A 57,671-nucleotide genomic window follows, 5' to 3' on the forward strand; every position below is an offset into this window, starting at 1 on the left:
AGGGTATGGCTGTTCGCCATTTAAAGTGGTACGCGAGCTGGGTTTAGAACGTCGTGAGACAGTTCGGTCCCTATCTGCCGTGGACGTTTGAGATTTGAGAGGGGCTGCTCCTAGTACGAGAGGACCGGAGTGGACGAACCTCTGGTGTTCCGGTTGTCACGCCAGTGGCATTGCCGGGTAGCTATGTTCGGAAGAGATAACCGCTGAAAGCATCTAAGCGGGAAACTTGCCTCAAGATGAGATCTCACTGGGATCTTGAATCCCCTAAAGGGCCGTCGAAGACTACGACGTTGATAGGTTGGGTGTGTAAGCGCTGTGAGGCGTTGAGCTAACCAATACTAATTGCCCGTGAGGCTTGACCATATAACACCCAAGCAATCTGCTACGCAGATTGTGGTGGTGAAGACGAAAGACCCGAAAATTCGTAAGACCACAAATATCGCATATCCGGATTCGCTGGGCTGTCCATCTGGACATTCTGGCTACAGAATTTCTTGACGACCATAGAGCATTGGAACCACCTGATCCCATCCCGAACTCAGTAGTGAAACGATGCATCGCCGATGGTAGTGTGGGGTTTCCCCATGTGAGAGTAGGTCATCGTCAAGATTCATTTCGCAAAACCCCTATCTGCACATGCAGGTAGGGGTTTTGTCTTTAAGTAGAAGCTCATGCTTCGTCCTGGTTGGCCGCAAGGTTAGCCAGCTGTAGTTAAAAGGTGGTTGACAGTGTTTTTGAATGCTGTATTATTCACCTCCCGCGACGAGAGATCGAAGCGAGTTAAGTGTTTGAAGCTAAACGAGTTTCTCGCAAAAACTTCAAAATAAACGCTTGACAGGCTCTGAGGAAAGCGTAGAATGCGCGCCTCGGTTGAGACGAAAAGCTCTTAACCAAACGCTCTTTAACAAATCGAATCAAGCAATTCGTGTGGGTGCTTGTGAGTACGGACTGATAGTCAAAAAGATTATCAGCATCACAAGTGGCCATGCGAGAAATCACATAGTCATTTGAGATTGCTGAGCCAAGTTTAGGGTTTCTTAAAAACCCAAGCAGTATTGAACTGAAGAGTTTGATCATGGCTCAGATTGAACGCTGGCGGCAGGCCTAACACATGCAAGTCGAGCGGATGACGGGAGCTTGCTCCTTGATTCAGCGGCGGACGGGTGAGTAATGCCTAGGAATCTGCCTGGTAGTGGGGGACAACGTTTCGAAAGGAACGCTAATACCGCATACGTCCTACGGGAGAAAGCAGGGGACCTTCGGGCCTTGCGCTATCAGATGAGCCTAGGTCGGATTAGCTAGTTGGTGGGGTAATGGCTCACCAAGGCGACGATCCGTAACTGGTCTGAGAGGATGATCAGTCACACTGGAACTGAGACACGGTCCAGACTCCTACGGGAGGCAGCAGTGGGGAATATTGGACAATGGGCGAAAGCCTGATCCAGCCATGCCGCGTGTGTGAAGAAGGTCTTCGGATTGTAAAGCACTTTAAGTTGGGAGGAAGGGCAGTAAGTTAATACCTTGCTGTTTTGACGTTACCGACAGAATAAGCACCGGCTAACTCTGTGCCAGCAGCCGCGGTAATACAGAGGGTGCAAGCGTTAATCGGAATTACTGGGCGTAAAGCGCGCGTAGGTGGTTTGTTAAGTTGGATGTGAAAGCCCCGGGCTCAACCTGGGAACTGCATCCAAAACTGGCAAGCTAGAGTACGGTAGAGGGTGGTGGAATTTCCTGTGTAGCGGTGAAATGCGTAGATATAGGAAGGAACACCAGTGGCGAAGGCGACCACCTGGACTGATACTGACACTGAGGTGCGAAAGCGTGGGGAGCAAACAGGATTAGATACCCTGGTAGTCCACGCCGTAAACGATGTCAACTAGCCGTTGGAATCCTTGAGATTTTAGTGGCGCAGCTAACGCATTAAGTTGACCGCCTGGGGAGTACGGCCGCAAGGTTAAAACTCAAATGAATTGACGGGGGCCCGCACAAGCGGTGGAGCATGTGGTTTAATTCGAAGCAACGCGAAGAACCTTACCAGGCCTTGACATGCAGAGAACTTTCCAGAGATGGATTGGTGCCTTCGGGAACTCTGACACAGGTGCTGCATGGCTGTCGTCAGCTCGTGTCGTGAGATGTTGGGTTAAGTCCCGTAACGAGCGCAACCCTTGTCCTTAGTTACCAGCACGTAATGGTGGGCACTCTAAGGAGACTGCCGGTGACAAACCGGAGGAAGGTGGGGATGACGTCAAGTCATCATGGCCCTTACGGCCTGGGCTACACACGTGCTACAATGGTCGGTACAGAGGGTTGCCAAGCCGCGAGGTGGAGCTAATCTCACAAAACCGATCGTAGTCCGGATCGCAGTCTGCAACTCGACTGCGTGAAGTCGGAATCGCTAGTAATCGCGAATCAGAATGTCGCGGTGAATACGTTCCCGGGCCTTGTACACACCGCCCGTCACACCATGGGAGTGGGTTGCACCAGAAGTAGCTAGTCTAACCTTCGGGAGGACGGTTACCACGGTGTGATTCATGACTGGGGTGAAGTCGTAACAAGGTAGCCGTAGGGGAACCTGCGGCTGGATCACCTCCTTAATCGACGACATCAGCCTGCTGATGAGCTCCCACACGAATTGCTTGATTCATTGTCGAAGACGATCAAGACCCTATATAGGTCTGTAGCTCAGTTGGTTAGAGCGCACCCCTGATAAGGGTGAGGTCGGCAGTTCAAATCTGCCCAGACCTACCAATATGCGGGGCCATAGCTCAGCTGGGAGAGCGCCTGCCTTGCACGCAGGAGGTCAGCGGTTCGATCCCGCTTGGCTCCACCACTTGCTGTACCTTGATCAAACTCAGAAATGAGCATTTGTATCGAATGTTGATTTCTGACTTTTGTCAGATCGTTCTTTAAAAATTCGGATATGTGATAGATATAGACTGAACACCAGTTTCACTGCTGGTGGATCAGGCTAAGGTAAAATTTGTGAGTTCTGCTCGAAAGAGCAACGTACGAATTTTCGGCGAATGTCGTCTTCACAGTATAACCAGATTGCTTGGGGTTATATGGTCAAGTGAAGAAGCGCATACGGTGGATGCCTTGGCAGTCAGAGGCGATGAAAGACGTGGTAGCCTGCGATAAGCTTTGGGGAGTCGGCAAACAGACTGTGATCCAGAGATCTCTGAATGGGGGAACCCACTCAGCATAAGCTGAGTATCTTGTACTGAATACATAGGTGCAAGAGGCGAACCAGGGGAACTGAAACATCTAAGTACCCTGAGGAAAAGAAATCAACCGAGATTCCCTTAGTAGTGGCGAGCGAACGGGGACCAGCCCTTAAGTTGATTTGAGATTAGTGGAACGCTCTGGAAAGTGCGGCCATAGTGGGTGATAGCCCCGTACACGAAAATCTCTTATCAATGAAATCGAGTAGGACGGAGCACGAGAAACTTTGTCTGAATATGGGGGGACCATCCTCCAAGGCTAAATACTACTGACTGACCGATAGTGAACCAGTACCGTGAGGGAAAGGCGAAAAGAACCCCGGAGAGGGGAGTGAAATAGAACCTGAAACCGTATGCGTACAAGCAGTGGGAGCCTACTTTGTTAGGTGACTGCGTACCTTTTGTATAATGGGTCAGCGACTTATATTCAGTGGCGAGCTTAACCGAATAGGGGAGGCGTAGCGAAAGCGAGTCTTAATAGGGCGTTTAGTCGCTGGGTATAGACCCGAAACCGGGCGATCTATCCATGGGCAGGTTGAAGGTTAGGTAACACTGACTGGAGGACCGAACCGACTACCGTTGAAAAGTTAGCGGATGACCTGTGGATCGGAGTGAAAGGCTAATCAAGCTCGGAGATAGCTGGTTCTCCTCGAAAGCTATTTAGGTAGCGCCTCATGTATCACTGTAGGGGGTAGAGCACTGTTTCGGCTAGGGGGTCATCCCGACTTACCAAACCGATGCAAACTCCGAATACCTACAAGTGCCGAGCATGGGAGACACACGGCGGGTGCTAACGTCCGTCGTGAAAAGGGAAACAACCCAGACCGTCAGCTAAGGTCCCAAAGTCATGGTTAAGTGGGAAACGATGTGGGAAGGCTTAGACAGCTAGGAGGTTGGCTTAGAAGCAGCCACCCTTTAAAGAAAGCGTAATAGCTCACTAGTCGAGTCGGCCTGCGCGGAAGATGTAACGGGGCTCAAACCATGCACCGAAGCTACGGGTATCATCTTATGATGATGCGGTAGAGGAGCGTTCTGTAAGCCTGTGAAGGTGAGTTGAGAAGCTTGCTGGAGGTATCAGAAGTGCGAATGCTGACATGAGTAACGACAATGCGAGTGAAAAACTCGCACGCCGAAAGACCAAGGTTTCCTGCGCAACGTTAATCGACGCAGGGTTAGTCGGTCCCTAAGGCGAGGCTGAAAAGCGTAGTCGATGGAAAACAGGTTAATATTCCTGTACTTCCAGTTATTGCGATGGAGGGACGGAGAAGGTTAGGCCAGCCTGGCGTTGGTTGTCCAGGTTTAAGGTGGTAGGCTGAAATCTTAGGCAAATCCGGGATTTCAAGGCCGAGAGCTGATGACGAGTTGCCTTTAGGCGACGAAGTGGTTGATACCATGCTTCCAAGAAAAGCTCCTAAGCTTCAGATAACTGGGAACCGTACCCCAAACCGACACAGGTGGTTAGGTAGAGAATACCAAGGCGCTTGAGAGAACTCGGGTGAAGGAACTAGGCAAAATGGCACCGTAACTTCGGGAGAAGGTGCGCCGGCGAGGGTGAAGGACTTGCTCCGTAAGCTCATGCCGGTCGAAGATACCAGGCCGCTGCGACTGTTTATTAAAAACACAGCACTCTGCAAACACGAAAGTGGACGTATAGGGTGTGACGCCTGCCCGGTGCCGGAAGGTTAATTGATGGGGTTAGCGCAAGCGAAGCTCTTGATCGAAGCCCCGGTAAACGGCGGCCGTAACTATAACGGTCCTAAGGTAGCGAAATTCCTTGTCGGGTAAGTTCCGACCTGCACGAATGGCGTAACGATGGCGGCGCTGTCTCCACCCGAGACTCAGTGAAATTGAAATCGCTGTGAAGATGCAGTGTATCCGCGGCTAGACGGAAAGACCCCGTGAACCTTTACTATAGCTTTGCACTGGACTTTGAATTTGCTTGTGTAGGATAGGTGGGAGGCTTTGAAGTGGGGACGCCAGTTCTCATGGAGCCATCCTTGAAATACCACCCTGGCAACTTTGAGGTTCTAACTCAGGTCCGTTATCCGGATCGAGGACAGTGTATGGTGGGTAGTTTGACTGGGGCGGTCTCCTCCCAAAGAGTAACGGAGGAGTACGAAGGTGCGCTCAGACCGGTCGGAAATCGGTCGTAGAGTATAAAGGCAAAAGCGCGCTTGACTGCGAGACAAACACGTCGAGCAGGTACGAAAGTAGGTCTTAGTGATCCGGTGGTTCTGTATGGAAGGGCCATCGCTCAACGGATAAAAGGTACTCCGGGGATAACAGGCTGATACCGCCCAAGAGTTCATATCGACGGCGGTGTTTGGCACCTCGATGTCGGCTCATCACATCCTGGGGCTGAAGCCGGTCCCAAGGGTATGGCTGTTCGCCATTTAAAGTGGTACGCGAGCTGGGTTTAGAACGTCGTGAGACAGTTCGGTCCCTATCTGCCGTGGACGTTTGAGATTTGAGAGGGGCTGCTCCTAGTACGAGAGGACCGGAGTGGACGAACCTCTGGTGTTCCGGTTGTCACGCCAGTGGCATTGCCGGGTAGCTATGTTCGGAAGAGATAACCGCTGAAAGCATCTAAGCGGGAAACTTGCCTCAAGATGAGATCTCACTGGGATCTTGAATCCCCTAAAGGGCCGTCGAAGACTACGACGTTGATAGGTTGGGTGTGTAAGCGCTGTGAGGCGTTGAGCTAACCAATACTAATTGCCCGTGAGGCTTGACCATATAACACCCAAGCAATCTGCTACGCAGATTGTGGTGGTGAAGACGAAAGACCCGAAAATTCGTAAGACCACAAATATCGCATATCCGGATTCGCTGGGCTGTCCATCTGGACATTCTGGCTACAGAATTTCTTGACGACCATAGAGCATTGGAACCACCTGATCCCATCCCGAACTCAGTAGTGAAACGATGCATCGCCGATGGTAGTGTGGGGTTTCCCCATGTGAGAGTAGGTCATCGTCAAGATTCATTTCGCAAAACCCCTATCTGCACATGCAGGTAGGGGTTTTGTCTTTAAGTAGGAACTACAGATATTCGCAGGCGCGCCCGAAGGACGAGCCAGCACACAGAATTTCTTGACGACCATAGAGCATTGGAACCACCTGATCCCATCCCGAACTCAGCAGTGAAACGATGCATCGCCGATGGTAGTGTGGGGTTTCCCCATGTGAGAGTAGGTCATCGTCAAGATTCAAACCCAAAGCCCCTGTCTGCGATGCAGACAGGGGCTTTGTCTTTTATGGGTTTCAATATCGGTTAGAACTGATAACTGGCCGTGGCGCTCACATTGCACTCTTTACCCATGTAGCAGTAGTTCAGGCTGACACATGAGGTAATGTAGCGTTCATTGGTAAGGTTGTTGGCGTTCAAGCGCACATCCACACCTAGCAGGACGACCAGGCCCAGGTCATAGCCGATCGAGGCGTCCAATAGGGCGTAGGAAGGCACCTTCATGCTGTCCCCCACTTCTCGCCCCCCCGCCCAGCCGCAGACCATCCAGGGCCCCTAGCGGCAGTCGGTTCAGAGCGTGAGCATCTGTTTCGGCGCCTGAGTAGGCGAATTACCCTTGTCGCCCAGCACCAGGCTCGGCAATAACTTGGAATACCTGCTGCCGTCGGCCAGCTGAGGCTCACGCGACAGGGTATAGCCAGTCCTCGCGCTACAGCGCGTAAAAAGGCAGTGGGTGCATTCAGCTGCAATTGTTCAAGCGTTTTAGCAAGCTCACGGAGGTGTACTGGGCCAAATCTGCCGTTTCGGCTGTGTTGCAGAGCCAAGTATGCAACCAGCCATGGTGGTCACTTCAGAGCGTTTGCACGGACTCGTTGCTGGGCATGGGGAGGGTGCAGGCATCCGTGCGCATGAATGATATGTAGTCTCATTTTTTGCAGGCAGTACTAATTTGCAATCCATCAATTCGCGCGTAAGGCCGGTATCAGGCTAACGCCCCACGTGCGTATCCAGGTAATTGCGGATCACCCGTGCCCCGCCATTGAGGTGCTGTTCCAGCACCGCCACAGCGTCGTCCACCAGCTTGTCGCTGGCCGCATCTACCAGTGCGTTGTGATCGTCCTGAGTCAGTTTGCCCAGGCCCATGGACGAAAGATGGAAACGCAGGAAGCGTTCTTCCTCGTTCAGTTCGTTCTCGATAAGGCGCAGTAGTTTCTTGTTCGGCGCCTTGCTGTACAGCGCCATGTGGAACAGGCGGTTGAGGCGGCCAATTTCGGCGTGGCTGGTCTCGTTCTCCAGTTGCTGGATAAACCCGCGGGCGCTGGCGATGTCGCTGGCATCAAGCAGCGGGATAGACTGGCGTAGCGCCTCGCTCTCGAGCAATACGCGAAGGGCATAGGTGTCAACCGCGTCCTCGCCGATCAGCGGCGCAACTACGGCGCCCTTGTGCATCTCTACATTCAACAGGGATTGCGCTTCGAGCTGGCGCAGGGCTTCGCGCACAGGCATGCGGCTGACGCCGTACAACGTGGCGAGCTCTTGTTGGCGAATCGCGGTACCAGGGGGCAAGCGACCATCGAGAATGGCGCTGCGCAGGCGTTCTTCAATCGCGCCACGGGCCTGATGCGGCAACAACTGCTCGCTGGCCAGCACATCACTCAATTTGATTTTCTTGGCCACGCTACGCCTGCCTCAACGATGACTATATTGGATCCAATAACGCTAGTAACAGCTTGTGAGGGTGTCAAACCTGCACCCACACTGGTACGGGCGCCCCAAAAGCGCGGCTATGGTGGAGGAAGTCGCACGTCAAAGAAAGCTGCCTATAGAAAGATGTAAGTAGAAAGTATAGGTGGGCTGACAGCCGGGTGCGTGATTGCAGGTTGCCATTGTCTTTTGCTGTGGCAGGCCCCACCATCGCTGCTTTCGACTGGTCTGAACAGGGCTTCGCAGTGGCGATATCCTGCTTGCTCAAAACCGTTGTGCGACATGTCGGCTTTGCCGCGCTGCTGGGCAGTCTTCTGCTGGGCGGCTTGCACGCGGATTGGGATTTCTCCCAGATCAGCCGCAAGTCGCAGGCCCTGTACGGCCCACTGGGTGCCGGACAAGGCCGCATCGATGCCTGGCAGAACCTGATGGCCACGCAGAAGCAGGGTACTGAGCTTGAACGGTTGCAAGTGATCAACCGCTTCTTCAACCAGCAATTGCGTTATGTCGAGGATATCGATCTGTGGCATGAGGTCGACTACTGGGCCACACCTGTGCAGGCACTGATCAAAGGTGCAGGGGACTGCGAGGATTACGCTATTGCGAAATATTTCAGCCTTCGGCGCATGGGAATCCCCAGCGAAAAACTGCGCATCACCTACGTCAAGGCGCTGCGGCAGAACCGGGCACACATGGTCCTGACCTATTATTCAAGCCCACAGGCCCAGCCTTTGGTGCTTGACAGCCTGATGGATGCCATCAAGCCGGCAAGCCAGCGTACTGACCTGCTACCGGTGTACGCCTTCAATGGTGAGGGGTTATGGCTGACGGGCGCAGCAGGGAACAAGAAGGTTGGTGATACCAAGCGGCTGTCACGCTGGCAGGATTTGTTGAAGAAAATGCAGGCCGAAGGGTTCCCGGCCGAGCCGGTTTACTGAAGGAGCACAGATGTCACTGTTCAAACAATTGCTGTTGGCCATTTGCCTGTTCCTGGTAGTCGCCTTCAGTGGCAGTTTCATGGTCAGCCTGGAAAGCTCGCGCAGCCAGTACGTCAACCAGTTGCGCTCGCACGCTCAGGATGCGGCCACTGCGCTGGCGCTTTCGCTGACGCCGAATATCGACGACCCAGCGATGGTCGAGTTGATGGTCAGCTCGATCTTCGACAGTGGTTACTATGCAAGCATCAAGGTTGTCGACCTGGCCTCCAATGCCGTGCTGGTGGAGCGTCACGCCGAGCCAGACCCTGGCGGTGTCCCGCTTTGGTTCGTGCACCTGATCGGCCTAGAGGCCGCCGGCGGCGATGCAATCGTCAGCCGTGGCTGGCAACAGGCCGCGCGCGTTGAAGTGATCAGCCACCCGATGTTCGCCATTGCCAAGCTTTGGCAAAGTGCCTTGGGCAGCCTCGGTTGGTTGCTGTTGTGCGGTGCGGCCAGTGCCGTGCTCGGTGCCTTGTTATTGCGCCGTCAGTTGAAGCCACTGGACTACATGGTCGAGCAATCCCACGCCATTGCCCGCCGCGAATTCCTCAGCCTCCCAGAGTTGCCACGCACGCCGGAGCTACGCCGCGTGGTGCAAGCGATGAACCAGATGGTCGAGAAGCTCAAAGCCCTGTTCACCGAGCAGGCCGAGCGCAGTGAACGGCTGCGGGCGGAGTCCTATCAGGACAGCCTGACCGGGTTGTCGAACCGCCGCTATTTCGAAATGCAGCTGAACACTCGGGTAAGCAACCTGGAAGACGCGCGCGCCGGCTACCTGCTTTTGTTGCGGGTTCAGGGCCTGGCCGGCCTTAACGCCCGCCTTGGCGGCCAGCGTACTGACCAGTTGTTGCAAGCGGTAGGTGAACAGCTGCGCCGTACTTGTGCCAGCTACCCAGAAACCAAAGACCTCATTTCCCGCAGCCGCGGCGGCGAGTTTGCAGTGCTGGCACCGGGCATGGTGCATGAGGAGGCAGTACAGCTTGCCCAGGCTCTGGAGGCAACGTTGCAGAGCCTGCACGAAACAGGTGCCAGTGATATCGACCCGGTGGCATGTATAGGCCTGGCGCCATTCAGCCCTGGTGATTCACCGCAGGCGTTGCTGAAGCTCGCCGACGAGGCTCTGGCCCGCGCTGAGAACCAGCCAACGCCAGGTTGGGTATGCCTTGAGCAAGGTGTTGCCGCGGTTGCTGCGGACAGCCAGCATGCCTGGCACGAGCGGCTCGATCAGGCGTTTATCAATGGGCATTTCGAACTGTTCTTCCAGCCCGTGATGGATTGCGCTTCCTCGCAACAGATACTGCATCACAAAGTCATTTCGCGTTTGCAGGATGGCCAGGGTGAAGCCTTGCCGGCGGGCCGCTTCCTGCCTTGGCTGGAGCGCTTCGGCTGGATGCCGCGGCTGGATGTGCTGGTGCTGGAGAAAGTGTTGGCGCACCTGCGAGGGCATGATCAGGTGGTGGCGTTGAACCTGTCCGCCGCCACCCTGGCCGACCCCAAGGCTCTTCAGCGCGTTTTCGAGCTGCTGGGCCAGAACGCGGCGCTTGGCCCGCGGCTGGTATTTGAAATTGGCGAGGAGCAGTTGCCTGAGCAGGCAGCATTGGAGCAACTCACCCGGCGCCTGCATGGGCTTGGCTTCGGCCTGGCGTTGCAACGCTTTGGCGGGCGCTTCAGCATGATAGGTAATCTGGCGCACCTAGGCTTGGCGTACCTGAAGATTGACGGCAGTTACATCCGCAACATCGATCATGAGCAGCACAAGCGGCTGTTCATCGAAGCGATACAGCGAGCGGCGCACAGCATCGACCTTCCGCTGATTGCCGAGCGAGTCGAGACGGAAGGGGAGCGGTTGGTGTTGCAGGAGATGGGAGTGGGCGGGATTCAGGGGCAACTGGTGGGTGAGCCTGCGCCCTGGCGCTGAACGTCTTTTCGTGCCCCGCCGTAGAAGCGACTTAGAGCCGGAAAAGGGCCGCGGAACGGCCCCAGGATTCACGTAGCGATACACGGGGCCGCTTGTGCAGCCCCGTCGCGATACAAGGCCGCTCCTGCAGCAATGGCGAAACCAGCAGGCCGGCTATCACCGCTCGCGCAGCGCTTCCGAGCGCGCTTTCATGATCGGCTTGAGCAGGTAGCTCATGATGGTCTTCTTGCCTGTCATGATATCCACCGTCGCCACCATCCCCGGGATGATCAGCAGTGGCTTCTCGTCAGTCCCCAGGTGGCTGCGATCAGTGCGCAGCTTGATCAGGTAATACGTAGTCTTCTTGTCTTCATCGGTAATGGTGTCGGCGCCAATCTGCTCCAGCTTGGCCTTGAGCCCACCGTAGATGGTGTAGTCATACGCGGTGAACTTGACCGTCGCTTCCTGGCCAGGGTGCAGGAAGGCGATGTCTTTGGGCAGGATCTTAGCCTCGATGACCAGCGTGTCGTCCAGTGGCACGACTTCGATGATATCGCTGCCTGGCTGGATTACCCCGCCAATGGTGTTCACAAGCAGTTGCTTGACGATACCTCGCACGGGCGAAGTGACCAGTGTGCGGTGCACCCGGTCGTCCAGCGCTTTGCTGGTGGCAGTAGCCTTGTTCAGTTCGGTGCGTGCCTCGTTCAGTTGGGTCAGCGCTTCACTTCGAAACTTGCCACGAGTCTCTTCGATCTTGCTTTGCACCTCGCGGATGGCCGCCTCTGCGCGTGGGATCGCCAGCGCAGTGGAATCCAGCTGACCGCGGTTTTCCACTTCAGCACGGCGCAGGCGCAGCACTTCAACCTGGGAAATCGCGCCGGTTGCCACTAGCGGTTCGGACATACTGATTTCCTTGCGCAGCAGCGCAAGGCTGTTGGCGTACTGGGTGCGCTTGGAACTGTATTCGCGCAGTTCCTGCTGGCGTTGGACCAACTGCTCTTGCAGGCCGCCAATTTCGTCCTGCAGTTGCTGGCGCCGGCTCTGGTACAGCGACTCTTCATTGGCCGCCTGGTTTGGCGCGGCTTTACGCAGCTTCTCGTCGATTACCAGCGGGATGTCCTGGACCTCGGCACTCAAGCGTTCGACCCGCAGGGCCATGGCCAGGCGGTCAGCCTCGGTTTCACCTACGTTGGAGGCGAAGCGGGTTTCATCCAGGCGCAGTAATGGCTGGCCCACTTCGACGATCTGCCCCTCCTTGGCGAAGATTTCGGCAACGATTCCGCCCTCCAGGTTCTGGATCTTCTGCACCTTGGAAGACGGAATGGCCTTGCCTTCACCCCGGGTAACTTCGTCGATGGGCGCAACGCTCGCCCATACGATCAAGAACACGAAGAACAGGATCACGCCCCAGATGGTCAGTCGAACCACCCGCGGCGCATCTTCGATCAGGGCTTTGTTTACCTCGGGCAGCGGCTGGCCGCCAAGCGAGTCGCTGCCTTTGAAATAGCGCCGCAGGCCGTCCTTGAACTGCCCAATATCCAGCTTATGCAACACTGATCTGCCCCTTCTTCAGTGCATCCATGACCGCGGCTTTCGGGCCGTCGGCGACAATCTGCCCGCGATCGATCACGATCAGCCGGTCTACCAGCGACAGTAACGAGGCACGGTGCGTGACCAGCAGTACCGTCTTGCCCTCTACCACCGCTTGCAGGCGCTGCTTGAGGCGTTCTTCACCGGTGTTGTCCATGGCGCTGGTCGGCTCGTCCAGCAGCAGGATCTGCGGGTTGAGCAGCAGCGCACGGCCCAAGGCGACGTTCTGCCGCTGTCCGCCGGACAGGTTCTGACCGCGTTCACCCACTTGCAGCTCGTAGCCGTCGGGGTGCAGCCGGGCGAATTCATGTACACCCGCCAGTTCAGCGGCCTGCAGGATCAGTTCGTCCTCGATGTAACGGGCGCCGCTGACCAGGTTGTCACGCAAGGTGCCGGCGAGCAGCTGAATGTCCTGTGGGACGTAGCCGATATTGTGGCGCAGTTCGCTGACATCGATCTGGCGAATGTCGACGCCATCGACCAGCAGCGAGCCACCGTCGGCCTCGTACAGGCCGACGATGAGCTTGGCCAGCGAGCTCTTGCCCGAGCCGCTGCGACCGATGATGCCGACTTTCTCGCCAGGGCGGATGGTCAGGTTGATATTCTTCAGGGCCAGGTTCTGCTGGTTCGGATAAGTGAAGTCGACCCCGCGGAACTCCACGCTGCCCTGCAGCACCTTGCGGCTCAGCGGGCGTTCTTCGAAGTTGCGCTCTTGCGGCAGATCCATCATGTGGTCGGTGGAGACCATGGTTACCTTGGCTTGCTGGTAGCGGGCGAGCAGGCCGTTGAGCTGGCCCAAAGGGCCGAGGGCGCGGCCGCTGAGCATGTAGCAAGCCACCAGGCCGCCCATGCTCAGGTTGCCATCTATGATCAGGTACACGCCGACGCAGATCATTGCCACGCCTGCCAGTTGCTGGATCAGCAGGGTGATGTTCATCGCCAGGCTCGACAGCACTTTCACGCGCAGTTCCAGGCGGCTCAGGGTGCCGAGGGTTTGCTCCCACATGTACTGGCGTTCGCTTTCGGCGTTGTTGACCTTTACCGCATCCAGACCTGCCAGGGTTTCGATCAGGCTGGACTGGCGCTCTGATGCCAACGCCATGGTCCGCTCCATGGTCGCCATCAGTGGCCGCTGCAGGGCGTAGCCGATACCCAGAGCCAGCGGGAAGGCGATGATCGGAATCCACACCAGGTGCCCGCCAATGATGGCGATGACGATCAAAATCAGGATGGTGAAGGGCAGGTCGATCAGGCTGGTCAGGGTCAGCGAGGCGAGGAAGTCGCGCAGGCCCTGGAACTCGTGAATGTTCTGGGCAAAGCTGCCGACCCGCGCCGGCCGGTACTTCATCGACATGCCGACGATACGTTCAAACAGCGTTGCCGAGATGATCAGATCGGTCTTCTTGCCGGCCAGGTCCAGGCACAGGCCACGCAGGCCTTTCAGGATCAGGTCGAAGATGTACGCGCCGGCGATACCGATGGCCAGTACCCAAAGCGTCGAGGTGGCCTGGTTTGGCACCACCCGGTCATACACGTTCATCACGAACAGTGGCGCGGCCAGGGCGATCAGGTTGATCACCAAGCTCGCGGCGATGGCGTCGATATACAACCACTTGCTGCGCAGCAGGGTGTCGCGGAACCACGACTTCGCGCGTGGGATGAGGTTGCCGTGGTTGACATCGAACTTGTGCTGAGGCTGCGCGAAGAATACTCGGCCGCTGTAGTCGCTTAGCAGTGCTTCGCGGCTGACGTGCACCTCGCCACCGTCGCTTTCGCTGAGTAGCAGGCGCGCGGTGTCTTCGTTCTCCCAGCCGAGCAGGACGGCGCTGCGGCCCTCCTTCAGCAAAAGCATGGCCGGCATGGCGATACTCGGGATCTGCTCCAGCTTTCGCTGAAGAACGCGCCCCTGCAGGCCGGCCCGGGCCGCGGCGCGAGGCAGCAGTTCAGGGCTCAGGCGCTGGGCGGGTAACGGTAGGCCTGTTGTCAGCATGACCCGGCTGGCGGGCTTCTGATGCAGGACACACAGGCTCAACAGACTATCCAGCAGGGGATCGTCATGCTGACTGCGTGGATCGTGGCTGAGTTGGACTCGACTGACTTCGGATTCCACGCGGCGCTCTCTTCATCCTTGTGGTGGGTAGGGGGTGTGCCGTCGTTAAGGTCAGGCCGGCTCACCCTGGCTCTCTTTGGTGCTGTAAAGCTGTGCTGATAAGGGGACTCACGCCCCGATGCTTAAGCAACTTGCCAATGGTCGCCTTGAATCGGTGTTGAGTAAACAATTCTACGTGCTTCATATGCACCATACGCAGTGGCGCAATGATTGTTTCATTTTTGAGCCAGCCATCATCCGGCTTGACGTCAACTGCAGCATAGCCTGCGACCCAGCGACGGGATGCAAGGGCTTAGGGTTTCAGCTTAGTTATTGTCAGTAAACAGGCGCTGGTTTGTTGGCGCAAATCTGTGGCTTGTTAGTCAAAATTCATCTATAGAAAACAGATCCTCTGCCTTCTTGCATTCAATAATCGTAAGCGATTCCCGGTGGTTGGGAGGCCAGTATTCGCGCACTCGTCTGTCATCTCTTTGATTTGTGACAAATCGCTGCTCGTGGCTGGCGCAGATTTGAAAACCTGGTGTGCCTCAAGCGAGCACGCACCCCCGGCTTTGCTGGTTATCGACTTCTGCCTGGCCGCATTCCGGCAAGGTTTGTGCTTATTCGACAATCAGAGTCCGGCAATTGGCCGTGACCTGAATTTTGACGCCGGTAACGCTGACATTGCCCACCGAGGACGGCATGATTTACGGCTGCCAACGTGTATGAAAAAAGTGCCGTGGCTGACGGATTAACACGCTTTAGATGATGTAAGGCATTTGTCCTTCGGAAACGCTTGGCTAAGGTAAAAATATCAATGTGACATTACATTGCCGATTGTTTAGGATGGCCTGTATAAGGTCAATAGTTTGGCAGTCAGTCAATTCCAGAAAGTTATAGACGGAATATTGACGTCAAAACGTCAAGAGATCATCGACATAGTTCCGCCTGAAGTGGCTATCAAGCGCCGCTCTGGCAGGGAAGTACCCATCGGGTCACACGGAGAGTCCAATGAGCAGCGTTGTAGCCATCGTCAAAAGCATTGTCGGCCAGGTTATTGCGGTATCCCCAGAGGGCATCCGGCGTGTACTTATCGAAGGTGACCGCCTATTGACCGGTGAGGAAGTGCTCACCGGTCCTGGTGGCGCAGTTACTCTGGAGCTGGCTGATGGCCGTATGCTCGATCTGGGCCGTGACAGCCAATGGAGCGCCGACGCGCCTGACAGCAGTACCGACCTGAGCCAGGCTGCAGCGCAGGCCGCGCCTTCGGTGGAAGAGCTGCAGCAGGCTATTGCTGCTGGTGTTGACCCGACTACTGAGCTTGAAGCTACCGCCGCTGGCCCGTCATCAGCGGGTGGTGGTGCGCTGGGCGGTGGCCACAGCTTCGTGATGCTCGAAGAAACGGCTGGCCGAGTTGACCCGACGGTCGGCTTCCCGACTGATGGGCTGGGCTTTGCGGGTGTACTCGATAGCGAAGAAGTGGGCCTGCTGGACACCAACGGCAACAACCTGGTGACCACACCCACGACGGATACCAACGTTGCTACTGATCTGATTCTTGGCGCAACCCCCTCTATCAGTGAAGCGGGTGGCGTAATCGTTTATACCGCCACCGTTGGTCAGGCTCCGACCACCAACTTGGTAATTACTCTGTCCAACGGTGCCGTGATCGTCATTCCGGCCGGGCAGACCAGTGGAAGCGTCAACGTCGTAGTTCCGGCAAATGACACTCCCTACATCGACGGGAGCCAGATTTCGGCGAGCGTGACAGGCAGTACCGGTGGTGGCGGTCTGACGGTGACATTGCCGCAAACGCCAGCGGTTACCCAAGTGACCGATACAATCGACACCACAACTGCGACCCTGACCGCTTCGCCAAGCGTGACCGAAGGCGGCGTGATCACCTACACCGTGACCCTGAGCAATCCTGCCCAGACTCCGGTCACCGTGACTCTGTCGAACGGCCAGGTCATCACCGTTGAAGCCGGCAAAACCCAGGGCAGTGTCGACTTCCAGACCCCGGCGAATGACGTCTACAACAACGGTTCGACCGTCAGCGTCACCATCGAGAACGCCACGGGCGGCAACTTCGAGCAACTGACCCCGAACCCGACCCCGGCTCAGACCACGATCAACGACTCGGTCGACACCACCACTGCGACCCTGACCGCCTCGCCAAGCGTGACCGAAGGCGGCGTGATCACCTACACCGTGACCCTGAGCAATCCTGCCCAGACTCCAGTCACCGTGACTCTGTCGAACGGCCAAGTCATCACCGTTGAAGCCGGCAAAACCCAGGGCAGTGTCGACTTCCAGACCCCGGCGAATGACGTCTACAACAACGGTTCGACCGTCAGCGTCACCATCGAGAACGCCACGGGCGGCAACTTCGAGCAACTGACCCCGAACCCGACCCCGGCTCAGACCACGATCAACGACTCGGTCGACACCACCACTGCGACCTTGACGGCGAGCCCATCGGTCACCGAAGGCGGCGTGATCACCTACACCGTGACCCTGAGCAATCCTGCCCAGACTCCGGTCACCGTGACCCTGTCGAACGGCCAGACCATCACCGTTGAAGCCGGCAAAACCCAGGGCAGCGTTGACTTCCAGACCCCGGCGAATGACGTCTACAACAACGGTTCGACCGTCAGCGTCACCATCGAGAACGCCACGGGCGGCAACTTCGAGCAACTGACCCCGAACCCGACCCCGGCTCAGACCACGATCAACGACTCGGTCGACACCACCACTGCGACCTTGACGGCGAGCCCATCGGTCACCGAAGGCGGCGTGATCACCTACACCGTGACCCTGAGCAATCCTGCCCAGACTCCGGTCACCGTGACTCTGTCGAACGGCCAGACCATCACCGTTGAAGCCGGCAAAACCCAGGGCAGTGTCGACTTCCAGACCCCGGCGAATGACGTCTACAACAACGGTTCGACCGTCAGCGTCACCATCGAGAACGCCACGGGCGGCAACTTCGAGCAACTGACCCCGAACCCGACCCCGGCTCAGACCACGATCAACGACTCGGTCGACACCACCACTGCGACCTTGACGGCGAGCCCATCGGTCACCGAAGGCGGCGTGATCACCTACACCGTGACCCTGAGCAATCCTGCCCAGACTCCGGTCACCGTGACTCTGTCGAACGGCCAGACCATCACCGTTGAAGCCGGCAAAACCCAGGGCAGCGTTGACTTCCAGACCCCGGCGAATGACGTCTACAACAACGGTTCGACCGTCAGCGTCACCATCGAGAACGCCACGGGCGGCAACTTCGAGCAACTGACCCCGAACCCGACCCCGGCTCAGACCACGATCAACGACTCGGTCGACACCACCACTGCGACCTTGACGGCGAGCCCGTCGGTCACCGAAGGCGGCGTGATCACCTACACCGTGACCCTGAGCAATCCTGCCCAGACTCCAGTCACCGTGACTCTGTCGAACGGCCAAGTCATCACCGTTGAAGCCGGCAAGACCCAGGGCAGTGTCGACTTCCAGACCCCGGCGAATGACGTCTACAACAACGGTTCGACCGTCAGCGTCACCATCGAGAACGCCACGGGCGGCAACTTCGAGCAACTGACCCCGAACCCGACCCCGGCTCAGACCACGATCAACGACTCGGTCGACACCACCACTGCGACCTTGACGGCGAGCCCATCGGTCACCGAAGGCGGCGTGATCACCTACACCGTGACCCTGAGCAATCCTGCCCAGACTCCGGTCACCGTGACTCTGTCGAACGGCCAGACCATCACCGTTGAAGCCGGCAAAACCCAGGGCAGTGTCGACTTCCAGACCCCGGCGAATGACGTCTACAACAACGGTTCGACCGTCAGCGTCACCATCGAGAACGCCACGGGCGGCAACTTCGAGCAACTGACCCCGAACCCGACCCCGGCTCAGACCACGATCAACGACTCGGTCGACACCACCACTGCGACCTTGACGGCGAGCCCATCGGTCACCGAAGGCGGCGTGATCACCTACACCGTGACCCTGAGCAATCCTGCCCAGACTCCGGTCACCGTGACTCTGTCGAACGGCCAGACCATCACCGTTGAAGCCGGCAAAACCCAGGGCAGTGTCGACTTCCAGACCCCGGCGAATGACGTCTACAACAACGGTTCGACCGTCAGCGTCACCATCGAGAACGCCACGGGCGGTAACTTTGAGCAGTTGACCCCGAATCCGACTCCAGCCTCGACGGTCATCAATGACAGCATCGATACCGTCACTGTAAGCATTGTTAGCAATGGCAATGTGACCGAAGACCAGCAGCCTTCCTTTACTGTGAAAGTAAGCCAGGCGCTGGACCGTCCGATGACCGTAACCCTGTCAAACGGCGACGTCGTAACGATCGAAGCCGGTAAGACCGAAGTCGAGTACAAGACCTCGGCTCAGGGCGATGACGTCTATCTCGATGCAGGCTCCATCACGCTCAGTGTTACCGACGCTACAGTTCCGGGTGCCACCTTCGAGCAGCTGGCCTTGGGGGGACCGGCCACCGTTGAAATCTCGGACACTATCAGCGAAGTTGTCGCAAAACTGACCGCAACCCCTTCGGTCACCGAAGGCGGCGAGATCACCTACACCATTACGCTGACCAACAAAGACGGCTTGCCGATCAACAACCACTCGGAGCTGTACTTCAAGCTGACCGACGGCACTACTGTTGTCGTGGCGGCGAACAGCACCACGGGCTCGGCCACTGCAACCGCCCCGGACAACGTCTATGTCGGCGCTAACCAGCCGGTGGTCAATGCCATCGACGCCGTCAGCGGCGCAGATGCGTGGAAGTTCGAAAACCTGAACCTGGACAAGACGCCGGTCAGCACCGAGGTGACCGACGAGCCAGGCACCCCAGGCAACCCGGGCGGCAACAACGAAGGCGACATCGTCAAGGTCACTATCACGGCCGACCAAACCTCGGTGGCCGAGAACGTCAAACCGACGTTCACCGTGCACGTCAACCAACCGCTGGACCACGACCTGGTCGTGACCCTGAGCAACAACGCCCAGGTCACCATCAAGGCTGGAGATACCAGCGCTCCGTACGAGCACGATGCGCAAGGTGACGACGTCTATCAGGATGCTGGCGAAATCAGCCTGGGTATCAATTCGGCGGCGGACGCCACTGGTGCGACCTTCGAAAACCTCGAGTTGGGCGGTGCGGCTTCGGTTCAAGTGACTGACACCCTCGACGAAGTGGTGGCCAAACTGACCGCGACCCCTTCGGTGACCGAAGGCGGCGAGATCACCTACACCATTACGCTGACCAACAAAGACGGCTTGCCGATCAACAACCACTCGGAGCTGTACTTCAAGCTGACCGACGGCACTACTGTTGTCGTGGCGGCGAACAGCACCACGGGCTCGGCTACTGCAACCGCCCCGGACAACGTCTATGTCGGCGCTAACCAGCCGGTGGTCAATGCCATCGACGCCGTCAGCGGCGCAGATGCGTGGAAGTTCGAAAACCTGAACCTGGACAAGACGCCGGTCAGCACCGAGGTGACCGACGAGCCAGGCACCCCAGGCAACCCGGGCGGCAACAACGAAGGCGACATCGTCAAGGTCACTATCACGGCCGACCAAACCTCGGTGGCCGAGAACGTCAAACCGACGTTCACCGTGCACGTCAACCAACCGCTGGACCACGACCTGGTCGTGACCCTGAGCAACAATGCCCAGGTCACCATCAAGGCCGGTGATACCAGCGCGCCGTACACTCACGACGCACAAGGCGATGACGTCTACAACGACGCAGGTCAGATCAGCCTGGGTATCAACTCGGCGGAGGACGCCACTGGTGCGACCTTCGAGAACCTGGAACTCGGCGGTGCGGCTTCGGTTCAAGTGACCGACACCACCGACGAAGTGGTGGCCAAGCTGACCGCGACCCCTTCGGTGACCGAAGGCGGCGAGATCACCTACACCATCACGCTGACCAACAAAGACGGTCTGCCGATCAACAATCACAGTGCCTTGACCTTCACGCTGAGCGACGGCACCACCGTCATCACCGTGCCGGCCAACGGTACCGTGGGCACAGCCACCGTGACTGCTCCGGACAACGTCTACGTCGGCACCAACGACGCTGTCGTGAAGTCGATCGCAACCGTTGAAGGCGCGGATGTCGGCAAGTTCGAGCAACTGACACTCGACAAGACCCCGGTCAGCACTGCGGTCACTGACGAGCCAGGTACCCCAGGTAACCCGGGCGGCAACAACGAAGGCGATCTGGTGAAGGTCACCATCACGGCCGACCAGACTTCGGTAGCCGAGAACGTCAAACCGACGTTCACCGTGCACGTCAACCAGCCGCTGGACCACGACCTGGTCGTGACCCTGAGCAACAACGCCCAGGTCACCATCAAGGCTGGCGATACCAGCGCTCCGTACGAGCACGATGCGCAAGGTGACGACGTCTATCAGGATGCTGGCGAAATCAGCCTGGGTATCAATTCGGCGGAGGACGCCACTGGTGCGACCTTCGAGAACCTGGAACTCGGCGGTGCAGCTTCGGTTCAAGTGACTGACACCCTCGACGAGGTGGTGGCCAAGCTGACCGCGACCCCTTCGGTGACCGAAGGCGGCGAGATTACCTACACCATTACGCTGACCAACAAAGACGGCTTGCCGATCAACAACCACTCGGAGCTGTACTTCAAGCTGACCGACGGCACTACTGTTGTCGTGGCAGCGAACAGCACCACAGGCTCGGCCACTGCAACCGCCCCGGACAACGTCTATGTCGGTGCTAACCAGCCGGTGGTCAATGCCATCGACGCCGTCAGCGGCGCAGATGCGTGGAAGTTCGAAAACCTGAACCTGGACAAGACGCCGGTCAGCACCGAGGTGACCGACGAGCCAGGTACGCCGGGCAACGAAGGCGACATCGTCAAGGTCACTATTACTGCAGACCAGATGTCGGTAGCCGAGAACGTCAAACCGACGTTCACCGTGCACGTCAACCAACCGCTGGACCACGACCTGGTCGTGACCCTGAGCAACAACGCCCAGGTCACCATCAAGGCTGGCGATACCAGCGCTCCGTACGAGCACGATGCGCAAGGTGACGACGTCTATCAGGATGCTGGCGAAATCAGCCTGGGTATCAATTCGGCGGAGGACGCCACTGGTGCGACCTTCGAGAACCTGGAACTCGGCGGTGCAGCTTCGGTTCAAGTGACTGACACCCTCGACGAAGTGGTGGCCAAACTGACCGCGACCCCTTCGGTGACCGAAGGCGGCGAGATCACCTACACCATTACGCTGACCAACAAAGACGGCTTGCCGATCAACAACCACTCGGAGCTGTACTTCAAACTGACCGACGGCACTACTGTTGTCGTGGCGGCGAACAGCACTACGGGCTCGGCCACTGCAACCGCCCCGGACAACGTCTATGTCGGCGCCAACCAGCCGGTGGTCAATGCTATCGACGCCGTCAGCGGCGCAGATGCGTGGAAGTTCGAAAACCTGAACCTGGACAAGACGCCGGTCAGCACCGAGGTGACCGACGAGCCAGGCACCCCAGGCAACCCGGGCGGCAACAACGAAGGCGACATCGTCAAGGTCACTATCACGGCCGACCAAACCTCGGTGGCCGAGAACGTCAAACCGACGTTCACCGTGCACGTCAACCAACCGCTGGACCACGACCTGGTCGTGACCCTGAGCAACAACGCCCAGGTCACCATCAAGGCCGGTGAGACCAGCGCTCCGTACGAGCACGATGCGCAAGGTGACGACGTCTATCAGGATGCTGGCGAAATCAGCCTGGGTATCAATTCGGCGGAGGACGCCACTGGTGCGACCTTCGAGAACCTGGAACTGGGCGGTGCCGCTTCGGTTCAAGTGACTGACACCCTCGACGAAGTGGTGGCCAAGCTGACCGCGACTCCTTCGGTGACCGAAGGTGGTGAGATCACCTACACCATTACGCTGACCAACAAAGATGGTCTGCCGATCAACAACCACTCGGAGCTGTACTTCAAGCTGACCGACGGCACTACTGTTGTCGTGGCAGCGAACAGCACTACGGGCTCGGCCACTGCAACCGCCCCGGACAACGTCTATGTCGGCGCTAACCAGCCGGTGGTCAATGCCATCGACGCCGTCAGCGGCGCAGATGCGTGGAAGTTCGAAAACCTGAACCTGGACAAGACGCCGGTCAGCACCGAGGTGACCGACGAGCCAGGTACCCCAGGCAACCCGGGCGGCAACAACGAAGGCGACCTGGTCAAGGTCACCATCACGGCCGACCAGACTTCGGTAGCCGAGAACGTCAAACCGACCTTCACCGTGCACGTCAACCAGCCGCTGGACCACGACCTGGTCGTGACCCTGAGCAACAATGCCCAGGTCACCATCAAGGCTGGCGACACCAGCGCGCCATACGAGCACACGGCACAAGGCGATGACGTCTACAACGACGCAGGCCAGATCAGCCTGGGTATCAACTCGGCGGAGGACGCCACTGGTGCGACCTTCGAGAACCTGGAACTCGGCGGTGCGGCTTCGGTTCAAGTGACCGACACCACCGACGAAGTGGTGGCCAAGCTGACCGCGACCCCTTCGGTCACCGAAGGCGGCGAGATCACCTACACCATCACGCTGACCAACCAAGACGGCCTGCCGATCAACAATCACAGCGCCTTGACCTTCACGCTGAGCGACGGCACCACAGTCATCACCGTACCGGCCAACGGTACCGTGGGCACTGCCACCGTGACTGCCCCGGACAACGTCTACGTCGGTACCAACGACCCTGTGATCAAGTCGATCGCAACCGTTGAAGGCGCAGATGTTGGCAAGTTCGAGCAACTGACTCTCGACAAGACCCCGGTCAGCACAGCGGTCACTGACGAGCCAGGTACCCCAGGTAACCCGGGCGGCAACAACGAAGGCGACCTGGTCAAGGTCACCATCACGGCCGACCAGACTTCGGTAGCCGAGAACGTCAAACCGACCTTCACCGTGCACGTCAACCAGCCGCTGGACCACGACCTGGTCGTGACCCTGAGCAACAACGCCCAGGTCACCATCAAGGCTGGCGACACCAGCGCGCCATACGAGCACACGGCACAAGGCGATGACGTCTACAACGATGCTGGCCAGATCAGCCTGGGTATCAACTCGGCGGAGGACGCCACTGGTGCGACCTTCGAGAACCTGGAACTCGGCGGTGCGGCTTCGGTTCAAGTGACCGACACCACCGACGAAGTGGTGGCCAAGCTGACCGCGACCCCTTCGGTCACCGAAGGCGGCGAGATCACCTACACCATCACGCTGACCAACAAAGACGGTCTGCCGATCAACAATCACAGTGCCTTGACCTTCACGCTGAGCGACGGCACCACCGTCATCACCGTGCCGGCCAACGGTACCGTGGGCACAGCCACCGTGACTGCTCCGGACAACGTCTACGTCGGCACCAACGACGCTGTCGTGAAGTCGATCGCAACCGTTGAAGGCGCGGATGTCGGCAAGTTCGAGCAACTGACACTCGACAAGACCCCGGTCAGCACTGCGGTCACTGACGAGCCAGGTACCCCAGGTAACCCGGGCGGCAACAACGAAGGCGATCTGGTGAAGGTCACCATCACGGCCGACCAGACTTCGGTAGCCGAGAACGTCAAACCGACCTTCACCGTGCACGTCAACCAGCCGCTGGACCACGACCTGGTCGTGACCCTGAGCAACAACGCCCAGGTCACCATCAAGGCTGGCGACACCAGCGCGCCATACGAGCACACGGCACAAGGCGATGACGTCTACAACGACGCAGGTCAGATCAGCCTGGGTATCAACTCGGCGGAGGACGCCACTGGTGCGACCTTCGAGAACCTGGAACTCGGCGGTGCGGCTTCGGTTCAAGTGACCGACACCACCGACGAAGTGGTGGCCAAGCTGACTGCGACCCCTTCGGTGACCGAAGGCGGCGAGATCACTTACACCATCACGCTGACCAACCAAGACGGCCTGCCGATCAACAATCACAGCGCCTTGACCTTCACGCTGAGCGACGGCACCACCGTCATCACCGTACCGGCCAACGGTACCGTGGGCACTGCCACCGTGGCTGCCCCGGACAACGTCTACGTCGGTACCAACGACGCTGTCGTGAAGTCGATCGCTACCGTTGAAGGCGCGGATGTCGGCAAGTTCGAGCAACTGACGCTGGACAAGACCCCGGTCAGCACTGCGGTCACTGACGAGCCAGGTACCCCAGGTAACCCGGGCGGCAACAACGAAGGCGACCTGGTCAAGGTCACCATCACGGCCGACCAGACTTCGGTGGCCGAGAACGTCAAACCGACCTTCACCGTGCACGTCAACCAGCCGCTGGACCACGACCTGGTCGTGACCCTGAGCAACAACGCCCAGGTCACCATCAAGGCTGGCGACACCAGCGCGCCATACGAGCACACGGCACAAGGCGATGACGTCTACAACGACGCAGGTCAGATCAGCCTGGGTATCAACTCGGCGGAGGACGCCACTGGTGCGACCTTCGAGAACCTGGAACTCGGCGGTGCGGCTTCGGTTCAAGTGACCGACACCACCGACGAAGTGGTGGCCAAGCTGACTGCGACCCCTTCGGTGACCGAAGGCGGCGAGATCACCTACACCATCACGCTGACCAACCAAGACGGTTTGCCGATCAACAACCACAGTGCCTTGACCTTCACGCTGAGCGACGGCACCACCGTCATCACCGTACCGGCCAACGGTACCGTGGGCACTGCCACCGTGACTGCCCCGGACAACGTCTACGTCGGTACCAACGACGCTGTCGTGAAGTCGATCGCTACCGTTGAAGGCGCGGATGTCGGCAAGTTCGAGCAACTGACGCTGGACAAGACCCCGGTCAGCACTGCGGTCACTGACGAGCCAGGTACCCCAGGTAACCCGGGCGGCAACAACGAAGGCGACCTGGTCAAGGTCACCATCACGGCCGACCAGACTTCGGTGGCCGAGAACGTCAAACCGACCTTCACCGTGCACGTCAACCAGCCGCTGGACCACGACCTGGTCGTGACCCTGAGCAACAACGCCCAGGTCACCATCAAGGCTGGCGACACCAGCGCGCCATACGAGCACACGGCACAAGGCGATGACGTCTACAACGACGCAGGTCAGATCAGCCTGGGTATCAACTCGGCGGAGGACGCCACTGGTGCGACCTTCGAGAACCTGGAACTCGGCGGTGCGGCTTCGGTTCAAGTGACCGACACCACCGACGAAGTGGTGGCCAAGCTGACTGCGACCCCTTCGGTGACCGAAGGCGGCGAGATCACCTACACCATCACGCTGACCAACCAAGACGGTTTGCCGATCAACAATCACAGTGCCTTGACCTTCACGCTGAGCGACGGCACCACCGTCATCACCGTGCCGGCCAACGGTACCGTGGGCACTGCGACCGTGACTGCCCCGGACAACGTCTACGTCGGCACCAACGACGCTGTCGTGAAGTCGATCGCAACCGTTGAAGGCGCAGATGTTGGCAAGTTCGAGCAACTGACTCTCGACAAGACCCCGGTCAGCACAGCGGTCACTGACGAGCCAGGTACCCCAGGTAACCCGGGCGGCAACAACGAAGGCGACCTGGTCAAGGTCACCATCACGGCCGACCAGACTTCGGTAGCCGAGAACGTCAAACCGACCTTCACCGTGCACGTCAACCAGCCGCTGGACCACGACCTGGTCGTGACCCTGAGCAACAATGCCCAGGTCACCATCAAGGCTGGCGACACCAGCGCGCCATACGAGCACACGGCACAAGGCGATGACGTCTACAACGACGCAGGCCAGATCAGCCTGGGTATCAACTCGGCGGAGGACGCCACTGGTGCGACCTTCGAGAACCTGGAACTCGGCGGTGCGGCTTCGGTTCAAGTGACCGACACCACCGACGAAGTGGTGGCCAAGCTGACCGCGACCCCTTCGGTCACCGAAGGCGGCGAGATCACCTACACCATCACGCTGACCAACCAAGACGGCCTGCCGATCAACAATCACAGCGCCTTGACCTTCACGCTGAGCGACGGCACCACAGTCATCACCGTACCGGCCAACGGTACCGTGGGCACTGCCACCGTGACTGCCCCGGACAACGTCTACGTCGGTACCAACGACCCTGTGATCAAGTCGATCGCAACCGTTGAAGGCGCAGATGTTGGCAAGTTCGAGCAACTGACTCTCGACAAGACCCCGGTCAGCACAGCGGTCACTGACGAGCCAGGTACCCCAGGTAACCCGGGCGGCAACAACGAAGGCGACCTGGTCAAGGTCACCATCACGGCCGACCAGACTTCGGTAGCCGAGAACGTCAAACCGACCTTCACCGTGCACGTCAACCAGCCGCTGGACCACGACCTGGTCGTGACCCTGAGCAACAACGCCCAGGTCACCATCAAGGCTGGCGACACCAGCGCGCCATACGAGCACACGGCACAAGGCGATGACGTCTACAACGATGCTGGCCAGATCAGCCTGGGTATCAACTCGGCGGAGGACGCCACTGGTGCGACCTTCGAGAACCTGGAACTCGGCGGTGCGGCTTCGGTTCAAGTGACCGACACCACCGACGAAGTGGTGGCCAAGCTGACCGCGACCCCTTCGGTCACCGAAGGCGGCGAGATCACCTACACCATCACGCTGACCAACAAAGACGGTCTGCCGATCAACAATCACAGTGCCTTGACCTTCACGCTGAGCGACGGCACCACCGTCATCACCGTGCCGGCCAACGGTACCGTGGGCACAGCCACCGTGACTGCTCCGGACAACGTCTACGTCGGCACCAACGACGCTGTCGTGAAGTCGATCGCAACCGTTGAAGGCGCGGATGTCGGCAAGTTCGAGCAACTGACACTCGACAAGACCCCGGTCAGCACTGCGGTCACTGACGAGCCAGGTACCCCAGGTAACCCGGGCGGCAACAACGAAGGCGATCTGGTGAAGGTCACCATCACGGCCGACCAGACTTCGGTAGCCGAGAACGTCAAACCGACCTTCACCGTGCACGTCAACCAGCCGCTGGACCACGACCTGGTCGTGACCCTGAGCAACAACGCCCAGGTCACCATCAAGGCTGGCGACACCAGCGCGCCATACGAGCACACGGCACAAGGCGATGACGTCTACAACGACGCAGGTCAGATCAGCCTGGGTATCAACTCGGCGGAGGACGCCACTGGTGCGACCTTCGAGAACCTGGAACTCGGCGGTGCGGCTTCGGTTCAAGTGACCGACACCACCGACGAAGTGGTGGCCAAGCTGACTGCGACCCCTTCGGTGACCGAAGGCGGCGAGATCACTTACACCATCACGCTGACCAACCAAGACGGCCTGCCGATCAACAATCACAGCGCCTTGACCTTCACGCTGAGCGACGGCACCACCGTCATCACCGTACCGGCCAACGGTACCGTGGGCACTGCCACCGTGGCTGCCCCGGACAACGTCTACGTCGGTACCAACGACCCTGTGATCAAATCGATCGCAACCGTTGAAGGCGCGGATGTCGGCAAGTTCGAGCAACTGACGCTGGACAAGACCCCGGTCAGCACCGCCGTGACCGACGAACCAGGTACGGGAACTCCGGGCACCGGCAATCAGGGTGACGTCACCACCGTCGGTATTACCGGCACGTCTTCTCTGACCGAAGGTGAAACCGGCCAGTACACGCTGACCCTGAGCAACGCGTCCAAGTCCGAAGTCACTATCACCCTTAGCTACAGCGGTACCGCCAAAAACGGTGACGACTTCACCGGTGTTGCGACCGTGAAGATTCCGGCCAACAGCACAGGCACGACCTTCAATATCGCTACCATCGACGACAAGCTGGTCGAAGGTACCGAAAACTTCGTCGTGAAGATTGAAACCGCCACGGGTGGTAACTTCGAGAACCTGCAGGTCGATAGCAGCAAATCGAGCGTGACGACCACCATTCTCGACAATGATCACCTGCCGGTTTCGCCTGGTGGCGCGGTGTTTGGCGTGGAGGACACTGATTACGTGTTTGCCTGGAGTGATTTCAAAGTCACCGATGCCGATGGCAACACTAACCTGTCCGTGACCATCACCTCGCTCCCGGTCGCCGGCAACCTGCAGTTCTTCAACGGTACTGCATGGGTGAATGTGGCCGCTGGCCAGGTGGTCAGCCAGGCAGATATCACTGCCCAGCACCTGAAGTTCGTTCCGGCCCTGAACCAGTCGGGGGCGGACAACTACGGTGGTAATGGCGTGGGTAACCAGAAGGCCGACTACGCCCAGTTCAAGTTCAAGCCAAACGATGACACCAACCTGGGCAGCGAAGTGACCATGAAGGTCGATATCAGCCCGGTTGCCGACAAACCGACCCTGAGCTTCGGCAACGCCGATATCGAGTCCAAAGGGCTGACCAAGGAAGTCTGGACAAGCCTCAACGGCCTGGGTACTGGCGGCAACGGCATTACCGGCGAGAATCTGAAGGCGGTCTTTGCCAACTCCGGCAGTGCCAACTCCAGCAGCACCACTACCAACGTGCAGTCCGATGGCAGCGTCAACGCTGGCACCGGTTCAAAAACGTCTGGCCTGATCTACCTGGAAGCCGGCAAGGTCTATACCTTCAGTGGTTCGGCCGACGACAGCTTCGTGGTCACCATCGGTGGCAAGACTGTAGTCACGGCCACCTGGGGAGCCGGTGGCGGGGTGTCGGGTACCTTTACCCCGAATACCAGCGGCTACTACCCGATCGAGGTCTACCATGCCAACCAGTCCGGCCCAGGCAGCTATGACCTGAACATCCAGGTAGGCTCCGGTGCCGTTACCGACCTGAGCAGCTCGAACGTCAAGATGTACCAGAACGTTACCGAGATGGCCAATGCCGGCCTGGGCGTGTCTGACCTGCACACCGTGAACGGTCAGAGCTACTACGACGGCTACAAGCTCAACGAAGGGCCTGAGGGTGGCTCGGTGAAACTGGTCGGTATTTCCACCGCCCTGACCGACACCGACGGCTCCGAAAGCTTGAACGTGACACTCAGCGGTATCCCGAAAGGTACCGTGTTGAGCGATGGTGCAGGCCACACGGTCACGGTTGGTACTGCCCCGGTCGATGTGACAGGCTGGAAACTCAGCAGCCTGACGCTGACCCCGCCGGCCTATTACAAAGGCTCGTTCGACATCACGGTTACCTCGACTGCCACCGAAAGCCTGGGCGGCTCGGCCATCACCACCGGCAATATCCCGGTGACGGTGTACGCTGCGACCTACAAGGCAAGTGTGGGTACCTCGGGCAATGACACGATGACCGGTAGTGAAGGCAACGACATCATCGTTGCTGACGTATCAGGGCTGAACGTGGTTCAGGGCAAGAATTACAATATCGCCTTCATGGTCGACAGCTCGGGCAGTATGAGCGACAAGTCGATTGCAGATGCCAAGACGCAGTTGGCCTCGGTGTTCAATTCGCTCAAGGCCAGCCTGGGCTCGGACACCTCGGGTACCGTGAACATCTTCCTCGTCGACTTCGATAGCCAGGTCAACAAGAACGTGGCGGTGAATCTGGCCGATTCGAATGCCCTGAGCAAACTGCAAGCGGTATTGAACTCGATGGTTGGGGGGACCAGCTACGGTGGCGGTACCAACTACGAGGACGCGTTCAAGACCACGTCCAACTTCTTCAAGAGCACGATGGCCTTGAGCAACTCTGGTGCGGAGAACCTCACCTATTTCATCACTGATGGCAAGCCGACCTACTACCAGAGTGACGAGTCGACCAACCCTCGTCTGTGGACAGGTGGCAAATATCTGGATGATGTTGTGAACGTCAACAACTACAAGATTGGTGACACGTTCAGCACCATGGTCGACAGTACGCACAAGTTCGAAATCGACAGTGATGGCACTGTGTACGTCTACACGTACAAGAGTAATGGCAGAGTCGACACTTACGAACTGGGCACCATCCATGCTCAAGGTGATGGTACCTACGAGATCTCCTCGCGAGCGGGCTGGGGTAATGGGTGGAGCTACACTGAAGCGGCTGCTGGCTCTACGGCGAGTTTCAACGTGCTCGGTGGCACTAACGGCTTGAGCAAAGTCCAGGCTATCGGCCTGAACAGCGATGTCACGCTGAACGATCTGAAACCTTACGACAGTGCCGGCAAGCCACAGACCAATATCGACCCGTCCGATTTGGCCAAGGCGATTCTCGGTCACTCCGAAGCGACGGTGCCAGGTGCCGACACCATCGATGGCGGTAACGGCAACGACATCATCTTCGGTGACCTGATCACCCTCAACGGTGTGGTCAGCGAGGGCTACCAGGCCCTGCAGACGTACGTTGCAGAGAAGAGTGGTGTTGAAGTCAGCGCTGTCACTACCAGCAATGTTCACCAGTACATCACCGAGCACTACACCGAGTTCGATATCTCCGGTGCCAAAGACGGCAACGACATCCTGTCGGGCGGCAATGGCAATGACATCCTCTTCGGCCAAGGTGGTAACGACACGCTAGATGGTGGCAGAGGTAACGACATCCTGTTGGGCGGTACTGGCAATGACACCCTGATCGGTGGCCATGGCGACGATATCCTGATCGGTGGCAGCGGTGCCGACACCTTCGTGTGGAAGGCTGGCGACCTTGGTAACGACGTGATCAAGGACTTCAACAAGGCCGAGGGTGACCGTATCGACCTGAAGGACCTGCTCCAGGGCGAGAAGGGCAGCACCATCGATAACTACCTGAAGCTCACCACGGTGGAGGGTACGACCACCTTGCAAGTCAGCAGCGAAGGCAAGCTCAACGCCGAAGGTGGTATCGCCAACGCCGACGTGACCATCAAGCTTGAAGGGGTTAACTGGTCCAACCAGACGATCAACTCGTTGATCAGCGGTGCCGACCCGACCATCATCATCCACAACAAGGACAGCTGATAGACCACCGGGGCCGCATAGCGGCCCCGGCTCTTTCCTGCCACTCGCCAACAGCGCATACTCTGGCGCCGGGCCTGCGCGCCCGGCGATCTTTGCCTATGCTGCTGTCTACCAACAAGGAACCAACGTGACGAGGGACATCGCCATGTTCTACGTGCAACGCAACGCCGCCGGCCAGTTGCTGCGGGTGGAAGCAGCCGCGTTTGATCAGTTCACCGAAATACTCCCTTCAGACCATGCCGATATCCAGGAATGGTTTGCCGATGATGTTGTGGAAAACAGCCTCAACCAGCTCAAGCAAAGCGATCTGGACATGATCCGCGTGCTCGAGGACCTGATTGACGTGCTGACCGCCAAGGGCGTGTTCAAGATCACCGACCTGCCCGCCGGCGCGCAGGCCAAGCTGCTCAACCGTTCCACGGCGCGCAAGGCGCTCAGCAGCCTCAATAACCTGATTGACGAAGAAGAGCAGGGTGGGCTGATCTGACAGTGGGCTGGTCACCGCGACAGTCGCCGTCGGGCTGGTGTTCGGTGCCAGCGAAGAGGCCGGTACAGGCTAAAAATTCTGGTATTGAGCTGCCGCATTGCTCAGAATCTTGCCAATCTCTTCCCGCAAGCCGGCAGGCTGCTCTACTACCACCCCGTCCCCATGGCTTAACAGCCACCAGCGTAATGGCCAGCCGTCACTTACCGTGCCGCGTAACCGATGCCCATGCTCCAGTGCCGTCAGCTGCATGTCGCTGCTCAACGGCGCATCCCGCAACTGCCGCGCCAGTGCATCGCTAATTCGAGCAACCAGCTCCACGCCCTCACCCTGCGAGGGTTGCAACGCATCCCCTCGCAGATGTGTCAGCAAGTCGAAGTTACCGCGTAATTCGCCCACGGCACTGGCCGACCAGTGCCAACCGAACGGAATGCTCTTGTCATTGCGCTCCAGCGGGAATATCAGCGAAAGCTCATTGAGGTCACGCTCGACAGTGCGTTTGCTGACCGTGAAACCTACGTCACGCAGGCGCCAGACCAGCTCGGCGCTGGTTATGCCTGGGGAACGGCTGGGCAACTGGCGCAGCAGCGCCCACTGTCGGCTAAGGGTGGCGCGAGTGGTGGCGAACGGCAAAAGATAACGTCCTTGTCTAGGCTTGCCGCAATAGGATGGCGGCATGCGAGGGGCATGGCAATTGGCCACAGCCTGCTCAGATCAAGGAAGTCGCATTTGGTTGCCTCGTGCCGGTTCGTTCGCGACAGGTTTTGACGTGACATCACGCAGAATCACGCCTCATCACAGCCGAAGGTTGGGGTTGTGCGTCGTTCAATGAGGATGAACATGTCTGTTGCCAGCAATATCCATTCGCTACTTGCCCGCCTTCTGCCCGAGCGGGTCATCGCCCCTCCGGCCCCTGCAGGAAGGCGACAGCGGCTGTTCTCCGGTGTGGGCTTGCCCAGCCAGCGGTCGCTGCTGGTCAACCGCCTGGATGAGGCCAACGACCTGCAGGCGGTGTATGTCGACCTGCGCCGCCAGGCATTGCAAGGTAGTGTGTCCGCATTGAACGACCTCGGCTGGATCTGGCTCAACGGCAAGTACTGGCGGGCCGATACCGTGCTGGCCGGGCACCTGTTGCGCATGGCAGCCCTGCAGGGCAATGCTGCTGCCTGGTTCAACCTTGGCCAGCAGCACTACTTCGGCAAAGGCATCGACCCTTCCTATGTGCAGGCGGCGGAGTGTTACCGGCAGGCCTTCGACCGCGGCATGCTGCATGCGGCCGCTGCACTGGGTGACCTGTATGAGGAGGAGGTGTGCGACGGTGACCTGGAGTGGCAGGTTGACCTGGTGCAGGCCTACCAGTGGTTCATGCGTGGCGCCGAACAGGGCGAGGCACGTTGTCGTTTTGAAGTGGGCTACCGGTTGATGCATGGGCTGCACGTAGAGGCCAACCTCAAGGCAGCGCTGTACTGGCTTGAGCTGGCAGCAGCGGCGGGGGTGGTGCAGGCGGCAGAGGAGCTGGCGGTGCACTTCAGCAGCCGTGATGCGGTGCGGTATCAGGAGTGGCGGGACCGGGCGGTGCAGATGGGCAGTACATTGGCCTTGACCATGAAGCTGGAAGACCAGATCCAGCCCTGAGTATTTCTCTCCAGTGCTGCACAGGGATTGCGTAGATCCCGAACCCGGTGCAGCCCCTGTGTGCGGGTTTACCCGCGAAGCGCGTCACCACTGGCTGAAAAATGAACAACATTTAACCCCCGGCTATCCGTCGCCCCCTGTTGACGACAGGGGGATGTTGGGGCGTATATTGATAGTTAGCAAACTATGAATATATTTGGTTCTCTTCATGTCCCTTGATCTCCTGCGCCTGCAAGTCAGCAGTGGCATGGTGGTTGCTGCCCGCCACTGGCGGCGCATCTGTCATACCGCCTTGACCGGCTACGGCATTTCCGAGGCCTGCGCTGCGCCGCTGCTGATGATCGTGCGCCTGGGTGACGGCGTGCACCAGGTGGCTGTGGCCCAGGCTGCCGGCCTGGAAAGCCCGTCGCTGGTACGCCTGCTTGACCAACTGTGCAAAGCTGGCCTGGTGTGCCGCAGCGAGGACCCACTGGATCGCCGCGCCAAGGCACTGAGCCTGACGGCCGAAGGCCGTGCCCTGGCCGAAGCCATCGAAGCCGAACTGGTGCGCTTGCGCCGCGATGTGCTCGGCGGTGTCGATCAGGCCGACCTGGAAGCTGCCTTGCGTGTGCTTCGTGCCTTCGAGGCTGCCGGCCTGGGCAACGCAGGCGGGGTGGCATGAACGGTTTCTTCAGCTCTGTCCCTCCGGCCCGTGACTGGTTCTACGGTGTGCGCACCTTCGGCGCGTCCATGATTGCCCTGTACATTGCTCTGCTCATGCAACTGCCGCGCCCCTATTGGGCCATGGCTACGGTGTACATCGTTTCCAGCCCGTTCGTCGGCCCGACCAGCTCCAAGGCGTTGTACCGTGCCATGGGCACGTTGCTCGGCGCAGGCGGGGCGATCTTCCTGGTGCCGCCGCTGGTACAGTCACCCTTGTTGTTGAGCATCGCCATCGCCCTGTGGACCGGCACCTTGCTGTTCCTTTCGCTGAACCTGCGCACGGCCAACAACTACGTGCTGATGCTGGCCGGTTATACCCTGCCGATGATTGCCCTGGCCGTGGTGGATAATCCGCTGGCAGTGTTCGATGTGGCCTCTTCTCGCGCGCAGGAAATCTGTTTGGGAATTGTCTGCGCGGCAGTCGTCGGGGCTATCTTCTGGCCACGCCGGCTGGCGCCGGTGGTAGTCGGTGCCACCGGAAACTGGTTCACCGAGGCGATTCGCTACAGCGACACCTACCTGGCCCGCGATGTCAGTGCCGACAAGGTCGGCGGGATGCGCGGGGTGATGGTCACCACCTTCAACTCGCTGGAGCTGATGATCGGTCAGCTCGCCCACGAAGGTGCCGGCCCGCATACCCTGAAGAACGCCCGCGAATTGCGCGGGCGGATGATCCATCTGCTGCCGGTGATCGACGCCCTCGACGATGCACTGGTAGCCCTGGAAGGCCGCGCCCCGGCCCAGTTTGCCCAGGTTCAACCCGTGCTTGAAGCCGCTCGAGAATGGCTCAAAGGCACCGCCGACAGCGCTTCGGTAGCGCACTGGGCAACGTTGCACGAGCAGATCGGCCGCCTGCAGCCCGCTACAGCCGCCCTCGACCAACGCGCCGAGCTGCTGTTGTCCAACGCCCTGTACCGCCTGACCGAATGGGCCGACCTGTGGCAGGACTGCTGCACCCTGCAGCACGCCCTGCGTACCGATGATGCCAAGCCTTGGCGTGCGGTGTATCGCCACTGGCGGCTGGGCCGCCTGACAGCGTTTTTCGACCGTGGCCTGATGCTGTACTCGGTAGCCTCCACGGTCCTGGCTATCGTGGTCGCCTGCGGCCTGTGGATCGGCCTGGGCTGGAACGACGGCGCCAGTGCGGTCATCCTCGCGGCAGTTGCGTGTAGCTTCTTCGCCGCTATGGACGACCCAGCACCGCAGATCTACCGGTTCTTTTTCTGGACGCTGATGTCGGTCATCTTCTCCAGTCTGTACCTGTTTTTGGTACTGCCTAACCTGCACGACTTCCCGATGCTGGTGCTGGCCTTTGCCGTACCTTTCATCTGCATAGGTACCCTGACTGTACAGCCGCGCTTCTACCTGGGCACCTTGCTGACCATCGTCAACACGTCGACCTTCATCAGCATCCAGGGCGCCTACGACGCCGACTTCTTCACCTTCCTCAACTCCAACCTTGCCGGCCCCGCGGGCCTCCTGTTCGCCTTTATCTGGACCCTGGTGATGCGCCCGTTCGGCGTGGAGCTGGCGGCCAAGCGCATGACCCGCTTCGCCTGGCGCGACATCGTTGAAATGACCGAGCCTGCGACGTTGGCCGAACACCGCCAGGTTGGCGTACAGATGCTCGACCGCCTGATGCAGCACCTGCCACGTCTGTCGCAAACCGGCCAGGACAGTGGTGTGGCGCTGCGCGACCTGCGCGTGGGATTGAACCTGCTCGACCTGCTGGCGTACATGCCGCGCGCCGGCCAGCAGGCTCGCGAGCGCCTGAACACTGTGGTCGAGGAAGTCGGCGCGCACTACGCCGCTTGCCTGCGTGCTGGCGAACGCCTGCATGCCCCGGCCGCACTGTTACGCAACATGGAACGCGCTCGCCTGGCGCTTAACCTGGATGAGCTGTACGAGCGCGGCGATGCCCGCACCCACCTGCTGCATGCCCTGAGCGGCCTGCGTCTGGCGCTGTTGCCGGGTGTGGAGGTGATGCTCGAGCCAGCTGAACAACCGCAACTGCCCCCCGGCCTCGACGGAGCACCCCTGTGATTGGTGAACTGGATATCAGCGGGGTGTTCCTGCCCACGCTGCTGGTGATGATGTTTGGCACCTACCTGCTGTTCCTTGGGGTGCACGCGGTGCTGGTGCGCCTGCATTTCTACCGCCTGGTCTGGCACCGGGCGTTGTTCAACGTTGCTCTGTATGCCGTGCTGCTTGGTGCGGTGGACCACTTTTGCCGAAACCTGATGCTGCCATGAAAAAACCTATGCTGACCTTGGGCCGTGTGGTCCTGACCTTGCTGGTAGTGACCTTCGCCGCCGTGCTCGTGTGGCAGATGGTGGTCTACTACATGTTTGCCCCCTGGACCCGTGACGGCCACATACGCGCCGACGTGATCCAGATCGCCCCCGATGTGTCGGGATTGATCCAGAAGGTCGAGGTGCGCGACAACCAGACCGTCAAACGTGGCGACGTGCTGTTCACCATCGACCAGGACCGCTTCACGCTGGCCCTGCGTCAAGCCAAGGCAACCCTGGGCGAGCGCCAGGAGACCCTCGCCCAGGCTTCCCGCGAAGCGCAGCGCAACCGCAAGCTGGGCAACCTGGTGGCCGCCGAGCAACTGGAAGAAAGCCAGTCCCGCGAGGCCCGTGCCCGTTCGGCTGTCAGCGAGGCGCAAGTGGCTGTCGATACTGCCCAGCTCAACCTTGACCGCTCGGTGGTGCGCAGCCCGGTAGACGGCTACCTCAACGACCGCGCGCCGCGTAACCACGAGTTCGTCACCGCCGGCCGCCCGGTGCTGTCGGTGGTCGATAGCGCCTCGTACCATGTCGATGGCTACTTCGAGGAAACCAAGCTTGGCGGTATACACATCGGCGATGCCGTGGACATCCGTGTGATGGGCGACAATACCCGCCTGCGCGGCCATGTGCAGAGCTTTGCCGCTGGCATCGAAGACCGCGACCGTAGCAGTGGCGCCAACCTGCTGCCCAACGTCAACCCGGCGTTCAGTTGGGTACGCCTGGCCCAGCGCATTCCGGTGCGCATCGCCTTTGACGAAGTGCCGCAAGACTTCCGCATGATCGCCGGGCGTACTGCCACGGTGTCGATCATCGAGGGCCAGCGCCCATGAAACAGCTGATCCTGGCTGGCCTGTGCCTGTCGCTGGGGGCCTGCATGATGGTGGGCCCCGACTATGAGGTGCCTGGGGATGCGGCCGTGCAACGCAATGACCTGAACGGCCCGCTGCGCCAGGATGCCGACAGCGTCGTGTCGGCGCCGGTCCCCGAGGACTGGTGGCAGCTGTATCAGGATCAGCGGCTGAACGAGCTGGTGCGTCAGGCGCTGAGTGCCAACACCGAACTGCGCGTGGCGGCGGCCAACATCGCCAAAGCTCGCGCCCAGGTGGAGGTGGCGGAATCGCAAGGCGGCTTCAACGGTGGCGTCAAACTCGGCGCTCAGCGGTTGCAAGAGTCGGGCGAAGCCTTCCTGCAGCCTGAGAAGGTGCCGGTAGCCAACATCGGTGAGGCCATCATCAGTGCCTCGTACCAGTTCGACCTGTGGGGCACCTTCAAGCGTGGTACCGAGGCTGCCAAGGCAAATGCCGACGCAGTGCAGGCCGCTGCCGACACTGCCCGCATCACGCTTGTGGCGGACGTGGTCAAGGCTTATACCCAGGTGTGCTCGGCCAACGAGGAATACCACATTGCCCGTGAGTCCCTCGATTTGCAGGAGCAAAGCGTGAAACTCAACCAGCGCCTGCGCGATGCTGGGCGTGGCGATGAAACCCAGGTCACCCGCTCGCAGACCCAGTTCAAATCCTTGCGTGCTGAACTGCCACGCTTCAAGGCCGAACGCGAGACGGGCATGTACACCCTGGCCGCGCTGCTGGCCAAGCCGGTCGACCAGTTGCCTGCCGGTACCGCCGATTGCGCCGAGCTGCCGCACCTGAACCAGCTGGTCCCGGTGGGCGATGGCGCGGCCCTGCTCAAGCGCCGCCCCGACGTGCGCCAGGCCGAACGCCAGCTGGCTGCCGCCACCGCCTATATTGGCGTAGCCACTGGCGCTTTGTACCCGGACATCAGCATTGGCGCCCAGGTTGGCACCATCGGTATCCTGGAGAACCTTGGCGAGCCTTCGACCAACCGCTGGGGTTTTGGCCCGCAGATCAGCTGGAGCATCCCCACCAACGGCACCCGTGCCCGCATTCGCATGGCCGAAGCCTCGACCCAGGCGGCGCTGGCGCATTTCGATGGCGTGGTGCTGAACGCCATTCGCGAGACCCAGACCCGGTTGGCGCAGTACAGCGCCCTGCTGGATCGGCGCGATGCGCTGGCCGAGGCGGAGAAGTCGGCGAAAGAAGCGGCGGACCAGACGCACCGGTATTACCAGGCGGGGCGTGAGTCGTTCCTGGCGGATTTGCAGGCGACGCGGACCTATACCGATATGCGTGCTCAGTTGGCGGCGGCGAACAGCCAAGTGGCAATGGGACAGATTGGGGTGTTTCTGGCGTTGGGTGGTGGTTGGAAGGGTACCGCCAAGCCCTGACGCGAGGGCTGATCCTCTATGCACCCACTTCATCTGATTTGTAGCAAGATTTTTCATGAAATCCGCCCAAGACCCTTGAGTGAAGCAAAGTGGAAGTGAACAATGTTCTCTTTCGCATTCACCTTCGAGACTGGCCATGAATACCCGTTCCCGTCTGCTTGCCTGGCTGCCGGCTTTGCTGCTTGGCCCGGTGCTGGCGCTGTGCAGCACCTTGGCGCTGGCCGAGTCCCCCGCCGAGGCTGCCAAAGCCCAGCACCTGCTTGATTACATTGGCGCTGACTACCCGCCGACCGTGCAAGACGGCAAGGTGATCGACGATGGCGAATACCGCGAGCAACAGGAGTTCAGCGCGGTATTGGCGGACCTGGTCAGAGGCCTGCCCGCAAATACTGAACAAGCTGCTTTGGAACAAGGTGTTCAAGCGCTACGCCAAGCCATCGACCAACGCCAGGAGGGCGCCGCAGTCGCCAAACAGGCCCGACAGCTGGGTGCACGACTGGCTGTGGCCTACGAGGTCAGCCAGGCACCGGTGATTACCCCGGACCCAGCCCGCGGTGCTGCGCTGTACGCGCAAAACTGCTCGATTTGCCACGGCGAAACCGGCGCCGGCGATGGCCCGGCTGGCGTGGGCCTGGAGCCTGCACCCGCCAACCTGCGCGATGTTTCGCGCCTGGACCAGTTGAGCCTGTTCGACCTCTACAACACCCTGGCCCTGGGTATCGACGGCACCGAAATGCCGTCGTTTGCCGACCAGCTGGACGATCGCCAGCGCTGGGACGTGGCCGCGTACATCGCCAGCTTCACCGCCAAGCCGGAAGCGGGCAAGGGTGACAAGGCCTGGAACCTCGCCGACCTGGCTCGCCAGACGCCGGCCGAAGTCGCCGCCAACGAAGGCACTGCGGCCGTCGAGGCATTCCGTGCCCAGCGTGCTCAACCGCCGCAAGTAAAGCGCGGCCCTGCGCAATTGCTCGAATACACGGCCAGCACACTGGACAAGAGCCTGGCGGCCTACCGCGCAGGCGACCACGATCAGGCCTATGACCTGTCGGTGGCGGCCTACCTGGAGGGTTTCGAGCTGGTGGAAAGCTCGCTGGACAACATCGACACCCAGGCGCGCAAGGACACCGAAAAAACGCTGATGGCCTACCGTCAGTCCTTGCAGGACGGCTTGCCCGTGGCCCAGGCCGAACAGCGTCTGGCCGACGCCAAAACCAAGCTCGAGCAGGCGGCCAAGCTGCTGGGCAGCGATGGCCTGAGCTGGACGCTGAGTTATATCTCCGGTTTGCTGATCCTGCTGCGTGAAGGCCTCGAGGCGATTCTGGTGCTGGCGGCGATCCTGGCCTTCCTGCGCAATACCGGGCAGCAGTCGGCAGTACGCAGCGTCAACATCGGCTGGGGCCTGGCGCTGGTTGCCGGCTTCGCCACCTGGGCGCTGGCAGCCTATGTGATCGATGTGGGGGGGGCTCAGCGTGAGCTGCTGGAAGGCGGCACGGCCCTGTTCGCCGCGGTGATGGTGCTATGGCTGGGGGTGTGGATGCATGACCGCCGCCATGCAGCCGCCTGGAAGGACTACATCAAGAGCAGCCTGGTCAGCGGCGGCGGGCGCTTCGGTTTTGCTGTGCTGGCCTTTTTCTCGGTATACCGCGAATTGTTCGAAGTAATCCTGTTCTACGAGACCCTGTGGCTGCAGGCAGGCCCTGCCGGGCATCAAGCGGTGCTGGCGGGTGGTGCGACGGCACTGATGCTGCTGGTGGGCCTTGCCTGGGTGATTTTGCGGGGTTCGGCCAAGCTGCCGCTTTCGCTGTTCTTCAGCATCAACGCCGCGCTGCTGTGCGCGCTGTCGGTAGTATTCGCCGGGCATGGCGTGAAGGCGCTGCAAGAGGCCGGCGTGCTAGGCACACGGCCGGTGGCGTTCTTCGAGTTCGATTGGCTGGGGATTCATGCCGATGCCTACTCGCTGTCGGCGCAGGCGGTGGCGTTGCTGGCCATCGTGCTCCTCTACGGCCGCTCGTGGCTGGCGGAAAGGCGCAGTGCTGCGGCCAACTGAGTGGAGCGTGCGCGGTCCCACAGGGACCGCGCAAGGCCTCAGATCTTGCGCAAGCCTGATGCTCAGGCCGGCTGTGGCGCCTTGAGAATGTTCTGCAGCAGTTGGACACTTTCAACGGCGTCATGACCCAGACTGGTCAGGTAGCCGCCATCCGGTTGATCGGTCAGCCCCTTCTCATGCAGGCGTTGTGCAGCCGCGATCAGGGCGGGGGATGCGGTGCTGGTTATCTTGATGCCTTCCTGGCTGCTGTCGTGTTTGAACAGCGCGAGTACTTCCAGTTCGTCGATCAGATCGGGGGTAAAAGGCATGGCAGCTCCTGACTTCCAGACAAGGATGGCGGCACCGTCAGCGGTGCCTGATCTTCGAGTGTAGCCGGGTTATTCGTCGTCGCCTTGATCCATCTCAGGCGGCAGCTCCGGCAGTGCCCGCAGAGCGTTCTCATACCACTCGCCGTTGAACGCACGGTCCTCTACCAGCATGTTGTCGATTTCGAAGGCCAGCACATGGGCCATCAGGTTCAGAATGTCTTCACGCTCATAGCCAACCAGCGTCAGCTTGTTGAAAGTGGCCTTGGCCGCAGGCGGCTCGCCGCTCTCGATCTGGTTTTCGATGGCTTGGGTCAGCGTGGCCTCGGCGAAGGCTTCGTCGTCGTCATTGCCGATGTCGGTGGGCTCGCTCATGGCGGTACTCCTAGGATGGGATGCAACAGTGTGCCATGCCTATGGCGGCAATGCCCGAGCATTGACGCGGTGCATGACGCTGGTCAGCGGCAGGCGTTCAGTCTATAAAAGCCAGGCCAACTCCTTACGGCCTGGAGGCTGTTACCTCATGCTCAAGCTTCATGGATTCTCGGTCAGCAACTACTACAACATGGTCAAGTTGGCCCTACTGGAAAAAGGTCTGCCCTTCGAGGAAGTCACCTTCTATGGCGGCCAGGCGCCACAGGCGTTGGAAGTGAGCCCGCGGGGCAAGGTTCCGGTGCTGCAGACCGAGCAGGGCTTCCTCAGCGAAACCAGTGTGATCCTCGACTACATCGAACAGACCCAAAGCGGTAAGGCACTGCTGCCGGTCGACCCGTTCGAGCAGGCCAAGGTGCGTGAACTGCTCAAGGAAATCGAGCTGTACATCGAGCTGCCGGCGCGTACCTGCTACGCCGAGTCGTTCTTTGGCATGTCGGTCGAACCGCTGATCAAAGAGAAAGCGCGTGCTGACCTGCTGGCAGGTTTTGCCACGCTCAAGCGCAACGGACGCTTTGCACCCTATGTGGCGGGCGAGCAGATGACGCTGGCAGACCTGATGTTCTGCTTCTCGGTCGACCTGGCCAACGCGGTGGGCAAGAAGGTGCTGAACATCGACTTCCTGGCGGACTTCCCGCAGGCCAAGGCGTTGCTGCAGCTGATGGGCGAGAACCCGCACATGGCGCGGATCTTGGCGGACAAGGAAGCGTCGATGCCGGCCTTCATGGAGATGATTCGCAGCGGTAAACGCTGAGTCTGGTGTTGTGCCCTTCGCGGGCATGCCCGCTCCCACAGGTCTGCACCGCTATTGAAACTTGTGCAATATCTGTGGGAGATCACCCAGCCCTTCCGGGCTGCGCTGTCGCGCAGCAAACATGAGGTGTACGGCTTTAGATCCGCAGCGACGCTGACATTTTGAAAAAGAAAAGGCGGTTGGCCCGGTAGGGCCAGCCGCCTTTTGCTTTGTTAGGGTTCGTGTGCGCGGGACAGAGATCGTAGCCAGCACTGGTGTGTGTCCGCACACCCGCGTGGGAGAGTGATCCGCACGGTATCGGCGTGAAGTCCCTGTAGGCATCAGCTGATTCAGCTGTGACCACGTATGAGAGAGTGAACCCTTTCGCCACCGTGTGCCCCGCGCGCCCTTTATCCTGCGAGGATTCATCATGGCGCGCAAGCCTTCCAAGCAACGCTTTACCGTCGTCCATCCCGATTGCGCAGCGATCGATGTCGGTGGTCGAGAGCATTTCGTGGCGGTCGATCCCCGGCACGAAAATCCCGTCCAGTCGTTCACGTCCTTTACTGACGACCTGCTCAAGATGGCTAACTGGCTTGAAAGCCTGGGGATCAAGGTCGTTGCCATGGAATCCACGGGGGTTTATTGGATTCCAATTTACGAGATTCTCAGCGAGCGCGGTTTTGAGGTTTATCTCGTCAATGCCAGAGCAACTCGGCAAATCACGGGCCGTAAATCAGATGTGCTGGATTGCCAGTGGATTTGGCAGCTGATGACTCATGGACTGCTCAGAGGCGCATTCCGCCCCGATGATCTGACCTGCTGCGTCCGGTCATTGGTCAGGCAGCGTGCTTCCAAAGTGAAAGACCAGGCGCAGACGCTGAACCGGATGCAAAAGGCCATGAGCCAAATGAACATCCAGCTGGCCAATGTCATCAGTGATATTTCCGGCGTAACTGGCATGAAGATTTTGCGAGCCATCTGCGCAGGTGAACGGGACCCAGTGCAACTGGCTGAACTGACCGACCGCCGCATCAAGGCAGGCAAGGAGGCTGTCGCTCGGAGTCTTCATGGCAATTGGCGGCGCGAGCATTTGCATGCGCTAACTCAGGAATTGGCTGCCTATGACTTCCTGGAGCAGCAAATTGCTGATTGTGACGACGCCATAAAAGCCGCGTTAGAGCAGTTGCCGGTGCTGCAAAACAAGCCAGAGCCATCCAATAAGCCTTTACGGAGCCCGCACCGAAACGGTGCCCAACAGACTGAACTGCATCAGACATTGTGGAAAGTTCTTGGCGTGGACCTAACCGCAATTCCAACCATTGGGGTGGACACTGCATTAGTGCTGACAGGGGAGATCGGTACAGATCTATCACGCTTCCCGTCCTCACAGCACTTCTGCTCTTGGTTGGGACTGGCTCCCCCTACTCGAATCTCCGGCGGTCCTCGACTGGCAAGTGGTGGGCCAAAAATAGTCAATCGAGCAGCTCAAGCACTCAAGCAGGCTGCATCCAATGCCCGTAACGACAAGGGTTTCATTGGTGCATCGCACCGAGCCAGACTGACTCGAATGGATACCAGCTGCGCCATCAAGGCCACTGCGCATCAGTTGGCACGTCTGGTGTACAACCTTTTAACCAAGAAGCAGGCTTATGTTGAAAAAGGTCTTGAGGAGTTCGAAACCAGAAGCCAGGACCGGCAGGTCCGGGCTTTGCTCCGCAAAGCCCGGAAACTGGGGTATCAGCTGGTGGCCGCTTGAGTGCTTAGAAAACAGTGGGTTGTATTTTGTTTGATGAGAGCGGGCGTGCCCGCGAACGAGGGCGAAGCCCTCGCCTTGGGGGGTTAGCGAGACGCCAACAGGGCCTTGCCACGAACAACGGCAGCGCGCACCTGCGCCGGCGCCGTACCACCAATGTGGTTACGGGCGTTCACCGAACCTTCCAGCGTCAGCACGGCAAACACGTCCTGCTCGATCTGGTCGCTGAACTGGCGCAGTTCGTCCAGGCTCATCTCGGCCAGGTCCTTTCCAGTGTCCACACCATACTTCACCGCGTGGCCGACGATCTCGTGGCAGTCACGGAATGGCAGGCCACGGCGAACCAGGTAGTCGGCCAGGTCGGTAGCGGTGGAGAAGCCGCGCAGGGCCGCTTCACGCATGATGGCGTGCTTGGGTTTGATCGCCGGGATCATGTCAGCAAAGGCCCGCAGCGAGTCGCGCAGGGTGTCGGCGGCGTCGAACAGCGGTTCCTTGTCTTCCTGGTTGTCCTTGTTGTAGGCCAGCGGTTGGCCTTTCATCAGGGTCAGCAGGCCGGTCAGGGCGCCGAACACGCGGCCGCTCTTGCCGCGTACCAGCTCTGGCACGTCCGGGTTCTTTTTCTGCGGCATGATCGAGCTGCCGGTGCAGAAGCGGTCCGGAAGGTCGATGAACTGGAACTGCGCGCTGGTCCAAAGCACCAGCTCTTCGGAGAAGCGCGAAAGGTGCATCATCGCCACGCTGGCAGCGGCGCAGAATTCGATGGCGAAATCACGGTCCGACACGCCATCCAGCGAGTTGCCGGCCACGGCTTCAAAGCCCAGCAGCTTGCAGGTCAGTTCACGGTCGATCGGGTAGGTGGTGCCGGCCAGTGCGGCGCTGCCCAGTGGCATGCGGTTGGTGCGCTTGCGGCAGTCGACCAGGCGCTCATAGTCGCGGCTGAGCATTTCGAACCACGCCAGCAGGTGGTGACCAAAGGTGACCGGCTGCGCCGTCTGCAGGTGGGTGAAACCAGGCATGATGGTTTCGGCTTCACGCTCTGCCTGCTCCAGCAGGCCCTGCTGCAGGCGGGTGATTTCGCCCAGGATCAGGTCGATTTCGTCGCGCAGCCAAAGGCGGATGTCGGTGGCCACCTGGTCGTTGCGGCTACGGCCGGTGTGCAGCTTCTTGCCGGTGATACCGATGCGGTCGGTCAGGCGTGCTTCGATGTTCATGTGCACGTCTTCGAGGTCGACACGCCAGTCGAAGTTGCCGGCTTCAATCTCGCCCTGGATGGTTTTCAGGCCATCGATGATGGTGTCGCGCTCGTCATCACTGAGCACGCCGACCTGCGCCAGCATGGTGGCATGGGCAATCGAACCCATGATGTCGTGACGGTACAGGCGCTTGTCGAAATCTACCGAGGCGGTGAAGCGGGCGACGAAGGCGTCGACGGGCTCACTGAAGCGGCCGCCCCAGGACTGATTGGTCTTGTCGGTGCTCATGGATTCACTCATTGCAGGCGTGAACGAAAAAGTGGCGTCGATGATAGCAGGGTTGGGCTGGCTGCCGCAGGGCGCCGGTCGAGAGAAATGCCCGGAAAATCGCAGAGAAGGATTTCAAGGAATGAACGGCAGTGTTCCACGGACCGTCTACAGTTGGACAAAGGACTGGCAGTGAATCTGCCGGGCCGAGTGAATCTTTGGCCATCGCACCGGTCTAGAGCGTGACCGCAGTGTCGCTCGAACCACACCTGTCTACGCTATACCTGTGCGAGACTCATTCAGGAATCCAGCGCAATTATGAATGTCCTGATCGTTGATGACGAACCCCAAGGCCGTGAACGCCTCAGCCGGCTGCTCGGCGAACTGGAGGGGTACACCGTGCTGGAGCCCAGCGCCACCAACGGCGATGAAGCCTTGGCGCTGATCGAAAGCCTCAAGCCCGATGTGGTCCTGCTGGACATCGGCATGCCAGGCCTGGATGGCCTGCAGGTCGCCGCTCGCCTGTGCGAACGCGAGGCGCCGCCCGCGGTGGTGTTTTGCTCCGGGGATGATGAATACGGTGCAGAGGCATTCAAGGACAGTACCCTCAGCCATGTGACCAAGCCCTTCCAGGCGCAGGCCTTGCGCGATGCCTTGCGCAAGGCCGAAAAACCCAACCGTGCCCAATTGGCGGCGCTTACCCGGCCAGCCAATGAAGGCGGCGGCCCTCGCAGCCATATAAGCGCCCGCACGCGTAAAGGCATCGAACTGATCCCTTTACCCCAGGTGATCTATTTCATTGCCGATCACAAGTATGTGACCTTGCGTCACGAAGCCGGGGAGGTGCTGCTTGACGAGCCGCTCAAAGCCCTGGAAGACGAATTCGGCGAACGCTTCGTGCGCATCCATCGTAATGCGTTGGTCGCCCGTGAGCGTATCGAACGCTTGCAGCGCACCCCGCTGGGGCACTTTCAGCTGTATCTGAAAGGCCTGGACGGCGATGCCTTGACCGTCAGCCGTCGCCATGTGGCCGGTGTGCGCAAGATGATGCAGACGCTCTGAGGCCCTCGGATCCAGGCCGCTCCTGCACCTGGCTGCGTATGACCTGTTGATCCGTATCTGCAAGCGATACCGGCGATGCTGTTATCATCGGCGGTATTTCTCTGGATCGGGGCGTTTCATGTCCACTCGCGAAATCCGCATTGCCACCCGTAAAAGTGCTTTGGCCCTGTGGCAGGCCGAATACGTCAAGGCCCGCCTCGAGCAGGCCCACACCGGTCTGAAGGTGACCCTCGTACCCATGGTCAGCCGTGGTGACAAGTTGCTCGACGCGCCGCTGGCAAAAATCGGCGGGAAGGGCCTGTTCGTCAAGGAACTGGAAACCGCGCTGTTGGACAACGAAGCCGACATCGCCGTGCACTCGATGAAAGACGTGCCCATGGACTTCCCCGAGGGCCTGGGCCTGTACTGCATCTGCGAGCGTGAAGACCCGCGTGATGCCTTCGTTTCCAATACCTTTGACAGCCTTGAAGCGCTGCCCGCCGGCAGTATCGTCGGGACCTCAAGCCTACGCCGTCAGGCCCAGTTACTGGCGCGCCGCCCGGACCTGCAAATCCGTTTTCTGCGCGGCAACGTCAATACCCGCCTGGCGAAGCTGGATGCCGGCGAGTACGACGCCATCATCCTCGCCGCAGCGGGCCTGATCCGTCTGGGCTTCGAAGACCGCATCACCTCCACCATCAGCGTCGATGACAGCCTGCCGGCAGGTGGTCAGGGCGCGGTGGGCATCGAGTGCCGCAGTGCCGACGTTGAGATCCATGCACTGCTGGCGCCACTGCACCATGTCGACACCGCTGACCGGGTGATGGCCGAGCGCGCGCTGAACAAACGCCTGAATGGTGGCTGCCAAGTGCCGATCGCCTGCTACGCGCTACTTGAAGGTGACCAGTTGTGGCTACGTGGCCTGGTCGGCCAGCCTAGCGGCGGGACCTTGCTGGTGGCCGATGCCCGTGCCCCGCGTGCTGCTGCCGAGACCTTGGGCGTACAGGTGGCCGAAGACCTGCTGGGGCAGGGCGCCGAGACCATTCTCAAGGAAGTCTACGGCGAGGCCGGTCACCCGTGAGCCAATGGCGCCTGTTGCTGACCCGGCCTGCCGAGGACTGTGCGGCGCTGGCGCAAAGCCTGGCGGCAGCGGGCGTGGGTAGCAGTTGCCTGCCTCTGCTGGAAATTGAACCTATTACCGTGCAAGCCCCACAGCGACTGTCGCTGGAGGGCTTGCATGACTTCCAGGCGATCCTTGTGGTCAGCAAGCCGGCCGCCCGGCTGTTGCTAGAGCATCTGGCCCAGGCCAGCATCCAGCCTCCGCAGCGAGGCTGGTTCACCGTGGGTGAGGCTACCGCTGGGGTGCTGCAGGGTGCAGGGCTGGAGGTAAGCTTTCCGCCGCGTGGCGATGACAGCGAAGCCTTGCTGGCACTGCCGGCCCTGCGCCAGGCACTTACCGAGCCGGCACCGCGTGTCTTGATCGTTCGCGGCGTCGGAGGTCGCGAACTGCTGGCAGAGCGTCTTGCAGAGCAAGGTGCTAGTGTCGAATATCTGGAACTGTATCGTCGCTGCCTGCCGGCCTACCCGGCGGGTACGCTGATGCGCCGCATTGAAGCGGAACGCCTCAATGGCCTAGTGGTCAGCAGTGGGCAGGGTTTTGAACATTTGCAGCAGATGGCCGGTGCCGATTGGCTGCGGCTGGCCCAGTTGCCGCTGTTCGTGCCCAGCCCGCGGGTTGCCGAGCAGGCCAAGGCCGCCGGGGCCCAACAGGTTGTGGATTGCCGTGGCGCCAGTGCCACGGCCTTGCTGGCAGCCGTGCAGCGTAGCGCTGCACCTGCCTCTTAAGGCGCTAAGCTGAATGCGGTGCGCCCCCATGCAAAGGATGGATACGTGAGCGAGACTGTCTTGTCCAATAACGATCAACCGTCGGCACAGGCGCCTGCGGAACCCGTTACCACCCCACCTGCCAAGCGCTCCGGCAGTGGCCTGGCAGCGCTGGCCTTGCTGCTTGGTGCGGCCGGGGTGGCGGTAGGTGGCTGGGGTGTCTGGCAGGTGCGTCAACTGCAGGGCAGTGAGTTCAACCAAGGCCAGCACATCGAGGCGCTGAACCAGCGCGCCGAGGCGCTGCAGCAACGTGAGCAGCAGATCAGTGCGCAACTGGCCAGTCTGCCAGCTGCCAGCGAGCTGGAAGACCGCCGGCGTTTGGTAGCCCAGCTACAGGGCGACCAGCAGCGTCTCAGTCAGCGCCTGGAAACCGTGCTGGGAGAAAGCCGCAAAGAATGGCGCCTGGCCGAAGCCGAGCACCTCCTGCGCCTGGCTACCCTGCGCCTTTCGGCGTTGCAGGACATCACCAGTGCCAAAGCCTTGGTCGAAGGCGCCGACGAGATCCTGCGCGAGCAGAGCGACCCGGGTGCCTTCGCTGCCCGCGAGCAACTGGCACGCAGCCTGGCCATGCTCAACAGCACTCAGCAACCGGACCGAACCGGCCTGTTCTTGAAACTGGCTGCACAGCGTGAGCTGGTACAGCAGTTGAGCGCCCAGTCCCCAGAGTTCGACAGTAACGCCGATGCGCTTGGCGCCCTGACCGCCGACGGTGATGGTGCCAGCAGGCTGTCGCAGTGGTGGGCGGAAATATCCAAGTACTTCCAGATCGACTTCAACGCCGATGAAAACGTGCGTCCGTTGCTGGCCGGGCAGCAACTGAACCAGCTGCGCCTGGCCTTGAGCCTCACTATCGAGCAGGCCCAGTGGGCGGCGCTCAATGGCGATGCCAAGGTTTACACGCAGGCGCTGGACGACGCCCGCAGCGTACTGCTGGCCAACTTCAACGCAGACAACCCGCAAAGCAAGGCCATGCTCGACAGCCTCAATGCCTTGGCCGATCAGCCGGTGTCGGTGGTTACCCCTGACCTCAGTGAAAGCCTGGCGGCTGTGCAGGCCTATATTCAGCGCCGTCACCTGCCGGCCGAGGCTGAAGGGGGCAAGCCATGAAGCGTGTCTACCTGTTGGCCGTGCTTGCAATCGTGGTTGCTGCGGCACTGGGCATCGCGGTCGCCAAGCACAGCGGCTATGTACTGATTTCCTATGGTGGCTTCCGTTATCAGTCGGGGCTGTGGGCAGCCTTGGCGGGTATTTTGGCGGTCGTCCTGCTGCTGTGGTTGCTGCGCTATCTGGTCGGCCTGGTGCTGACCTCCAGTGGTGTGGTCAACCCTTGGTCACGGCGCAACCGCAGCCGACGTATCCGCCTAGCGATCGAACAGGGCCAGCTCGATCTCGCCGAAGGCCGCTGGGCCAGTGCCCAGCGACACTTGCACCGTGCCGCCGAGGCTGAGCGCCAACCGTTGTTGTACTACCTTGGTGCCGCGCGCGCGGCCAACGAGCAGGGCCGCACCGAAGACAGCGACAACCTGCTGGAGCGTGCCCTGGAGCGCCAGCCACAAGCGGAGCTGGCCATTGCCCTGACCCATGCCCAATTGCAAATGGACCGCGGTGAAAGCGATGGAGCCCTGGAAACCCTGCTGGCCATGCAGGAACGTCACCCGCACAGCAGCCAGGTGCTGCGCTTGCTGCAACGCCTGCATCTGGAGCGCGGCGACTGGTCTGCACTGATCCGCCTGCTGCCCGACCTGCGCAAGGGCAAGGTGCTGCCGGCCGCCGAGCTGGCGGCTCTGGAACAACGTGCCTGGGGCCAGAACCTGAGCCTGGCCGCCACCCGTGGCGAAGACACGCAAAGTGCACGTCAATCCTTGGAGCGCGCTTGGCAGCAACTGACCGCAGCCCAGCGCCAGGAGCCACAACTGGTGCTGGCGTACGCCGAGCAATTGCGCCAGGTAGGTGCCCAGAACGAGGCCGAACAAGTGCTGCGCACTGCCCTCAAGCGCGACTATGAAAGCCATCTGGCCCGCCTTTATGGCCTGGTGCGTGGGGATGACCCGGCACGTCAGTTGCAAACCGCTGAAGGTTGGCTCAAGGCTCACCCGCAAGACGCAAGCCTGCTGCTGACCCTGGGTCGTCTGAGCCTGCAGAACCGCCTGTGGGGTAAGGCGCGTGATTACCTGGAAAGCAGCCTGCGCATGGAGCGCAATCCCGAGGCCTGTGCTGAACTGGCCCGCCTGCTTGCGGGGCTGGGCGAGACCGAGCGCAGCAACCAACTATTCCAGGAGGGCCTTGGCCTTCTGGACGAGCGCCTGCTGGCGCTGCCTTTGCCAGAAGGCGTACGCGCCTGACCCACCCCAAGGCCCGCGCCAAGGTGCGGGCTTTGGGGGTAGGTAATTTATCTTTTCCTGTCAGTTAGATCTGAAGTCCGTTTCTTCCGTCGTCTCCTACCTCATATCTGGAAATTTCCTACGCGATTCAGCGACTTGTCGTTGTTGTCGTGCCTTGAAACAAAGCGTGTCTTTCCTCTACCGTTTCAAGCCACTACTTTTTCCCCGGGACCTTCACCGCCCATGCTGCCGGCCCGTTTGCGCACCTTTTTTCTTCCTGCCTGCCTGGTTGCACTGGCGGTACTGGTTGCGTCTTTTCGTCTGGAAAACACAGTGGGGCTGAGGCCGTGCCCACTGTGCCTCAGCCAACGGTTGCTGCTTGGCGTTTACGCGCTGCTGTGTTTCGCCGCCGTGCTGCAGGCGCCGGGCACGCAGGGCATCCTTCGTTACGCTCGGCTGGCGCTGGGCTGCTCGCTGGCCGGCGCATTGCTGGCCGCACGGCATGTCTGGTTGCAGGGTGTTGAGGTGGGCAATGATGTATGCCCGGTGCCGATAGGGCGAGTGTTCGAGCAATCCTGGGGTGAGGCGGCACGGCAACTGTTGCTGGGTGGCCCGGATTGCCGTTCGCTTGCCTGGAGCTTTCTCGATCTGACACTGCCGGAATGGAGCCTGTTGGCTTTCCTGCTGCTGGCGGCTCTGCCCTTGAGTTGCCTGCTGGCGTATCGTTTCCGCACCCTGGCTAGAACATGACCTGGCGCAAGGTTGCGCCATTAGCGCGACCAATGGCGATGTAACAGGTTATTAAACACTTGTATGAACTTTGTGTGCTGCGTACCTTGAAGGGCAGCACGCGCGGGAATAATCTCCCAGCACGCATACCGGAAAAACAACTGCTCGATGCCGTCCTGCTGATGTCACCTTTGTGCTGCGCGGTCGTGGTGCGAGGTGCAGCGGCATCTACCCAGAAGGGAAGTGATCGCCATGCTCGATAGTTGTCAGAACGCCCAGGAACGCTGGGGTGGGGTTCACAAGCTGATCGACCGTTGGCTGGAGGAGCGCCAGGAACTGGTGCAGGCTTTTCGCGCCCTGCGCGATGTGAAGCCAGCCTTCGCCGACAAGGATACCAACGGGGACTTTTGCTCACTTCTGGTCGACTACGTTTCGGCGTGGCACTTCGAAGTCTGCGAGCAACTGGTCAGCGAGGCCAAGGCGTTCGGAGACGAGAAGGCGCTGAAGCTGGCCGAAGAGATCAACCCTCGGATCAACGACAGTACTCAGATTGCACTGGCCTTCAATGACCATTGCGCCAAGGGGGAGTGCAAGGACACCGAACGCTTTGCCGAGAAGCTGGCCAAATTGGGCGGGTTGTTGCATGAGCGCTTCGAGCTTGAAGACTGTCTGATCGAAGTGCTGCACAACGCACACAAAGAAGAGGGTGCAGTGCAGGCCTGAGGTTGGCGTCAGTCGCCAACCGCCAGCAGTTCGATCTCGAATACCAGGGGGGTGTAGGGTGCAATCAAATCCCCCGCCCCCTCGGCGCCATAGGCTTGCGCTGAAGGAATTACCAGGCGCCATTTGGCGCCAGTGTGCATTTTCGGCAAGGCGACCTGCCAGCCTTCGATAACCGAATCCAGGTTGAACCATTGTGGTGTCTGGTTTTGGTCGAATACCGAGCCATCCGGCAGTCTGCCCACATAGCGTACCTGCACTTTGCCGCCTGCTTTCGGCTGAGCCCCCGTGCCTGCCTGCAGTTCACTGTACAGCACACCTTCCGTTAGTTCGTGTACCCCGTAACGCCCACGCTCATTAGCCATGAAACGTGTTTCGGCAGCCTGCAGCTTTTGCGTAGCGGCGTCACTTTCCTGGGTTTCATGCTGCTGGAGCACCGCCTGCATGCGTGCCTTGTCGAGCTTGAGGGGTTGCCCCTGATAGGACTGCTTCAGGCCTTCGACCAGCGCATCCAGTTGCAAACCCGGCATCTCCTGGCGCAGGCGTTCACCCAGGCTGGCACCCAGGCTGTAGGCCAAATCGTGGTCTTCGCTCTCGGCCAAGGCGAGGGGTGCCATCAGGCATAAACCTAAAACAAGATATCGAGGCAACGCCTGACTCCCAAATACCAGCAATGATTAATTCAGCAACTACACTTTCACGCAGCTGCAAGATAACAACTTTGCCCAGGCATGCAACGCGGCGTAAATATTACGGTCAACATGCCCTAGCGGCGGTAGCAGCAGAAGCATAGTATGAGCCGTAATCTCGTCAGCCAGGAGGTAAACCATGTCGGCCAAAAAGAAGCCAGTAAGTACGCCGTTACACCTGCTCCAGCAACTTTCGGGCAGCTTGCTCGAGCACTTGGAAGAGGCCTGCTCGCAAGCGCTGGCTGATGCGGAAAAACTGCTGGCGAAGTTGGAAAAGCAGCGTGGCAAGGCACAGGAAAAACTGCACAACGGTCGCCTGAAACTGCAAGACGCGGCCAAGGCAGGTAAAGCCAAGGCGCAGACCAAGGCGCAAAAAGCCATTGGTGAACTTGAGGAACTGCTCGATTCTCTCAAGGAACGTCAAACCCAGACCCGCTCTTACATTCAGCAACTCAAACGCGACGCTCAGGACAGCCTCAAGCTGGCCCAGGGTGTAGGCAAGGTACGCGAAGCTGCAGCCAAGGCACTTGATCAGCGTGCAGCGAAACCCACCAAGTCGGCTGCCGCCAAGCCTGCGGCCAAACCAGCTACGAGGTCGGCCGCTGCCGCCAAGCCTGCGACCAAACCAGCTGCGAGGTCGACCGCTGCCGCGAAGTCTGCGGCCAAACCGGCTGCCAAGGCGACCGCTGCCGCGAAGCCTGCAGCCAAACCGGCTGCCAAGGCGACCGCTGCCGCGAAGCCTGCGGCTAAACCGGCTGCCAAGGCGACCGCTGCCGCGAAGCCTGCGGCCAAACCGGCTGCCAAGGCGACCGCTGCCGCCAAGCCTGCGGCCAAACCGGCTGCCAAGGCGCCCGCTGCCGCGAAGCCTGCGGCCAAACCGGCTGCCAAGGCGCCCGCTGCCGCGAAGCCTGCGGCTAAACCAGCAGCCAAGGCGCCCGCAGCAGCCAAACCTGCGGCCAAGCCAGCTGCCAAAGCCCCTGCTGCCAAGCCAGCCACAAAACCAGCTGCCGCCAAGGCACCTGCACGCACGGCCGCTAAGCCTGCCGAGGCCAAACCCGCTACACCGGCCGCCGCAACCAACTCGGTGAGCCCGGCTGCAGCAGCACCGTCGGCACCTGTGAGCACGCCTGCTCAGGCACCTTCGGCGTCCTGAAGCGCAGCCGCTGCGACGCGCAACTGAACTAGCGCGTCATGATGCAGAGCCCGGTCCGGTGCCAGCCGGGCCAGCCAGTCGTCCGCGGGCTCATGGGAGCCCACGGGCCACTCTTGCGAGCGTTCCTGCAAGCGCTCAAGCAAGGCTTTTTCAGCCCGCAACTCCAACCCTTTCACCTGTTCACGTAATGCCGCCAGTTGTGTATCACCCGATGCTGTGGCTCGCCATTGCTGGCGCAGGCTGCGTAGCGGGGTAACCACGTCACGCTGCCAGGGCTCGGCGAGTTCTTGCAGTGCTTGTGCGCGTTCGCCCAGCACGGTTACTCCGCGTGCTTGTAGCCAGGTTGCGCACAGCAGCAGGCAGACATCACCGCCCAGTGCCTGCAGTTCAAGGCAGGCGGCTTCCACGCCGGGCCTGGCATACAGGGTCAGGGCGTAATTCCAAAGGTCGGTGTGCATGGTTCCACTCGCGCTATGGGCCGAGGAAGCTGGTAGACTCCGCGACCATCATGATCAGACTATCCAACCTCACTTTACAGCGTGGTCCGCAGCGCTTGCTAGAAGGCGCCGAGATGACCCTGCACGCCGGTCACAAGGCCGGCCTGATCGGCGCCAACGGCGCCGGAAAATCCAGCCTGTTCGCCTTGCTGCGCGGTGAGCTGTCACCCGATGCCGGTGACTGCCAACTGCCCGGCGACTGGCGCATCGCCCACATGCGCCAAGAGGTCGACACCCTCGACCGCCTGGCTGTGGACTATGTGCTTGACGGCGACGTGCGCCTGCGCAAGGTCCAGGCCGAACTGGCCGCCGCCGAGCAGGCCCACGACGGCACCGCCCTGGCGCGCCTGCACAGTGAGCTGGAAAGCGCCGACGGCTATACCGCCGACGCCCGTGCGCGCAAATTGCTGGCTGGGCTGGGCTTCACCAACGAGCAGATGGACCGCCGTGTCGGCGATTTCTCTGGTGGCTGGCGGATGCGCCTGAACCTGGCCCAGGCCCTGATGTGCCCGTCCGACCTGTTGCTGCTCGACGAGCCTACCAACCACCTCGACCTCGACGCGATCCTGTGGCTGGAAGACTGGCTCAAGGGCTACCCCGGCACGTTGTTGCTGATCTCCCACGACCGTGACTTCCTCGATGCCGTGGTCGACCATGTGCTGCACGTCGAGCAGCGCAAGCTCAACTTGTACAAAGGCGGCTATACCGCCTTTGAGCGCACCCGTGCCGAGCGTCTGGCGCAGCAGCAGCAGGCCTACGAGAAGCAGCAAGCGCAGCGCGCGCACATGGAAAAGTACATTGCCCGCTTCAAGGCTCAGGCTACCAAGGCCCGTCAGGCGCAAAGCCGGATCAAGGCCCTTGAGCGCATGGAAGAGCTGTCGGCGGCGCATGTCGATTCGCCGTTCGACTTTGTCTTCCGTGAATCGCAGAAAATTTCCAGCCCGTTGCTGAGCCTTTCCGAAGGTTGCCTGGGTTATGGCGACAAGGCCATCCTCGACAAGGTCAAGCTGCAGCTCACCCCGGGTGCTCGTATTGGTCTGCTCGGGCCCAACGGCGCCGGCAAGTCGACCCTGATCAAGAACCTTGCAGGTGAGCTGGAACCGTTGTCGGGCCGTCTGGTTCGCGGCGAGAACCTGGCTGTAGGCTACTTTGCCCAGCATCAGCTGGACTCGCTGGATGACAAGGCCAGCCCGCTGCTGCACCTGCAGCGCATTGCCCCTACCGAGCGTGAGCAGACGCTGCGCGACTTCCTCGGCGGCTTCGACTTCCACGGTGCCCGCTGCGACGAGCCGGTGGTGAACTTCTCCGGTGGCGAAAAGGCTCGCCTGGCACTTGCGCTGATTGCCTGGGAGCGGCCAAACCTGCTGCTGCTTGACGAACCGACCAACCACCTGGACCTGGAAATGCGTCTGGCGCTGACCATGGCCTTGCAGGAGTTTGCCGGTGCAGTGGTGGTGGTATCCCACGACCGTCATTTGCTCAAGAGCACCACGGATGACTTCCTGCTGGTGGCCGACGGCAAGGTCGACACCTTCGACGGTGACCTGGAAGACTACAGCCGCTGGCTGGTCGAGTACCGCCAGCGCAGCGCGCCGGCCAGTAGTGCACCGGCCAACCCGGACAAGACCGACAAGAAAGCTCAGCGCCAGGCTGCCGCAGCCTTGCGCCAGCAGTTGGCACCGCACAAGAAGGCTGCCGACAAGCTGGAAAGCGAGCTCAACCAGGTGCACGCGCAATTGGCCGAGATCGAGACTGCGCTGGGTGATGGTGGCCTTTACGACGCGGCGCGCAAGGACGAGTTGCGCGATCTGCTGGCGCGCCAGACCAAGCTCAAGCAACGCGAAGGCGAGCTGGAAGAGGCCTGGATGGAAGCGCTGGAAACCCTTGAAAGCATGCAGGCCGAACTCGAGGCGCTGTCCTGATGGAGGAACTGCGTTCGCTGCTGCCAGGGCAATGGATGGATACCTTCTGGCTAGGCTTGCAGATACTCTTGATCCTGGTCGCGGCGTTCATCCTGCAGCGTATCGTCGCCCGTGGGCTTGGCCGACTCGGCCAGCGTTACCCGTTGCCGCCGGAGTTGCTGGTGCCCGTTCGCGGTGGCCTGCGCTGGCTGATCATGGGCAGCGCGCTGCTGTTCGTGCTGGAGCGCCTGGGTGTTTCGGCGACTGTGTTGTGGACAGCACTTTCCGGCTTCGTCGCGGTAGCGGCGGTGGCCTTCTTCGCCATGTGGAGCGTGCTGTCCAACCTGTTGTGCGCGGTGTTGATCTTCACGGTTGGGCCGTTTCGCATCGGCGATGTGGTCGAGCTGGTCGACACCCTCGACAAGCCCGGCGTGAAAGGCCGGGTGATCGCCATCAACCTGCTGTTCACCACGCTGCTGGAAATGCCCGAAGCGGGTGGGGCGCTTGTGCAGGTGCCCAATAGCCAGTTCTTCCAGAAGTCGGTACGACGCTGGCGCGGGGCCGAAGTACAGGCCCTGCACAAAGAAACAGCTGCCGAAGCTGACTGAACCTGTACTGGCCCCTTCGCGGGCGCGCCCGCTCCCACAGGTATCCCACCGTCTGAAGATGCACTGGGCGTGGGAGCGGGCGTGCCCGCGAAGAAGTCAGGTCAGACACCACAAATCCATCAGAAATCACTGGTTATTTTTTCGCCAAAACCTTAGCTTAACGTTTTGCAACAAATGTTCGAGCGAGGTGTGTGATGTCGATGGAAGTATGGTTGGGCTTCTTTGCTGCCTGCTGGGTGATCAGCCTTTCACCTGGTGCCGGGGCGATTGCCTCGATGTCCAGCGGCCTGCAATACGGCTTCTGGCGTGGTTACTGGAACGCCTTGGGCCTGCAGCTGGGCCTGATCATGCAGATCGCCATCATCGCCGCCGGCGTCGGTGCCATCCTGGCCGCCTCGGCCACGGCGTTCCAGGTCATCAAGTGGTTTGGCGTCGCCTACCTGGTGTACCTGGCCTATAAGCAATGGCGTGCACTGCCGATGGACATGAGCGATGAATCAGGCGTGCGCCCGATCGGCAAGCCGCTGAGCTTGGTGTTCCGTGGTTTCCTGGTCAACATCAGCAACCCCAAGGCGCTGGTGTTCATGCTGGCGGTGCTGCCGCAGTTCCTCAACCCGCATGCGCCGCTGCTGCC

General features: G+C 60.2%; 33 protein-coding genes, 2 tRNA genes, 6 rRNA genes and 2 pseudogenes (2 of these 43 cut by a window edge). 32 read left to right on the forward strand and 11 right to left on the reverse strand.

Translation table 11 applies throughout. From position 1 onward, the window contains the following. The 8 genes from AC3B5Q_RS00590 to rrf (AC3B5Q_RS00625) form a co-directional block, all read left to right on the forward strand. A 23S ribosomal RNA gene (locus AC3B5Q_RS00590) occupies positions 1-363 on the forward strand; it begins 2,530 nt to the left of the window's first position. A 130-nt stretch (positions 364-493) separates the two neighbouring features. Then, positions 494-609: ribosomal RNA gene (rrf, locus tag AC3B5Q_RS00595) — 5S ribosomal RNA — on the forward strand. A 448-nt stretch (positions 610-1,057) separates the two neighbouring features. Beyond that, a 16S ribosomal RNA gene (locus tag AC3B5Q_RS00600) occupies positions 1,058-2,594 on the forward strand. A gap of 77 nt (positions 2,595-2,671) precedes the next feature. Beyond that, positions 2,672-2,748: transfer RNA gene (locus tag AC3B5Q_RS00605), tRNA-Ile, on the forward strand. A gap of 6 nt (positions 2,749-2,754) precedes the next feature. Continuing rightward, positions 2,755-2,830 (forward strand) — tRNA-Ala (locus tag AC3B5Q_RS00610). A 234-nt stretch (positions 2,831-3,064) separates the two neighbouring features. Beyond that, positions 3,065-5,957, forward strand: a 23S ribosomal RNA gene (locus AC3B5Q_RS00615). 130 nt (positions 5,958-6,087) lie between these two features. Then, positions 6,088-6,203: ribosomal RNA gene (rrf, locus tag AC3B5Q_RS00620) — 5S ribosomal RNA — on the forward strand. Positions 6,204-6,312: 109 nt separating this feature from the next. Next, positions 6,313-6,428, forward strand: a 5S ribosomal RNA gene (gene rrf / locus AC3B5Q_RS00625). The 16S, 23S and 5S rRNA genes sit together here with 2 tRNA genes alongside, the layout of an rRNA operon. 66 nt (positions 6,429-6,494) lie before the next feature. On the opposite strand, the pseudogene AC3B5Q_RS00630 reads toward rrf (AC3B5Q_RS00625), so the two are convergent. From AC3B5Q_RS00630 to AC3B5Q_RS00640, 3 genes and pseudogenes are all read right to left on the reverse strand, one after another. Further along, positions 6,495-6,842 (reverse strand): annotated as a pseudogene (locus tag AC3B5Q_RS00630) (TonB-dependent receptor domain-containing protein); the annotation flags it as partial. A 38-nt stretch (positions 6,843-6,880) separates the two neighbouring features. Beyond that, positions 6,881-7,020: pseudogene (locus AC3B5Q_RS00635) on the reverse strand (sigma-70 family RNA polymerase sigma factor); the annotation flags it as partial. Between the two features lie 155 nt (positions 7,021-7,175). Then, positions 7,176-7,865 carry a GntR family transcriptional regulator gene (locus AC3B5Q_RS00640; RefSeq protein ID WP_021785128.1) on the reverse strand — a complete coding sequence of 230 codons (690 nt, stop codon included), beginning with the start codon at positions 7,863-7,865 and terminating at the stop codon, positions 7,176-7,178. Between the two features lie 203 nt (positions 7,866-8,068). Here AC3B5Q_RS00640 and lapG point away from each other — a divergent pair, with 203 nt between their 5' ends. Further along, positions 8,069-8,830, forward strand: a complete 762-nt coding sequence (gene lapG / locus AC3B5Q_RS00645) for a cysteine protease LapG (RefSeq protein ID WP_172402884.1) — start codon at positions 8,069-8,071, stop codon at positions 8,828-8,830. A gap of 10 nt (positions 8,831-8,840) precedes the next feature. Next, a complete protein-coding gene (gene lapD / locus AC3B5Q_RS00650; protein ID WP_275967408.1) occupies positions 8,841-10,787 on the forward strand; it encodes a cyclic di-GMP receptor LapD in 1,947 nt (648 codons plus the stop codon). 156 nt (positions 10,788-10,943) lie between these two features. On the opposite strand, the gene AC3B5Q_RS00655 is transcribed toward lapD, so the two are convergent. Together AC3B5Q_RS00655 and AC3B5Q_RS00660 are read right to left on the reverse strand one after the other, a co-directional pair. After that, positions 10,944-12,320: an HlyD family type I secretion periplasmic adaptor subunit gene (locus tag AC3B5Q_RS00655; protein WP_021785125.1), complete on the reverse strand. Its 1,377-nt coding sequence runs from the start codon at positions 12,318-12,320 to the stop codon at positions 10,944-10,946. After that, a complete protein-coding gene (locus AC3B5Q_RS00660) occupies positions 12,310-14,466 on the reverse strand; it encodes a type I secretion system permease/ATPase (protein ID WP_021785124.1) in 2,157 nt (718 codons plus the stop codon). The genes AC3B5Q_RS00655 and AC3B5Q_RS00660 overlap by 11 nt, the downstream gene beginning before the upstream one ends. A gap of 990 nt (positions 14,467-15,456) precedes the next feature. On the opposite strand from AC3B5Q_RS00660, the gene AC3B5Q_RS00665 reads away from it, so the two are divergent. Together AC3B5Q_RS00665 and AC3B5Q_RS00670 are read left to right on the forward strand one after the other, a co-directional pair. After that, on the forward strand, positions 15,457-31,401 hold the full coding sequence (locus AC3B5Q_RS00665; RefSeq protein WP_488392790.1) for a retention module-containing protein: 15,945 nt from the start codon (positions 15,457-15,459) through the stop codon (positions 31,399-31,401). A gap of 145 nt (positions 31,402-31,546) precedes the next feature. Beyond that, the gene (locus AC3B5Q_RS00670; RefSeq protein ID WP_021782542.1) at positions 31,547-31,888 is read left to right on the forward strand and encodes a hypothetical protein; all 342 of its coding nucleotides are present in this window, start codon (positions 31,547-31,549) and stop codon (positions 31,886-31,888) included. 69 nt (positions 31,889-31,957) lie between these two features. On the opposite strand, the gene AC3B5Q_RS00675 is transcribed toward AC3B5Q_RS00670, so the two are convergent. Beyond that, the gene (locus AC3B5Q_RS00675) at positions 31,958-32,518 is read right to left on the reverse strand and encodes a WYL domain-containing protein (RefSeq protein WP_021782543.1); all 561 of its coding nucleotides are present in this window, start codon (positions 32,516-32,518) and stop codon (positions 31,958-31,960) included. A gap of 207 nt (positions 32,519-32,725) precedes the next feature. Between AC3B5Q_RS00675 and AC3B5Q_RS00680 the strand changes: the two genes are divergently transcribed. The 7 genes from AC3B5Q_RS00680 (at position 32,726) to AC3B5Q_RS00710 (ending at position 40,808) form a co-directional block, all read left to right on the forward strand. Continuing rightward, the gene (locus AC3B5Q_RS00680) at positions 32,726-33,520 is read left to right on the forward strand and encodes a tetratricopeptide repeat protein (protein ID WP_017147865.1); all 795 of its coding nucleotides are present in this window, start codon (positions 32,726-32,728) and stop codon (positions 33,518-33,520) included. A gap of 208 nt (positions 33,521-33,728) precedes the next feature. Then, the gene (locus tag AC3B5Q_RS00685) at positions 33,729-34,181 is read left to right on the forward strand and encodes a MarR family winged helix-turn-helix transcriptional regulator (RefSeq protein ID WP_021782544.1); all 453 of its coding nucleotides are present in this window, start codon (positions 33,729-33,731) and stop codon (positions 34,179-34,181) included. Continuing rightward, positions 34,178-36,265 carry an FUSC family protein gene (locus AC3B5Q_RS00690; protein WP_021782545.1) on the forward strand — a complete coding sequence of 696 codons (2,088 nt, stop codon included), beginning with the start codon at positions 34,178-34,180 and terminating at the stop codon, positions 36,263-36,265. The genes AC3B5Q_RS00685 and AC3B5Q_RS00690 overlap by 4 nt, the downstream gene beginning before the upstream one ends. Next, the gene (locus AC3B5Q_RS00695; RefSeq protein ID WP_003255905.1) at positions 36,262-36,474 is read left to right on the forward strand and encodes a DUF1656 domain-containing protein; all 213 of its coding nucleotides are present in this window, start codon (positions 36,262-36,264) and stop codon (positions 36,472-36,474) included. The genes AC3B5Q_RS00690 and AC3B5Q_RS00695 overlap by 4 nt, the downstream gene beginning before the upstream one ends. Beyond that, the gene (locus AC3B5Q_RS00700) at positions 36,471-37,346 is read left to right on the forward strand and encodes an efflux RND transporter periplasmic adaptor subunit (RefSeq protein ID WP_003255903.1); all 876 of its coding nucleotides are present in this window, start codon (positions 36,471-36,473) and stop codon (positions 37,344-37,346) included. The genes AC3B5Q_RS00695 and AC3B5Q_RS00700 overlap by 4 nt, the downstream gene beginning before the upstream one ends. Further along, positions 37,343-38,761: an efflux transporter outer membrane subunit gene (locus tag AC3B5Q_RS00705; RefSeq protein ID WP_274118649.1), complete on the forward strand. Its 1,419-nt coding sequence runs from the start codon at positions 37,343-37,345 to the stop codon at positions 38,759-38,761. Before AC3B5Q_RS00700 ends, AC3B5Q_RS00705 begins: the two co-directional genes overlap by 4 nt. A gap of 136 nt (positions 38,762-38,897) precedes the next feature. Then, positions 38,898-40,808: an FTR1 family protein gene (locus tag AC3B5Q_RS00710; RefSeq protein ID WP_103463456.1), complete on the forward strand. Its 1,911-nt coding sequence runs from the start codon at positions 38,898-38,900 to the stop codon at positions 40,806-40,808. A gap of 62 nt (positions 40,809-40,870) precedes the next feature. Here AC3B5Q_RS00710 and AC3B5Q_RS00715 read toward each other — a convergent pair whose 3' ends face one another. Both AC3B5Q_RS00715 and AC3B5Q_RS00720 read right to left on the reverse strand, forming a co-directional pair. Further along, positions 40,871-41,116, reverse strand: coding sequence for a TIGR02647 family protein (locus AC3B5Q_RS00715; RefSeq protein WP_021782549.1), 246 nt, complete (start codon positions 41,114-41,116; stop codon positions 40,871-40,873). Positions 41,117-41,185: 69 nt separating this feature from the next. Further along, positions 41,186-41,488: a hypothetical protein gene (locus AC3B5Q_RS00720; RefSeq protein WP_021782550.1), complete on the reverse strand. Its 303-nt coding sequence runs from the start codon at positions 41,486-41,488 to the stop codon at positions 41,186-41,188. Positions 41,489-41,636: 148 nt separating this feature from the next. Here AC3B5Q_RS00720 and AC3B5Q_RS00725 point away from each other — a divergent pair, with 148 nt between their 5' ends. Beyond that, a complete protein-coding gene (locus tag AC3B5Q_RS00725; protein ID WP_021782551.1) occupies positions 41,637-42,299 on the forward strand; it encodes a glutathione S-transferase in 663 nt (220 codons plus the stop codon). Positions 42,300-42,708: 409 nt separating this feature from the next. After that, positions 42,709-44,037 carry an IS110-like element ISPpu9 family transposase gene (locus AC3B5Q_RS00730; protein ID WP_488392791.1) on the forward strand — a complete coding sequence of 443 codons (1,329 nt, stop codon included), beginning with the start codon at positions 42,709-42,711 and terminating at the stop codon, positions 44,035-44,037. Between the two features lie 83 nt (positions 44,038-44,120). Here AC3B5Q_RS00730 and argH read toward each other — a convergent pair whose 3' ends face one another. Then, positions 44,121-45,515 (reverse strand): argininosuccinate lyase, encoded by a 1,395-nt coding sequence (gene argH, locus AC3B5Q_RS00735; RefSeq protein ID WP_021782552.1) that lies wholly within the window; start codon positions 45,513-45,515, stop codon positions 44,121-44,123. A 297-nt stretch (positions 45,516-45,812) separates the two neighbouring features. Between argH and AC3B5Q_RS00740 the strand changes: the two genes are divergently transcribed. The 7 genes from AC3B5Q_RS00740 to AC3B5Q_RS00770 all read left to right on the forward strand — a co-directional run bounded on the left by AC3B5Q_RS00740 (position 45,813) and on the right by AC3B5Q_RS00770 (position 52,192). After that, positions 45,813-46,556, forward strand: a complete 744-nt coding sequence (locus tag AC3B5Q_RS00740; protein WP_021782553.1) for a LytR/AlgR family response regulator transcription factor — start codon at positions 45,813-45,815, stop codon at positions 46,554-46,556. 118 nt (positions 46,557-46,674) lie between these two features. After that, positions 46,675-47,616, forward strand: a complete 942-nt coding sequence (hemC, locus tag AC3B5Q_RS00745; RefSeq protein ID WP_330508819.1) for a hydroxymethylbilane synthase — start codon at positions 46,675-46,677, stop codon at positions 47,614-47,616. Continuing rightward, a complete protein-coding gene (locus AC3B5Q_RS00750; RefSeq protein WP_021782555.1) occupies positions 47,613-48,380 on the forward strand; it encodes a uroporphyrinogen-III synthase in 768 nt (255 codons plus the stop codon). The genes hemC and AC3B5Q_RS00750 overlap by 4 nt, the downstream gene beginning before the upstream one ends. Positions 48,381-48,425: 45 nt before the next feature. Next, on the forward strand, positions 48,426-49,526 hold the full coding sequence (locus tag AC3B5Q_RS00755) for a uroporphyrinogen-III C-methyltransferase (RefSeq protein WP_103443287.1): 1,101 nt from the start codon (positions 48,426-48,428) through the stop codon (positions 49,524-49,526). Then, positions 49,523-50,761 carry a heme biosynthesis protein HemY gene (locus tag AC3B5Q_RS00760; protein WP_488392792.1) on the forward strand — a complete coding sequence of 413 codons (1,239 nt, stop codon included), beginning with the start codon at positions 49,523-49,525 and terminating at the stop codon, positions 50,759-50,761. The genes AC3B5Q_RS00755 and AC3B5Q_RS00760 overlap by 4 nt, the downstream gene beginning before the upstream one ends. Before the next feature lie 222 nt (positions 50,762-50,983). Next, positions 50,984-51,490: a disulfide bond formation protein B gene (locus AC3B5Q_RS00765; protein ID WP_021782558.1), complete on the forward strand. Its 507-nt coding sequence runs from the start codon at positions 50,984-50,986 to the stop codon at positions 51,488-51,490. Positions 51,491-51,721: 231 nt separating this feature from the next. Beyond that, positions 51,722-52,192, forward strand: a complete 471-nt coding sequence (locus AC3B5Q_RS00770; RefSeq protein WP_021782559.1) for an Rsd/AlgQ family anti-sigma factor — start codon at positions 51,722-51,724, stop codon at positions 52,190-52,192. Positions 52,193-52,200: 8 nt separating this feature from the next. Here AC3B5Q_RS00770 and AC3B5Q_RS00775 read toward each other — a convergent pair whose 3' ends face one another. Beyond that, the gene (locus AC3B5Q_RS00775) at positions 52,201-52,839 is read right to left on the reverse strand and encodes an FKBP-type peptidyl-prolyl cis-trans isomerase (protein WP_021782560.1); all 639 of its coding nucleotides are present in this window, start codon (positions 52,837-52,839) and stop codon (positions 52,201-52,203) included. A 178-nt stretch (positions 52,840-53,017) separates the two neighbouring features. Here AC3B5Q_RS00775 and AC3B5Q_RS00780 point away from each other — a divergent pair, with 178 nt between their 5' ends. After that, positions 53,018-54,031: an AlgP family protein gene (locus AC3B5Q_RS00780; protein ID WP_488392793.1), complete on the forward strand. Its 1,014-nt coding sequence runs from the start codon at positions 53,018-53,020 to the stop codon at positions 54,029-54,031. On the opposite strand, the gene AC3B5Q_RS00785 is transcribed toward AC3B5Q_RS00780, so the two are convergent. Further along, a complete protein-coding gene (locus AC3B5Q_RS00785; protein ID WP_488392794.1) occupies positions 54,010-54,489 on the reverse strand; it encodes a TIGR02444 family protein in 480 nt (159 codons plus the stop codon). The two genes, AC3B5Q_RS00780 and AC3B5Q_RS00785, sit on opposite strands and share 22 nt — an antisense overlap. A 50-nt stretch (positions 54,490-54,539) precedes the next feature. Between AC3B5Q_RS00785 and AC3B5Q_RS00790 the strand changes: the two genes are divergently transcribed. The 3 genes from AC3B5Q_RS00790 to AC3B5Q_RS00800 form a co-directional block, all read left to right on the forward strand. Further along, positions 54,540-56,450: an ATP-binding cassette domain-containing protein gene (locus AC3B5Q_RS00790; protein ID WP_103443289.1), complete on the forward strand. Its 1,911-nt coding sequence runs from the start codon at positions 54,540-54,542 to the stop codon at positions 56,448-56,450. Then, positions 56,450-57,037 (forward strand): mechanosensitive ion channel family protein, encoded by a 588-nt coding sequence (locus AC3B5Q_RS00795; protein ID WP_103443290.1) that lies wholly within the window; start codon positions 56,450-56,452, stop codon positions 57,035-57,037. Before AC3B5Q_RS00790 ends, AC3B5Q_RS00795 begins: the two co-directional genes overlap by 1 nt. A gap of 194 nt (positions 57,038-57,231) precedes the next feature. Further along, a protein-coding gene (locus AC3B5Q_RS00800) for a LysE family transporter (RefSeq protein ID WP_103443291.1) crosses the window boundary here: on the forward strand, positions 57,232-57,671 show its 5' portion. 193 nt of this gene lie beyond the right edge of the window; 440 of the gene's 633 nt are visible here — the first part of the coding sequence; the start codon lies at positions 57,232-57,234; the stop codon falls past the right edge of the window.

Source organism: Pseudomonas sp. D5(2026) (assembly GCF_057766845.1).

Coding starts and splice junctions, on each gene's coding strand:
- AC3B5Q_RS00795 (WP_103443290.1), top strand. CDS start 56,450: ATGGAGGAACTGCGTTCGCTGCTGCCAGGGCAATGGATGGATACCTTC.
- AC3B5Q_RS00720 (WP_021782550.1), bottom strand. CDS start 41,488: ATGAGCGAGCCCACCGACATCGGCAATGACGACGACGAAGCCTTCGCC.
- AC3B5Q_RS00670 (WP_021782542.1), top strand. CDS start 31,547: ATGTTCTACGTGCAACGCAACGCCGCCGGCCAGTTGCTGCGGGTGGAA.
- AC3B5Q_RS00705 (WP_274118649.1), top strand. CDS start 37,343: ATGAAACAGCTGATCCTGGCTGGCCTGTGCCTGTCGCTGGGGGCCTGC.
- AC3B5Q_RS00730 (WP_488392791.1), top strand. CDS start 42,709: ATGGCGCGCAAGCCTTCCAAGCAACGCTTTACCGTCGTCCATCCCGAT.
- AC3B5Q_RS00690 (WP_021782545.1), top strand. CDS start 34,178: ATGAACGGTTTCTTCAGCTCTGTCCCTCCGGCCCGTGACTGGTTCTAC.
- AC3B5Q_RS00760 (WP_488392792.1), top strand. CDS start 49,523: ATGAAGCGTGTCTACCTGTTGGCCGTGCTTGCAATCGTGGTTGCTGCG.
- AC3B5Q_RS00680 (WP_017147865.1), top strand. CDS start 32,726: ATGTCTGTTGCCAGCAATATCCATTCGCTACTTGCCCGCCTTCTGCCC.
- AC3B5Q_RS00770 (WP_021782559.1), top strand. CDS start 51,722: ATGCTCGATAGTTGTCAGAACGCCCAGGAACGCTGGGGTGGGGTTCAC.
- AC3B5Q_RS00665 (WP_488392790.1), top strand. CDS start 15,457: ATGAGCAGCGTTGTAGCCATCGTCAAAAGCATTGTCGGCCAGGTTATT.
- AC3B5Q_RS00740 (WP_021782553.1), top strand. CDS start 45,813: ATGAATGTCCTGATCGTTGATGACGAACCCCAAGGCCGTGAACGCCTC.
- lapD (WP_275967408.1), top strand. CDS start 8,841: ATGTCACTGTTCAAACAATTGCTGTTGGCCATTTGCCTGTTCCTGGTA.
- AC3B5Q_RS00715 (WP_021782549.1), bottom strand. CDS start 41,116: ATGCCTTTTACCCCCGATCTGATCGACGAACTGGAAGTACTCGCGCTG.
- AC3B5Q_RS00765 (WP_021782558.1), top strand. CDS start 50,984: ATGCTGCCGGCCCGTTTGCGCACCTTTTTTCTTCCTGCCTGCCTGGTT.
- AC3B5Q_RS00710 (WP_103463456.1), top strand. CDS start 38,898: ATGAATACCCGTTCCCGTCTGCTTGCCTGGCTGCCGGCTTTGCTGCTT.
- AC3B5Q_RS00725 (WP_021782551.1), top strand. CDS start 41,637: ATGCTCAAGCTTCATGGATTCTCGGTCAGCAACTACTACAACATGGTC.
- argH (WP_021782552.1), bottom strand. CDS start 45,515: ATGAGCACCGACAAGACCAATCAGTCCTGGGGCGGCCGCTTCAGTGAG.
- AC3B5Q_RS00790 (WP_103443289.1), top strand. CDS start 54,540: ATGATCAGACTATCCAACCTCACTTTACAGCGTGGTCCGCAGCGCTTG.
- AC3B5Q_RS00700 (WP_003255903.1), top strand. CDS start 36,471: ATGAAAAAACCTATGCTGACCTTGGGCCGTGTGGTCCTGACCTTGCTG.
- AC3B5Q_RS00780 (WP_488392793.1), top strand. CDS start 53,018: ATGTCGGCCAAAAAGAAGCCAGTAAGTACGCCGTTACACCTGCTCCAG.
- AC3B5Q_RS00785 (WP_488392794.1), bottom strand. CDS start 54,489: ATGCACACCGACCTTTGGAATTACGCCCTGACCCTGTATGCCAGGCCC.
- AC3B5Q_RS00685 (WP_021782544.1), top strand. CDS start 33,729: ATGTCCCTTGATCTCCTGCGCCTGCAAGTCAGCAGTGGCATGGTGGTT.
- hemC (WP_330508819.1), top strand. CDS start 46,675: ATGTCCACTCGCGAAATCCGCATTGCCACCCGTAAAAGTGCTTTGGCC.